Annotated in this window: 48 protein-coding genes; 3 read left to right on the top strand and 45 right to left on the bottom strand. The window is 40.1% G+C overall.

Translation table 11 applies throughout. The features are described from left to right. The 4 genes from tnpA to BUB35_RS08670 all read right to left on the bottom strand — a co-directional run. Nucleotides 1-202: IS200/IS605 family transposase (gene tnpA, locus BUB35_RS08655; protein ID WP_143158964.1), on the bottom strand; the 202-nt coding region annotated here is incomplete at its 3' end. A 218-nt stretch (nucleotides 203-420) separates the two neighbouring features. Then, entirely contained in the window at nucleotides 421-1,029 is a 609-nt protein-coding gene (locus BUB35_RS08660) for an NlpC/P60 family protein (protein ID WP_072850893.1), read from the bottom strand. A 132-nt stretch (nucleotides 1,030-1,161) separates the two neighbouring features. Beyond that, nucleotides 1,162-1,851 carry a hypothetical protein gene (locus BUB35_RS08665; protein WP_072850895.1) on the bottom strand — a complete coding sequence of 230 codons (690 nt, stop codon included), beginning with the start codon at nucleotides 1,849-1,851 and terminating at the stop codon, nucleotides 1,162-1,164. A 19-nt stretch (nucleotides 1,852-1,870) separates the two neighbouring features. Beyond that, a complete protein-coding gene (locus tag BUB35_RS08670; RefSeq protein WP_072850897.1) occupies nucleotides 1,871-2,836 on the bottom strand; it encodes an MBL fold metallo-hydrolase in 966 nt (321 codons plus the stop codon). A 163-nt stretch (nucleotides 2,837-2,999) separates the two neighbouring features. Between BUB35_RS08670 and BUB35_RS08675 the strand changes: the two genes are divergently transcribed. Continuing rightward, complete coding sequence (locus BUB35_RS08675) at nucleotides 3,000-3,857, top strand: MerR family transcriptional regulator (protein ID WP_159432879.1); 858 nt, start codon at nucleotides 3,000-3,002, stop codon at nucleotides 3,855-3,857. Between the two features lie 107 nt (nucleotides 3,858-3,964). Here the strand turns inward: BUB35_RS08675 and BUB35_RS08680 are convergent, their stop codons facing one another. The 33 genes from BUB35_RS08680 to BUB35_RS08845 form a co-directional block, all read right to left on the bottom strand. Continuing rightward, entirely contained in the window at nucleotides 3,965-5,320 is a 1,356-nt protein-coding gene (locus tag BUB35_RS08680) for a branched-chain amino acid transport system II carrier protein (RefSeq protein WP_072850899.1), read from the bottom strand. Nucleotides 5,321-5,438: 118 nt separating this feature from the next. Further along, entirely contained in the window at nucleotides 5,439-6,632 is a 1,194-nt protein-coding gene (locus BUB35_RS08685; RefSeq protein WP_072850901.1) for a CaiB/BaiF CoA transferase family protein, read from the bottom strand. A 132-nt stretch (nucleotides 6,633-6,764) separates the two neighbouring features. Then, the gene (locus tag BUB35_RS08690; protein ID WP_072850903.1) at nucleotides 6,765-7,223 is read right to left on the bottom strand and encodes a hotdog fold domain-containing protein; all 459 of its coding nucleotides are present in this window, start codon (nucleotides 7,221-7,223) and stop codon (nucleotides 6,765-6,767) included. Between the two features lie 62 nt (nucleotides 7,224-7,285). Next, nucleotides 7,286-7,744 carry a hotdog fold domain-containing protein gene (locus BUB35_RS08695; RefSeq protein WP_072850905.1) on the bottom strand — a complete coding sequence of 153 codons (459 nt, stop codon included), beginning with the start codon at nucleotides 7,742-7,744 and terminating at the stop codon, nucleotides 7,286-7,288. A 686-nt stretch (nucleotides 7,745-8,430) separates the two neighbouring features. After that, nucleotides 8,431-8,640 (bottom strand): hypothetical protein, encoded by a 210-nt coding sequence (locus BUB35_RS19585; protein WP_242949225.1) that lies wholly within the window; start codon nucleotides 8,638-8,640, stop codon nucleotides 8,431-8,433. Nucleotides 8,641-8,676: 36 nt separating this feature from the next. Next, nucleotides 8,677-9,123 (bottom strand): C-GCAxxG-C-C family protein, encoded by a 447-nt coding sequence (locus BUB35_RS08705; protein ID WP_242949226.1) that lies wholly within the window; start codon nucleotides 9,121-9,123, stop codon nucleotides 8,677-8,679. Nucleotides 9,124-9,171: 48 nt separating this feature from the next. Then, the gene (locus BUB35_RS08710) at nucleotides 9,172-9,396 is read right to left on the bottom strand and encodes a UbiA prenyltransferase family protein (protein ID WP_072850907.1); all 225 of its coding nucleotides are present in this window, start codon (nucleotides 9,394-9,396) and stop codon (nucleotides 9,172-9,174) included. Nucleotides 9,397-9,414: 18 nt separating this feature from the next. After that, complete coding sequence (locus BUB35_RS08715) at nucleotides 9,415-10,257, bottom strand: DUF2262 domain-containing protein (RefSeq protein ID WP_072850909.1); 843 nt, start codon at nucleotides 10,255-10,257, stop codon at nucleotides 9,415-9,417. A 230-nt stretch (nucleotides 10,258-10,487) separates the two neighbouring features. Continuing rightward, nucleotides 10,488-11,603, bottom strand: coding sequence for a hypothetical protein (locus BUB35_RS08725; protein ID WP_072850913.1), 1,116 nt, complete (start codon nucleotides 11,601-11,603; stop codon nucleotides 10,488-10,490). A 567-nt stretch (nucleotides 11,604-12,170) separates the two neighbouring features. Beyond that, on the bottom strand, nucleotides 12,171-12,503 hold the full coding sequence (locus BUB35_RS08730) for a hypothetical protein (RefSeq protein WP_072850915.1): 333 nt from the start codon (nucleotides 12,501-12,503) through the stop codon (nucleotides 12,171-12,173). A gap of 230 nt (nucleotides 12,504-12,733) precedes the next feature. Beyond that, nucleotides 12,734-12,928 (bottom strand): helix-turn-helix transcriptional regulator, encoded by a 195-nt coding sequence (locus tag BUB35_RS08735; protein ID WP_193485412.1) that lies wholly within the window; start codon nucleotides 12,926-12,928, stop codon nucleotides 12,734-12,736. Between the two features lies 1 nt (nucleotide 12,929). After that, entirely contained in the window at nucleotides 12,930-13,226 is a 297-nt protein-coding gene (locus tag BUB35_RS08740; RefSeq protein ID WP_072850919.1) for a hypothetical protein, read from the bottom strand. 136 nt (nucleotides 13,227-13,362) lie between these two features. Continuing rightward, nucleotides 13,363-14,025 (bottom strand): DUF4367 domain-containing protein, encoded by a 663-nt coding sequence (locus tag BUB35_RS08745; RefSeq protein ID WP_072850921.1) that lies wholly within the window; start codon nucleotides 14,023-14,025, stop codon nucleotides 13,363-13,365. Further along, on the bottom strand, nucleotides 14,022-14,537 hold the full coding sequence (locus BUB35_RS08750) for an RNA polymerase sigma factor (protein WP_072850923.1): 516 nt from the start codon (nucleotides 14,535-14,537) through the stop codon (nucleotides 14,022-14,024). The genes BUB35_RS08745 and BUB35_RS08750 overlap by 4 nt, the downstream gene beginning before the upstream one ends. Before the next feature lie 152 nt (nucleotides 14,538-14,689). Beyond that, the gene (locus tag BUB35_RS19240; protein WP_200777587.1) at nucleotides 14,690-15,517 is read right to left on the bottom strand and encodes a hypothetical protein; all 828 of its coding nucleotides are present in this window, start codon (nucleotides 15,515-15,517) and stop codon (nucleotides 14,690-14,692) included. A 386-nt stretch (nucleotides 15,518-15,903) separates the two neighbouring features. Next, nucleotides 15,904-16,407, bottom strand: a complete 504-nt coding sequence (locus BUB35_RS08760) for a glutathione reductase (RefSeq protein WP_084730628.1) — start codon at nucleotides 16,405-16,407, stop codon at nucleotides 15,904-15,906. 252 nt (nucleotides 16,408-16,659) lie between these two features. After that, on the bottom strand, nucleotides 16,660-17,079 hold the full coding sequence (locus BUB35_RS08765; protein WP_072850929.1) for a nuclear transport factor 2 family protein: 420 nt from the start codon (nucleotides 17,077-17,079) through the stop codon (nucleotides 16,660-16,662). A gap of 98 nt (nucleotides 17,080-17,177) precedes the next feature. After that, nucleotides 17,178-18,041 carry a CbrC family protein gene (locus tag BUB35_RS08770; protein ID WP_072850931.1) on the bottom strand — a complete coding sequence of 288 codons (864 nt, stop codon included), beginning with the start codon at nucleotides 18,039-18,041 and terminating at the stop codon, nucleotides 17,178-17,180. 23 nt (nucleotides 18,042-18,064) lie between these two features. Further along, complete coding sequence (locus BUB35_RS08775) at nucleotides 18,065-18,646, bottom strand: DUF4274 domain-containing protein (RefSeq protein WP_072850933.1); 582 nt, start codon at nucleotides 18,644-18,646, stop codon at nucleotides 18,065-18,067. 14 nt (nucleotides 18,647-18,660) lie between these two features. After that, entirely contained in the window at nucleotides 18,661-24,255 is a 5,595-nt protein-coding gene (locus BUB35_RS08780; RefSeq protein WP_072850935.1) for an immunity protein Imm33 domain-containing protein, read from the bottom strand. Nucleotides 24,256-24,305: 50 nt separating this feature from the next. Beyond that, nucleotides 24,306-24,656 carry a DUF6547 family protein gene (locus BUB35_RS08785; RefSeq protein ID WP_072850937.1) on the bottom strand — a complete coding sequence of 117 codons (351 nt, stop codon included), beginning with the start codon at nucleotides 24,654-24,656 and terminating at the stop codon, nucleotides 24,306-24,308. Between the two features lie 134 nt (nucleotides 24,657-24,790). Then, entirely contained in the window at nucleotides 24,791-25,345 is a 555-nt protein-coding gene (locus BUB35_RS08790; protein ID WP_072850939.1) for an RNA 2'-phosphotransferase, read from the bottom strand. Between the two features lie 402 nt (nucleotides 25,346-25,747). After that, nucleotides 25,748-26,728: an NTF2 fold immunity protein gene (locus tag BUB35_RS08795; RefSeq protein WP_084730629.1), complete on the bottom strand. Its 981-nt coding sequence runs from the start codon at nucleotides 26,726-26,728 to the stop codon at nucleotides 25,748-25,750. A 7-nt stretch (nucleotides 26,729-26,735) separates the two neighbouring features. Beyond that, nucleotides 26,736-27,089: a hypothetical protein gene (locus BUB35_RS08800; protein WP_072850943.1), complete on the bottom strand. Its 354-nt coding sequence runs from the start codon at nucleotides 27,087-27,089 to the stop codon at nucleotides 26,736-26,738. A 5-nt stretch (nucleotides 27,090-27,094) separates the two neighbouring features. After that, on the bottom strand, nucleotides 27,095-27,421 hold the full coding sequence (locus tag BUB35_RS08805) for a DUF5713 family protein (protein WP_072850945.1): 327 nt from the start codon (nucleotides 27,419-27,421) through the stop codon (nucleotides 27,095-27,097). Between the two features lie 15 nt (nucleotides 27,422-27,436). Beyond that, nucleotides 27,437-28,162, bottom strand: a complete 726-nt coding sequence (locus tag BUB35_RS08810; protein WP_072850947.1) for a DUF4241 domain-containing protein — start codon at nucleotides 28,160-28,162, stop codon at nucleotides 27,437-27,439. Nucleotides 28,163-28,177: 15 nt separating this feature from the next. Next, nucleotides 28,178-29,008, bottom strand: a complete 831-nt coding sequence (locus BUB35_RS08815) for a DUF2262 domain-containing protein (RefSeq protein WP_072850949.1) — start codon at nucleotides 29,006-29,008, stop codon at nucleotides 28,178-28,180. Between the two features lie 308 nt (nucleotides 29,009-29,316). Beyond that, a complete protein-coding gene (locus tag BUB35_RS08820) occupies nucleotides 29,317-30,309 on the bottom strand; it encodes an alpha/beta hydrolase (protein WP_072850951.1) in 993 nt (330 codons plus the stop codon). Between the two features lie 29 nt (nucleotides 30,310-30,338). Further along, nucleotides 30,339-31,169, bottom strand: a complete 831-nt coding sequence (locus BUB35_RS08825) for an SDR family oxidoreductase (RefSeq protein ID WP_330391138.1) — start codon at nucleotides 31,167-31,169, stop codon at nucleotides 30,339-30,341. Next, entirely contained in the window at nucleotides 31,166-31,702 is a 537-nt protein-coding gene (locus BUB35_RS08830; protein WP_072850953.1) for a flavodoxin family protein, read from the bottom strand. Before BUB35_RS08830 ends, BUB35_RS08825 begins: the two co-directional genes overlap by 4 nt. After that, nucleotides 31,699-32,028, bottom strand: coding sequence for a carboxymuconolactone decarboxylase family protein (locus tag BUB35_RS08835; protein ID WP_072850955.1), 330 nt, complete (start codon nucleotides 32,026-32,028; stop codon nucleotides 31,699-31,701). Before BUB35_RS08835 ends, BUB35_RS08830 begins: the two co-directional genes overlap by 4 nt. A gap of 5 nt (nucleotides 32,029-32,033) precedes the next feature. Next, complete coding sequence (locus BUB35_RS08840; RefSeq protein WP_072850957.1) at nucleotides 32,034-32,453, bottom strand: cupin domain-containing protein; 420 nt, start codon at nucleotides 32,451-32,453, stop codon at nucleotides 32,034-32,036. Nucleotides 32,454-32,466: 13 nt separating this feature from the next. Next, nucleotides 32,467-32,970, bottom strand: a complete 504-nt coding sequence (locus BUB35_RS08845; protein ID WP_072850959.1) for a flavodoxin — start codon at nucleotides 32,968-32,970, stop codon at nucleotides 32,467-32,469. Between the two features lie 114 nt (nucleotides 32,971-33,084). Here BUB35_RS08845 and BUB35_RS08850 point away from each other — a divergent pair, with 114 nt between their 5' ends. Beyond that, the gene (locus tag BUB35_RS08850; RefSeq protein WP_072850961.1) at nucleotides 33,085-33,990 is read left to right on the top strand and encodes a LysR family transcriptional regulator; all 906 of its coding nucleotides are present in this window, start codon (nucleotides 33,085-33,087) and stop codon (nucleotides 33,988-33,990) included. A gap of 248 nt (nucleotides 33,991-34,238) precedes the next feature. Here BUB35_RS08850 and BUB35_RS08855 read toward each other — a convergent pair whose 3' ends face one another. The 8 genes from BUB35_RS08855 to brnQ all read right to left on the bottom strand — a co-directional run bounded on the left by BUB35_RS08855 (nucleotide 34,239) and on the right by brnQ (nucleotide 44,251). Next, nucleotides 34,239-35,447 carry an MFS transporter gene (locus tag BUB35_RS08855; protein WP_072850963.1) on the bottom strand — a complete coding sequence of 403 codons (1,209 nt, stop codon included), beginning with the start codon at nucleotides 35,445-35,447 and terminating at the stop codon, nucleotides 34,239-34,241. An 11-nt stretch (nucleotides 35,448-35,458) separates the two neighbouring features. Beyond that, entirely contained in the window at nucleotides 35,459-36,796 is a 1,338-nt protein-coding gene (locus BUB35_RS08860; protein ID WP_072850965.1) for an acetyl-CoA hydrolase/transferase family protein, read from the bottom strand. Nucleotides 36,797-36,896: 100 nt separating this feature from the next. Continuing rightward, nucleotides 36,897-37,469: an indolepyruvate oxidoreductase subunit beta gene (locus BUB35_RS08865; RefSeq protein WP_072850967.1), complete on the bottom strand. Its 573-nt coding sequence runs from the start codon at nucleotides 37,467-37,469 to the stop codon at nucleotides 36,897-36,899. A 1-nt stretch (nucleotide 37,470) separates the two neighbouring features. Continuing rightward, complete coding sequence (gene iorA / locus BUB35_RS08870) at nucleotides 37,471-39,249, bottom strand: indolepyruvate ferredoxin oxidoreductase subunit alpha (RefSeq protein WP_072850970.1); 1,779 nt, start codon at nucleotides 39,247-39,249, stop codon at nucleotides 37,471-37,473. A gap of 41 nt (nucleotides 39,250-39,290) precedes the next feature. Beyond that, nucleotides 39,291-40,472, bottom strand: a complete 1,182-nt coding sequence (locus BUB35_RS08875) for a pyridoxal phosphate-dependent aminotransferase (RefSeq protein ID WP_072850972.1) — start codon at nucleotides 40,470-40,472, stop codon at nucleotides 39,291-39,293. Nucleotides 40,473-40,522: 50 nt separating this feature from the next. Then, entirely contained in the window at nucleotides 40,523-41,107 is a 585-nt protein-coding gene (locus BUB35_RS08880) for an indolepyruvate oxidoreductase subunit beta (protein ID WP_072850974.1), read from the bottom strand. A gap of 4 nt (nucleotides 41,108-41,111) precedes the next feature. Then, the gene (iorA, locus tag BUB35_RS08885; RefSeq protein WP_072850976.1) at nucleotides 41,112-42,890 is read right to left on the bottom strand and encodes an indolepyruvate ferredoxin oxidoreductase subunit alpha; all 1,779 of its coding nucleotides are present in this window, start codon (nucleotides 42,888-42,890) and stop codon (nucleotides 41,112-41,114) included. 80 nt (nucleotides 42,891-42,970) lie between these two features. Beyond that, on the bottom strand, nucleotides 42,971-44,251 hold the full coding sequence (gene brnQ, locus BUB35_RS08890; protein WP_072850978.1) for a branched-chain amino acid transport system II carrier protein: 1,281 nt from the start codon (nucleotides 44,249-44,251) through the stop codon (nucleotides 42,971-42,973). 119 nt (nucleotides 44,252-44,370) lie between these two features. Between brnQ and BUB35_RS08895 the strand changes: the two genes are divergently transcribed. After that, the coding region (locus BUB35_RS08895) for a helix-turn-helix domain-containing protein (RefSeq protein ID WP_072850980.1) at nucleotides 44,371-44,642 on the top strand (272 nt) is incomplete at its 3' end.

Below are 44,642 nucleotides of genomic sequence, written 5' to 3' on the forward strand. Positions count from 1 at the left end.
GCGGAATCTCTACCAAGAGATGGATATGATCTGGCATCATATGACCTTCAATAATTTCTACACCTTTCCATTTACACAAATCTTTAATTATTTTTTGAATATCCGCTCTCAATTCATAATAAATTATTTTTCTTCTATACTTTGGTGTAAATACGATATGATACTTGCATACCCATTTTGTGTGTGCTAAACTGTTTGCCATAAAAGCATCGTCCTTTCTTATGTAAAATATTTAGGCTTGAACACCCTTATTTTACAACAAGGACGATGCTTTTTGCTTAAGCTTTAATCTCACCCGCAGAGCGGGCGGTTGTTAAAGGCTGCTTTGCAGCCTTCAGCACTAAAGTAATAATGGAAAAAACGCATCACGCAGATATTTTGCGTAATGCGCTTTGCTTGTAACTACATGATTTGGTTTTCTTATTTTTTTGTCAATACAGGTATACTTCCATTGTTGCTCACCGTGTATCCGAAAGTATCAGCAAGATCTCTGATTTTGATATAGTTTGTGCCATCTTTCAAGATTCTATCCACGAAGTATTCCTTTCCATTAACAATTATCTTTGATTTTTCAACCATTTCTGTATCCTCCTGACCAGAATAATCAATATCTATTAATTTTAGCCAATGGGTAAAGTTGGTGTTACGCAGCTTATTGATACGACAGCCATATGCACTGCCGTCCTCAGCGATATACTCACCATTTCCGATATAGATGCCAATATGACCTTTTCTCCATACGGCAACGCCAATAGGTGCGTTGGCAATGGTTGCAATGGGCTGTACTTCCAAAGCTGTATCATGGTAATTCTGGGAATTACGTGCAATGCCCGTTGCCCAGCTGATAAGCCCAGAACAATCACAGCAAACTTTCCCAATTTTTTGCTTATCGCTATCCCAAACCAAATTCCCATAGGCTTTTTTTAGGCTATTATAAATGGCTTCTGTCATGACTTTGCCTTTCATTCCGTATACATAGGGCACACCCAATTTGCTTTTGGCAAATGCCACCAATTCTTGTCCAGTCATTTCCATCTCCTCCTTTCCCCCATAATATGAAAAAAACAGGGATTGTGTCCCTGTTTTTCTGTTGTTTCCAGTATTCTTTTTTGATTAGTACTTCTGTATATCTTTTGTTGTAAGAAGCTAATAAAGAAAAATTTAAATTTCAACGAATTTATGATATACACCTAAAAGTTTCTCTGTGATTTCCTGATCTACGTGCATATGACCAAAATACCATTTCTGGAACTTCGGCTGATGTTCCATACTTTGGTACCATTCATTCAAAATTAGTGGAAATTGGTAATCATCATCTAGGCTTTTTTGTCTGCGAATAGAACTTCTGACAAAGAGCGGCGGCTCATGGGTAATGATGTATTCAATCTGGTCTGCAAATTGATACAACACCTTTTGACCATGTTCTATTTCTTCGGCAGTTGGTTCTTCTTCTTTCCACCAACTTACACCTTCTGTTCGTCTGTCCTTATCTACAGAACGGGCACCGCCAAATACAAAAAATTTCTTTTCGTAAATATCGTATATTTCTCCTCGCATGAGATGCAGAACACGTTCCCCTACACGATGTACATTGCCGCCATTCCATGTTTCTACGGGGAATTCATTCAGGAGCGCATGATTTTCATGATTGCCATCTACAAAAGCAATTGTGCCAGGAAACACTTGCTGTAAGCTTTCCATATCGTACACATAATCTTTGTCCCAAACATATCCGGCATCCCCTGCAATGATCATAATATCAGACGGATGCAATGTTTCTTTTTCTGCAAGCCAAAACAGTGGCACGAAGGTTCTATGTTTATCACCAGTAATAAAAATTCTTCCACTCATTTTTCAATATTCACCACATTTATTTTTTATAATAATAAATACCATTTCGTTCTTCTCTCAAAATTATACCTGATAAATACAAGTATTGTAAATGTGAAATTGCTTCTCCTGTTGCAAACCATTTTTGTGGTGCAGGAAAGCTTTCCCAATCTTTGCACATGATTTCCCATGTCATATGCTGAGCGACCATATATGCCGTTTTCCATTCATCTGTCAAAATGTTTTTTACTTCTGCCAATCTTGCTTCATGATGTTGGAAAAGTTCTTGAATACGGGTATGGACATCCTGAATCATGGTGCCATGGGAAGTTAAAACGACATCCACATCCAATGCATCAATTTTTTTCAGACTGCTTAAATAATCCTGCAAAGGATTTTCAACACCTAATTCGATGCAGATATTGGGCGTAATGGTACCAAGAACATGGTCCCCACAGAACAGAACTTTCTTTTCTGCGTCATAAAGGCACATATGCCCTGGTGTATGCCCTGGTGTCAAAATCGGCCGGAAATGGTAACCGCCATATTCCAGTACATCACCTTCGTCTACATACGTGAAGTTTACTTTTTCTGTATTACAATATTTTCTGCCGGGATGGATATCTGTATTCCTGCCGAACTGTGCTTTGGGAAATCCGAACTTAATGAAAAGGTCATCCAGCATCCGCCAATACAGATTGCCAGATTCAAAATTGATCATTTCCCCCTCTGTTTCCCCTGCTAGTATTTTGCATCCAGATTTTGCAAACTTGGAAATCAAACCACAGTGATCTGAATGAAGATGAGAAATGAATACATCATATTCTTCAATACCCAATTCTGTAACTGCATTTTTCAATGCTTCTTCACATTCAGGTCTGTTAAATCCTGTATCAATCATAAGATTTTTTTCTCCTAAAATGAAGTAGACATTGATTTCTCTTAAAGGATTATTGGGTAAAGGCACAACTTGTTTGTAAATATTTTTTGCTACTTCTGTAAGCATTTCTTATCCATCCTTTCTGCATTGTTTGGATTGTATCACTATTTATGCTATTTTTTTTAATTAACCATGCGAAATATTAATGCAATATTATTGAAAAATCCCTATGTTTTTGGTATAATTACATAGAAAATGTATGTAACCATTGTGGAAAGGGGCGATAAATTTGTCAGAAAAAAACAAATATTACTCCATCGGAAAGGTGTCCTCCATATGCGATGTACCCATTAAAACTTTGCGTTACTATGACCAGATTGGTCTGCTTGTTCCACAATATCGCAAGGAAGACAGCCATTACCGGTATTACGAACATACCCAGCTTCTTACACTTCATATCATTCGCAAACTACGTCTGTTGGGCGTTTCTTTAAAAGATATCCAACGGATCATCCAGAACTGTGATAATGCTGCAATGGAACAATGCGTTGTTTCCAGAATGCATGAAATCTCTAAACACATCCAAGAACTGCAGGACCAGCTTGCCATTGGCGAAGTATTGCTCCAACGCCTGAACACAGGAAATGTATTTTTGCAAAACAAAAATCAAGATTCGGAAAGTACCATTCGAATTGAAAAAATCCCTTTATATCACGTTATCTCTACCAGACGAATCAAACTGGATTATCAAAATTCGGATGTCTCCATTGACCGTTGGTCTGAACTGATTGAGCTTGCCAAAAAATATCATCTAAAAACTATGGGTTCTATTATTTTAACATATCATAACGAACCTTTGGAACAGTTTTATAACAAAGATTGTGATTTAGAATCCTGTATTCAGGTACCAGAACCAAAAGATGGACCAGAATTCAAACAATTCGGTGGTTTTTTAGCTGCGACAACCATTCATATCGGCAAAAACGAAGATATCATACAAACCCATGTAAAAGCTATTAAATGGATCAAACAACAGGGCTATGTCATCAACGGTCCAATCTCCGAAGAGTACATTGTTTCGCCTATTGATGTTTCTGAAGTAGAAAACCATATTACCAAAGTAATCATTCCCATTAAGCGTGTATAATCTTATCATTCCTCCTGTCATAAGCAAGAGGAATTTTTAGTTTGAAGTAAATTACGGATAAATATAGAAATATCCTACTTAAAAAAGCAGGATATTTTCTATTTTCTTTATTCACTTATACAATCAGTTACTGGAACATCTTCCGATTTCTTTGAAAAAAACAGGTAAACACACGCCATTACAATCGCACATACTGGTACCCATGCCAATTTCCATTCTGCAAAAGGCAGTTTCAGATAAAGATTTACAAACCAATCCAGATTCAAATTCAGCAGGTTATTATATGTATAAATGCCATCCAGAACACCGAAAAAGACGCTTACGATGATCCCCCACTTGCATACGGCCAAGTGTCTTTTATTCTGACAATCCGGCATTAATACATAATACAGTACCAGGATAATTGCGCCGGGATAAACTGCATCTTGAATAGGTGCAACGTATGTTAAGATGTTTGTCAGCCCAATTGCCCCTATGATTGCACTGAAAATACATACGATCGCGATAGATTTTTTATATTTTAATTTTTTATTGGATGCGTCTTCACAAAATTCTGCGGTAGCAGCACTGATACCAATTGCAGTTGTCAAAGATGCAAATACAAGACCGATGGAAAAAATTGCTCCGCCAATTGTTCCCAACAATTCAAATGCTACTTGTGTATAGAGTGTAACATACTGCAGTTCAATTGTTCCGCCTGTATTTGCCCCAACAATCATATGCCCCAAATGTGTCAGTGAAAGCAATCCAATTCCTACAATCCCTACTCGGATAATATTTTTATTCATTCGTTCGTCTGTTACACCATGACCTTTCAGGTTGTTCAATACAACAATCCCAAAAGTCAGTGCGCACAACAATTCTGAAGTTGCATACCCCTGTGTGAATCCATAAGCAAGTGCAGGTGTCTCATAAGTTTTCGGCTGCCACTCGCCCAACGGAGTCATCAAGCCCTTTCCGATGATCGCAACAACAATCAAAATCAATACAGGAAACAGGAATTTACTAACCTTATCCATCATGTCACTACGTCCCGCCAAGAACCAATATGTAAGAGCGTAATAAAAAGCAGAAAATAAGATAATCGGAATAGAACTGTCTGGTGCAAAACCAGTTGCCTGACAGATCGCATCCCAGGAAGATGCACTCATACGAGGAATGGTATACAAAGGACCCATGATGATAATAGTAACGCTTGTAAATATCGGACCAAATTTAGGCATTGCCCGTTTAGCCAAACCGAAGTATGTGCCCTGTCCTCTTGCCAGTGCTACATAAGCCAGCAAAGGCAAAAACAAAGATGTAATAAAAGCACCGATAAAAGCAATAAAAACCGAGCTGCCACTTTCTTTGCCCCATGTCATGGGCCAAACCATACTGGATGCACCAAAGTGCATGGAATACAAGGCACCACCCATCATCAAAAGCGCGGGTACTGATAAATCACCTTTCTTCATCCTCATACTACTTCTCCTCCTTTCAAATCAAGATAGATGGCATCATCCTCCATTCTTTGTTCTACCATTCTTATATATCTTTTATCGACAACACCATCTATCTTCCTTACAAAACCACTTTATCTCAAATGATTTCTTTTACATATAGTTCATCAATTTCCTGTTTTGTCATTCCCAACAGACTGCTATAAACCAATTCATTGTCTTCACCAAGAAGAGGAGCACCTTTTTGCACTTTATCTTCTTCTCCATGAATCTTAATAGGTGTACCTGGAATTCGGATTTCTGTATCCATTCCTTTCTGGTAAACATTCCACAGCATATTGCGAGACTGCAGCTGTGGATGTTCTGCTGCTTCTGGAATGGTCAGAATAACACCAAAGGGAATTGCAAGCTTGGTAATGATCTCTTCTAGTTCTTTGATGGTCTTTGTTTGTGTCCATTCTTCAATGATGGGTTTCAAGGAAGTCAGATAATTTTCACATCTGGCAAGATTTGTTTTGTAAAGAGGGTTTTCAATCAGATCATTTCTACCCATAGCACTGCACAGACCTGCAAACATCTTATCTGTGCCACATCCCATTACAAATTCGCCATCTTTTGCGCGGAAGGAGTCAAAAGGAGCAATGCTAGGATCCTGGTTGCCTGCACGATGTGGTGTTTTGCCAGCAATGGTATACTCTACAACGAAATTCTCCATAACAGAGAACAATGTATCTACCATGGCAACATCCACTCGCCTGCCGACGCCTGTTTTTTCTCTTTCATACAAAGCCATCAAAATGCCCATGCACAAATAAGCGCCGGAGTAGTTATCAGCAATAGAAGGACCAATTTTGCAGGGAGGACCATCCGCAAAACCTGTTACACTCATCATGCCGCTCATTGCCTGTGCTACGATATCATAACACGGTCTAGATGCCAGAGGACCTTCCAATCCAAATCCACTAATAGATCCGTAAATGATACGAGGATTAATTTCTTTCAGTACATCATAGGAAAATCCCAGTTTTTCCAATACACCTACTTTGTAGTTTTCGCAAACAACATCTGCTGTTTTTACAAGTTCACGAAAAATCTTTTTGCCCTCTTCGGAAGCCAAATTCAAAGTGATGCCTTTTTTATTTCGATTGATATATGCATAATAACCGCTGTAATCATTTTTCATGGGACCCCAGCCTCTTGTCTGGTCACCGCTGCCAGGACGTTCAATTTTGATTACTTCTGCACCATGATCCGCTAAATTCATTGTGCAAAATGGTCCGCTATAAGCCTGTGTCAAGTCTAAGACGCGAATTCCTTCCAATGGTCTATTCATACTTTCACCTCTTTACTGATTTTTGAGAATAGAAAATCCCAAAACGAATTTTCGTTATGGGATTTTCATATGAACCGTACAATATGCAAAGTTTATAAAATGTGCAGACTGCACACCTGTAGTTAGGACAGATTATTCACCAGGATGTTTTCTGTCTTTGAAAGAAGATTCCTGAGGACCTCTCTGATCTTTTTTCGCAATATACAGGCTGCCGATACCTCTGCCGCACAGAATAGGAGGTTCACATGCTGTTGCCGCTGTTTCAGGTGTTGCTACGCCAGAAAGGTCAGCATCTGTTCTGTCCAGCTGTGTTGCCACTTTCCATGCTTCAAATCTGCATGTGTAGGACTGGTTGCCCACTTTTTCAATCCAGCCATGGTATTCCATAAAGTCACCAACATATACGGGTGCCAGGAATTCTACTTTTTCATAGCCCAGGAACAGGCTGATGTCACCATCTACATAAACCATCAGTTCTGTACCAACGTCGCCCCACTGTTCAACGATTCTTGCACCGTTTACCAGACCGCCAACATAATGTGCATCTTTTGCGCTCATCATCAGATGATGTACTACTTTTTTACCTACCATAATAATTTTCCTCCTTTTATTTATCCAATTTGCTCATATGATCATTATTTAGAAATAGATAATTACTCGCCGGGGTGTTTTCTGTCTTTGAAAGAAGATTCCTGAGGACCTCTCTGATCTTTCTTCGCAATATACAGGCTGCCAGTTGCTCTGCCGCACAGTACGGGAGGTTCACATGCTGTTGCTGCTGTTTCGGGTGTTGCTACGCCAGAAAGGTCAGCATCTGTTCTATCCAGCTGTGTTGCCACTTTCCATGCTTCAAACTTACATGTATAGGACTGGTTGCCTACTTTTTCGATCCAGCCATGGTATTCCATAAAGTCACCAACATATACAGGTGCCAGGAATTCAATGTTTTCATAACCCAGGAACAGGCTGATGTCGCCGTCTACATAGACCATCAGTTCTGTACCAACGTCGCCCCACTGATCCACAATTCTTGCACCATTTACCAGACCGCCAACATAATGTGCATCTTTTGCGCTCATCATCAGATGATGTACAACCTTTTTACCTACCATATTAAATTCCTCCTTCTGTTATATGTATTTTTGTTTGGTTTATTTTATGGTTATACTGTACGGCATACCGTAAATGGAATGTCAATATCTGCTTTTTATATTTTTTCAGAAATTGCAAAAACGCATAGACCGAAGTTTCTACTTACTGGAGGGTTTCTTTTTCCTTGATTTTCCGCCTTATTTTACTGTTGCAGGAGAAATTTTCGCAAAAATCTATTGATTTTATGGAGAGTTTTTTACTTCTTTATGGTCAGATAATTACCCTTTTTTGTTAGTAATAAGGCAATTTTTTTATGCTTTAACCCATGTTTACCATATATGAAAAAAAGATAACGCTTTTCAATTAGAGAAACGTTATCTTTTTTGTTTTACAATATTTCTATTTCAGTTAGAAAGCAAAAATATATGAGCCATTTCATGTATTTCGGGCATCCTAGTTGAATATATACACCAAAGGCAAAACTTTGTTCTATATGGATAAATGGATTTTTGCCTTTTCCATACAAAGTTTATTGCCTTTTTATGTTTTGTCCCTTAGTTCTCATTTTTAATCCCTACAAATTCGAAGTGATTATTCTTTCGGCGCTTTCAATATCATTCATTCCTATTTCTCCATCATAGTTTTGGCTTTCCCAGATGATCTCAAATTCTGCTTTTTCCATCGAGTGGGCATAAAACTCCTCCCCTCAGACATGGGCATTCAATTCTTCCACAGTGGGAATAGGTACGATTTCAATAACGCCGTCATAGAGAACCGTAATATTGTGCGTATGTCCATCTGCAAAAATATCAATGGAGCGAAGTGCAAGACGTTCATTTTCTGTATCAACTTCATAAAGAATGATAGATGGTTCTCCCAATGGTGCATCCTTCCAAAATAATTTGATATACTCCATTTTGATTCAATTCCTCCATAATTTTACAAATTTTCATTAATTCACAAGCATCTGGGAATACTCATGACCACCAGAAAGGATCTCTTCCAGTTTCCTTGCGATTTCTTCTACAATAACATGACAAGGGTTTTCCTCCCCTTCGATTTCTAATCCCTGCAATTCCATACAATGCAGTGTTCCAAATACTTCCAGTACATGTCCTGTCAAGTCATAAATCATTCGATAACCTTCGATATTGTCTGCATCTGTTTCGCCATCTTTTGCAGTCATCAAGCCAATGATTCCAACGGCTACCGTAAAGGCGCCACAACAGGACTGTTCTGTCTGCATACCGATCCCCATCACAGAGAACATTCTGCGGGTTTCTTCACTTAAATGCAGATGATAGTATTCATTACACGCTTTGAACATTGCTTCCGCACAGCTTAAATTTGTACCAATATGATATTGATTGACTAATTCATATAATTTCATTTTTCTCATACTGCCCCCAATCACACAACAATATTTTCAGTCATTATTTCATATTTCTTAGAGAAACCAAGACACCATACTAACTACAATTAATACAATCCCCAGCAGAAAGAAAATGAATCGCCTAGAGCCACGACTATAACGGTGAGAATCAGGTTTGCCTGTGGGATCGCAGAGCCAATTCCAATTCAAAATTGTACCAATCAGGAGCACGATACCAACAGCCAGCGTGAGAGGGTTCCAATGCTCCTGTAAAAAAGCAGTTATCTGTTCGCTATTCATTTAGGCTTCCTCCTCTCCTCACCCCTGTATGTCAGCAGATATGGGACCTTTTTTCAGTGTGGCTTCTACAATCACTACATGACCCCAGAACATATCGTCATCCTCATACCAAGCAGTAAAACGACCGCCTGGAGAAACAGCAAATTCTGTTAAAATCAAACGCTTTCCAAACTCATCCTCTGTAATAGGGTCTTTTTCAGGATTACGGTCCGTTTGATTGTTGTCTGCCAGCCAGTCATTGGCAAGGATTGTAAGCTTTTGAGCTGCAAAATCTCGCAAAGATTTATCCCAAATCTGCTGATCCTCTATGAGTTTCTTCATCACATTTCGGACGCGTGTCCAAGATGCTTTCTTTTCCATATCAACATCCAGAGAAATGTGGATTTCTTTTCCCATCCACTGACAGGTTCCAGTGAAAAAACTCATTTCCTTATCTAAAGTCAGCGTTCCCAACAGCTCATCTTCCATCACAACAGGTTTAATGTACCCTGCCCAGATTTCTTCCAAAGCCGAACACGGAGCGTTCTCCTCTACGATTTCGGTGACATACCACTGTGTTTCACTAAGTGCTGTGCCTTTCCATCCTCGAACCTTGATCCGATAAATCTCCCCTTTTGCAAATCGTTTGGAATACTCACCTGCTTCTCTCTCTTTCTCCGTCAATGGCCAATTCAGGCAGCAACGATCAGAAATTACTTGACCAGTCTGTACGTCAGCCATAGCTAGAGCATAGGTATGAGCTGTCCAGAAATGATCCATAAATGTTTTATCTGCACTGGTACCACTTTGAATCAGTACCAGCTTTTCCTCATCTTCTGCATGATAGAGGGAAATAAAGTCCTTCACTGTTCTTTTTTTCATATCGTTCCCCCCTTTAGTGAAAGATCTGTTCATATATATCGCCAATGTGCAGGAGCTGTTTTGACGACTTTTCTGTTGCCGCTATCTGAATCTTTTTACCAAATCGTCCATAAGCATATCCTGGATATACGCATCTGCGTATTCCAGAAGTTCTACGTCCTTATCGTTTTTATCAGATAATAACGCACCTTTACGCCGTTTTTCTTTGGCAAACGCATATATATCACCTCTCAGGTCTGCTGATGCTGCATGGAAACCACTTTGCAATCCGTACAAACTTCAATATAAAGTGTCCCTTCCGTTCCTTCCATAATGGTATCCCATTGGATTTGAGCCAAATATTTCATAGGTTTTCCGCACACAGGACAAGTTGTATATTCCCAGTCCTGTACCCAATTCGCAAAACCACCAACGGTATTGACATCCTCACAGAAAGCTCCATAAAACAAAGGAACCGGATTTTTTGCCAGCACAAATGGATTTTCTGCCATAGATTTATAATCTTCCGGTCTCATGTAGCATTCCATTTCCTCTTCGTCATCATAAAGTTTGGAAGGAAAAACTTCTGTACCACCATCTAAAGTAAAACGATTATAGGCAGGACCATCCAAAAATCCGACACAGTTTGGACAGCAAGTAGCAGTCAAAACTCCATCTAAGCCTAAAAACTTCAATCGCTCATCTTTGCCATCCAGAACAAAAATGTCCACCATTTTCCCACCGCAGTGAGGGCAAGTATCTTCTCGTAAACGACCGATTTTGACGGGTGTTTCTTCATTGGCAGTCCCCTTTACCATGGGATAACAAGTATCAAAATTGAGGTGAATGCGATGACCCTCTTTATCAAAAGTCCACCCGCCACACTGGGCATAAATGGATGGATCAACATATAGACGCTTTCTCCATGGACGAGGATTACGTTCCAGTTCCAGCAGTGTTTGCAGTGCCTGATCATCCCCCTGCATGGCAAGGCAGCTCATCAGATTAGCTGCTTCATTGGCATCTTTTGTCTCCAATAGTACGGATTTCAGTCCATCTCTCACATCTTCTGGCGCATGGTAGTAGATCTCGCAAGGATAGAATACTTTTGCTTCCAAAGCTGCTTTCTGGATTTCTGGCGTAATGGCATCCAAATAGCTGAGCAACTTCCAAAAATCTGTGAAGGCTGGCTCTTGATAATCTTCCAATCCTTTTATATTCTCCATCAGTTTTTCTCGCTTTTGCGCAATCTGTTCCGGTGACCATGCAAGCACATCCTGACGTTCTTTTTCCATTTGACATTTCCAGCACAAACCTTCATAACCTAATGAGGTTCCACAACTAGGACAACGATATTTCAAACTCATATTCCTCGCTCCTTTCAATCAATACAAAAAAGCCCTGCATCCATACTGTCAGAAGGACAGCATAATGCAAGGCGCGAAAAAAGCCGGAGAAAAATCATATTCTTTATCAGATACAATTTCTTTCCATGCCATCACTAAGTGATTCTTTGCCTTTCGATGATACTCGTGCTTTAGCTTCATACGATGTTACCTCATTAAAAATAGTGTAAACCTCTTTCTTTTTTCTTATGATTTTTAACAAATATGCACAAAATCAATTTATAGAAATTATAAAAGAAAACCTTCGAAATTACAAGCAAATCACTGTGATAAAATACCGTAATTCTAATATTTTAAATACGACAAAAAGTGAATGTCTTGTAATACTCTAATGAGATTCAAAAAATTCTAGTCACAATCATGTGTATTCTTAATATCGATTTAACTACGATCAACCAAACTGCAAGCGGAAGCTATATAAACAGTTTTCTCAGCGGCAGTATTTTCAATACACTATAGAAACAACAAAAAAATGCATAGTAACATTCCCTTCCAAGTACTAGGTTACATTTCCTATAAATCGAGTAATCATCGCATCAATTTATAGAGATGGCAACTTTTTTCTTGACAATCCCAGTTAGAAATCATATATCTTTCTGCTGTTCCATCCGAAGCATGATCATATCCGCTTGGTTTTGGCTCTGTATTTGGTACATTACTGCCAAACCCAATCACACACCATAATAAAAATAACAGCACAAAAAAACAAGCCGCCATCAATATTCCTGATAGAATATTGATACAGTCATATTTACGTTCCCTTCTGACAAATATAACAATGCCACATCCTATAAAAAGAACCAATACACCTATGGTGCATGCAGAACAAAATAACAGATCTAAAAAAATGCCGTGTGTCATACAATCCTCTCCTAACAACAAAATACATTTCTTGTTTTATCTTAAGTAACGAACAAGAAATGCATTTTTAGACACTACGTGTTTATTTTTCAATCTGTCAATTTTATAGTGTACCAAATTTAAAGTCACATTGATCAGCCAAAATATTGATTTGTATATACTTTTGGGGAAAAGTTTTTATAACAATAAAAAGATGCCATTTGAATGGCATCTCTTATTTTATATTGCTATTAACTTTCCGGTTCAAACAATTTATCCACTGTAGTCTGCAATTCTTTTGAAAGTTTAAAAGCCAAAGAAAGTGTAGGATCATATTTATTGTTTTCTATTGCATTGATTGTTTGCCTTGAAACACCGCATTTCTTTGCCAATTCATCTTGGGAGAATCCGAGTTCCTTCCTTCTATGTTTGATGATGTTTTTCATGTTATCCGCCATACCTTTTCTTATAATATAAAAGTGTCAAAAAATATGTCATAGCAATTACACTTAGTTCAATAAATGGATTGTTACGCATAGCTTCTGCTTGCAAAACTGCTGTTATGACATCTAATACAAGTCCAAGCACTGTTATAAGAAGTGTAAAAAAACTTGCTTTCCATACCATTAGCTTTCTTCTTTCATCGCCAGTCTTTAACAGAGAAACAATCATCATAAAATCTATGAAAATTAGAGCAATAAGAAAAATTCCAAATACGATCAAAAAAAGTGTAGTTGTTCTCATAAATTCGCTCCCCTCTTCAATTAAAAATGTAAAATACTTTTTACATTTTTATCATAACAAATATATATTAAATGTCAAGAGTTTTTTACATTTTAAAGATAATAGAGAGAATACGTATCGCTAATTTATATCTTATCTATTTTTCTTCCACACTCTCTGCAGCTTTTACCATTTCTTCCTTTGAAAGGGCTGCCGATATACTGAATATGGTTGTTCTATCCTCCGAATACCATACAATCACACTATTATCGTCTTTTGCTTCAGCTTCGTAGTAATCCCCTTTTCGTTCTCCTACCATGACCTCTTGGGCATTTTCATCTGTAACAAACAAACTGATGGCATCTGTGCCACTTGAGGACATAAAGGCTATTTGATTTCCCATATCATTTTGATAGATAGTAATGTTCATTCCTTCCGTTTGTGATGTTTCTTTTTCATAATAGCCTTCTGGAATATAAGTAAGAACATACGCCTTCTGTTGAGCAGAACCATCGCCTGTATAACGATATTCCATATAGCCCTTATATTGTCCCTTCAGCCAATATAAAAACGTAGCTCTTGCCTCTGTGTTAAACATCAAAAAGGAACTGCTTGCTACTACAAATATTGCGAACCAACAAGCTGCCTGTCTAAAGACTCTGTTTCTTTTCTTGCGTTTTGCTTTTTGCAGTACATTTTCCATGTTGTTTTCAAAAACCTCGGAAAATACATGACTGTATTCTTCTTGCGGCAGAAGTGAATCTGCAATGATGTTTCCAGCCTCTTTGGCTGCTTGTTTCAGCATTTCATCCGTTATCACAAGATTCCCTCCTTTTCACACAGCTCTTTTAGTTTTTTCTTTGCCCTTTGGTCTAACTTCGATGCTGCCACAAGAGATATATCAAATAAGGCAGCAATTTCCCGAACACTATACCCATGATAATACCGTAACAGTATCACTTCTCTGTATCTAGCAGGAAGGTTCAAAATGGACTTTGTAAGCAGATTGTCACCGTCATAAGTCACTTCAATACCATTTATTTCCTCCAAATATTCGTTTTGTTTGTGTCTGTTTTTCTTACGATATATGTCTATGGCTTTATGTTCAGCTATTGTAACGATATAACTGCGTGTTTTTGGACAGTCCAACGCGTCTATCTTTTCTATATTCTCTGCTATTTTTATAAATGCCATGTGCACAGCGTCTTCTGCATCCTGCTCGTTATGGAGAATTTTATTGGCTGTATAAAACATCAATGCTTTATATTTCAGATATATCTCCTCAAATTTTACTTTATCCTCTTCACTTTCTATCATTTGTAGATATATCATAGAAGAATCCTCCAGCATAATTGAAAATTAAAAATCAAATCTGTTCTTTATATTAAATGAATTAAAATAGAAAATCAAATATATTTGCTTATAACGCAAAACACATAAGAAAAGGCAGTCATAAAACTGCCTTTTCATCGTTTTATTTCATTCTATTCATTTTCCGCCTGTACTGCACTTTCATCTCCTGCAGAAGGATAACCACAACGTTTGTAAAGCTCTGCTGGAATATAGCTTACTGCAAGTTGATCCTCTTTGGAACATTCATTATACCAATTCAGCCAATCTAGAGTTTCTTTCGATAACTCAGAAGTTTTCAACGTATTGTCATGAAATTTTGCCACATCAGATTCATCTGAAATTGGTGGTTCTGAAGGATTTTTAACGAAATACCAGTGATCATCGGCAAAAATATAATAATCATTGATATTTAAATAAGAAAATACTTTCTCTCCGTGGTTTATATCAAATGTATAGCTTTCTCCACCAGCATAGACTTCGTTAGGCGCCCCTCCATCGGGAAAATCCATATACATCAAATCAAGACCAAGTGCCCAGTCTTTTACATCTGTGATTTCCTCCATACGTAACTGTTTTGAATCACCTGAAGAATAAACTGTGTATGTAATGTCTTTTGTATCTGCTGGAAATAGCATTGGTCCTATTCCGCATATCACCACTTTTTCACTATCGTTTTTGTAATTTACTGTCAGTACAGTAGCATTCTCCAATAGCCATACATCCTCCGATGAATCACTGTATGCAGGAACACCCCAGACCTCAGATAATTGTGTTCGTCTGTATCCCGACAATATTTTATTTACTTCGGCTTCATCCATTTGGGCAATAGACTGTAAATTAGGAAGATTATTATTACTTTTTCTATTATGATAACCATAACTCCAAGTCCAACCTGCCACCGCGATTACCGCCAATACAATTAGAATCCATATCTTTTGTGTTCCTTTATATTTTATCAATTTCAATCCCTCCAACCTTATTAGACAGGCAAATATTATGAACAACATAGACCTCTTTTATAATTGTAACGAACCAGATTTACTTTTTAAGACATCTCCGCATAAAAAATAGGAAATCTATAAAAGATTTCCTAAAATAGACAAGGCAGTTTATATTCATTTTGCGGTCAATTTGAGTTTTTTCTCTCTTTTATAAACTTCTCCATTTAAAAGCTTTACATTTATATCTCTTGAATGAAATTCTGTTTTTTCCTGATTAAAATTGTCATTCCTTCTTAAAATCGTATTGATTCTAGATATATATACTAATCTACGGCTAGAATATCTATATTATCCTCCTAATAAGCCTACCCGCTGTTAGATAGCAAATTTATAACTCGTTTTTATTACGCTTCTCCTCTTTGCTCCAGCAAATTAAACACTTCATCCATACCCATTTCAAACATAACACTGTCTTCCTTGATTGGTGCAAAATAATACGCTACTTTTTCTGCACCGAATTCTTCTTCTAACTGTTCCCACTGGGCAGAAGGATAAATACAAAATGCAAGAGTATCACTGCCAAGAGAACCCATAAACCAACGGATTTGATATTTTGGAGATACATATTCCTGTAAGCTTTTCAATGTGGTATCACGATCTGTATATTCTTCCGCATAGGGGATTGCTGTGGAAATACTGTTTTTTTCTAAAATAATATCTACGTCACGTTCTTTTTCAATTTCCACACAGGTAAACTTCACCTTATCTTCTTCTGATAGTTTTTCATTGATGTATTTAATGATAGATTCATCATATTCACGCCAATCTATCCAGATTAAAACATCGCTTTCCCAAAAGGTATCTAAATATTCTTGTGGTGACAGCAAAAAATCTCTGATTTCATCCATAATCATTTCCTCCTCCCATATTGTTGCAAACAATATCCAAGCTATTATAATTTCACAGTTCTATGTTGTCAGAACAACTGCGTTCTTATTGTACTGCTATTAAGTCATTTTTTCCTGTACTGCGAAAACAATAGAATTGTTTTGCCCTTTTCTCTTTTCAAATAAAACTCTTTTCTTAAAAGCAAAATGCAATACTATATAAATACATTGATTCATTTTATATGATTGCATTTTGTAACCAGCTTCCACTTTTTAAAACCACTTTATATTTTCGTTCTTAAAATGCGGTGTATTGCCATCTTTATAAGGATCATATCGATTTTCATTGCAGCCAAATTCTTTTAGGAAAGCAATCTTATTATCGGGTGTCCATTCAATCAGTGATATTCCATCAAAGGCTTCTGCCTGCCCACCATCCATTTGATTCTTAAAATACCATTCAACAATTGTCTGATTGTCTTTATGGAAAAACTGTTTGATATCCCACTGCAATACAGTTCCCCTCGTGTTCCATTCTTCAAACCAAAGTGCAATCTTCTGGACTCCATGATATTCTGGTCCCCAACTTTCAATGTAAATGGCATCACTTGAGAAGATATCGAATATACCAAGGTCTTTTTTTGCAAGCCACATTTCAAACCAAAGTCTGATGATTCTTTCTTTATTTTCCATCCTCAAAACCTTCCTTGATTATTTCAAATTCAATTTTTCGCCATATAACATCCATCATATATAACATCCAACCGTTTATTGATTGGAATTATATGTGACTAGTCAAAATCCATCCAGACCAAGTGCTTTCCGCAATGCAGGCATTGGAACAAATAGCACTGCAAATGACCGCCATTGACAGAATGCTCAATCATTTCTTTCTGCTCATCATCCCACATGGGGTCATCCAGTACTTCATCCATGACATCTAATGCCTGCAATTCCATAGCACCTACTCTGCCCAAATAAGCACAGAAGTCCCCGCAATGGGCACGCCAGTATTCCTGCTGCCAGCCACAATAACCAGGTGTACGATGAATGAGTTCGTCCAGTTTTTCGGCATCCTTCACACCATCATCCACGGAATAATCATCCTGAAAGCTGCCATCAAATTTTTCAGATGCTTTTCCACTGGCGATACAAGCTGGACACAGATAATCAATGTCATCCACAGCATAGAATGGTCCTTCATAATAAATGTGCGTTACCTTTCCACAGCAGTCACAGACAACTCCTTCCTCTGATATCTCAAATGCTCCAGTATTTAACGGATTGGGGTGGTATTTGAATGTTGGTATTCCCAGTTCTGCCAGCATTTCTTTTTCTTTCTGAATATCTTCTTCTGTTTTGGGTTTGGGAATTGCAAAATTGTTTCTCCAGTTTTCTGCATATTCTTTCATTTTTCCCAAGCGTTTTTTGATTTTGACATCTGAAAGATCACCAATACTGGATAATAAATCATAGGCATCTTTTTTATAGTTCAAAAGATCATATACATTTACCAGAACTTCTTTTGCAGCAATTGCTTCACTTTCTTCCAAACTTTCCTTGAAATCATAAAGAGCAGTCACACTGAAAGAATCGCCCTTTGATTGTTCAAACTGCTTTTTTAATGCGACATATTTTTCTTGATACTCATTCATACTTCCACCCCATTTCAAAGGAATCATTCTTCACAAACATCACAAAGCTTGTCCATAATATCAGAAATTTCTGTTGGTATACCTTCTTCCCATTGGGGATTTTCAATCCGTTCTCCTTCTAGAGCCAAAAACAATTCCTTTGGTATTTTTACTTTTGCTTCTTCTTCCTCGTACGCAGAAGTCCAATCATAATGATCACTATATTCATCGTTTGCAGGATCAAAAGCGTATTTTTGGTTTCTATAAAAACCAGAAAGGTAATTTTTTTCAATTGTTTGAATGATATCATAATCTTCCAATGCCCAAAAAGCTTCTGCTTCACATTCCTCTCTGTCAGCAAATTTCTTATAGAAACCAGGTTGCATATACCAATATAAAAGCAAAATCGTTCCTTTATCTGTATCTGGCTGATCTACAATCCATCGAATAACTTCTTTTGAATTATCAAAATTCCAGCACAATGCAAGCATTTGTCTTTCTTTGGGATTGTGTTTCTTCAGATAGTCAATCACCAGTTCCGTGCTTAATTCGTCAAATTCTTCTTCTGTAATTTCAATTTCATCCCAATCAAAGTCAGGGTCTAAAATATCATTGATATACAGCATATTTTCCTCTCCTTTCAATCCCACCAGAAATACCAAACCTTGGACTGTCGCAATACATCTGCCAATGAGCCTACCGTAGCATCTTCTGGTCCTTGATCCACTATATCTGGGCAGAAACCATATTGTTCCAAAGCCACTTCCATTGCACATTCTTTTGAAATAGCCGTCGAAAGGTCAAATTCCAGTACATCATGTGTCAGAACAGCAGGCACAGCTCCATACTGCTCAAACCAGTATTTCGCCACTGCCATAAGTTCTGGTGTATCTGGGCATTCATTCCAGTTTCCAAAAGGCAAGTATGCAAAGATTTCCCAAGGATGTTTTACTGGAATTTTAGCTAAAATCATAGGATATGTCATGTCTGTATCATATTCCCAGAAGCTGGAAAAACGATTATTTTCATATCCATTTTCCATTTTTCCTAGTATTTCTTCTTCCCAATCCATATCATCATCGTCAGCTTCTTCTTTTCGAAGTCCAATCATTTCCTCCAAAACTGCCTTTCCGTCTTTGATGGAGGTGGAGAGCATCTTCTTTCGATACTCCGTTACGGTTTTGAGGTCAAATTCGTAAAAGTCCGCATCATTCTCAGGGTCGGCATTCATCACCAGACACTCCAACAGCGTTTCGTCATCTGCCTTGATGAGCACCGGCACAAAGCCTTCGTGGACACTGTCTCGCTTGGCATAACTGTAAGCCGCCGTAATAGGGTCGTCATCTTTCATAGATGGGAAATAGGTACATTCACAGTCCAGATATTCCATGATTGCCTGAGCCACTTCAGAAGGCTCCAATGTAACCTCGTTGAAGTCCTGTCCTTGCCAGTTCATAAAGCGTTTCTCAATCACCTTTGCCATAGCTTGATAATATTCCTCATCAAAAGGAATGAACAGATATGCTTCATCTTGAATTTCATCGGAATAGTTACGTTCCTGGCCAATGATGCCAATAGCGTAGTTGTCGATATCACTTGGGAAATAAGGGCTGTCGCTTTCACCGTAGTAGTAGGAAGCAAAAGCCAATCCTGTTTGGTTGAACAGCGCTCCAAAAAGCTGCCCTTTCAGCTGGTCTCGGATAAAGCTGCGCAGGTCAGCATGGCTCAAATCCGCCATAAACAGCTGCACTTGCTCCCAGTACCTTTCCATAAATTCCGCACTCATCAGATCATGTTCCATACACCAACGCAGATAAATTGCCATATGGTTGTAGGCGTTGATTTCATCCACCGGCAGTTCTTTTTCCTCTATGGTTTCCAGATGCCAAATGGCATCGTCCATCTCATCAACGCCGTCGCCATCCTCTATATTGCCCAGCGAACCTCTTGTAATGGCATTTTGGCGTGAAGGATTCACCACAAAACTGATACCTTCCATCTTTTTCAGCAAGACATCTGCATCATATTCCATTTTGTACGCTGATTCTTCCTGATAAAGGGGAATCACCTGATAGAAATTGACTTCTTCTCCGTCTGGCAATATGCAGACTTCGCTACCTTGCTTCACGCTCTGAGGTCCCGTTAAAATAGCGGAACAGAGTTTTGTGTCCTCCGCAAAAGGTGATTGTTTGTCCATGGTGTGACCAAAACCCAGCCAAGTATCGTTCGCAATAGGCAAGCGAGCCAGCACTTTCAGCAGACCAATGGGCCAATACCATTTCTCATCCTTTATAGATTCCGCATCCAGTTTCCAATGCGTAGGGAGTGCAATTGCCAGCTCTGCTCGCTCCAGCTTGTATTCTGCAAGCTCCTCTGGAACATTCATTCGATGAGCCCCCATACCCATAGTAACCAGTGTGTAGTAATCTCGTTCTTCAGAAGGAGGAACAACACAGATATCCACATGTATGTCAGGTGAGACTAACTCATGGAACACATTTTCAAATTTACCGAAATACTGCTGGATATGATTTTCGATGACTTTCATCTCATCCTCAGTGTAGACTTCCGGTTCACTGAAGGATACGTCTTTATCTGCATTGTCCTCACCGTCGGCCTCTGGGTCGTTATCTGTTGATTTCCAGGAAATTTTCAGTGTCATCTGTTCTTCTGGCAAAGATACGCCTGGACTGCGGGTAATGGTGCGTTTATCCCCAGCAGAAAAACCAATGGTTTCTCCGTCGTGAAGTTCCACATCATTCTCCAGAACATAAGACACAAGGCTTGCCAGGAAGTCTCTCAAATTACTCGGTTCAGCATCAGTACCCAGCACTTCCATCTCATCCTTGCCGAATACATCCATTCCATAAGTGTAAGCGTTCGTACCATTTTCATCACGGTACAGACCAAACCAAATCCAGTTAAAGATTGGCAGTTCATCATTTTGCAGCATATCAGCAAAACCTTCATAGAAACGAGGTTCAAATACAACACCGCTGGTATAAACCCCTGTTGCGTATTTCTGACGGCAGCAAGCAGCTACCAGCTTGGTGAACAACTTACCTTTTTCCAGCAAATCTTCCTCTTTTCCCAAAACTGCTACCATAATATGGGCACAATGTTCTTTTGCTATCTTTACCGCATCCTCCCACATATAGTTGTTTTCCGCATTTATTTCCGCTTCGCCGTTGGGAATTGGATAAGTTCCAAGGCTGACAGCAGCAAGCATATCTCCCACTTCAAACACTAAGGCATCATCACTCTTATCCTCGCTTGCGTTATGTTCATCCACGGTGATGTTCCATTTTTCTTTCATATCTTGAATAAATTGCTGCTTGTCCCATTTTCCTTTGGACAAAAGGATAAATCCGGTAAAAACGCCTGTGGGGTCACTCTCGTCCTCCGATTCTGCCTCGGCACGATTGCCAATTTCGTTTTGGCATTCCTGTATTACCAAAGGTGCATCCGTATCTTCTGGATCTAATTCTGCCCAGCGCTGTGCATAAGGGATAGCTTTTTCTTCCTGTCCATAAAGATATTGATAAGCATAAGCCATACGCATATTCCATTCCGCTTTGTCTTGACCTTCTTCTCGAACAGATTCCAGCACATCAAGGGCACGCAGCAGAGCCTTGTCTCCCTTGTAATTTGGTGTTCCCTCATCGTGATCTCCGATGATAGCGTAGTTTTCCAGTGCCCGTGCCATGGCATAGGCAATGCGATAATCCCACCATTCCTCTGGAATGGCATTCAAAGCCTGAATGCAGCGAGTATACTCGTCCTCATCATTCCACTGCTCTAATTGCTGATAAAATGCTTCTGCATTTTCCGGTGTATAAGGGATATAATCCATTCCCGTCAATGTTTCTTCCAATTCTTCAACTCTCTCCTTGGAATCTAGATCATCATTTTCGGTCTGTTTCAGATACACAGTGGATGCCTCTCTGCGGAATGTATGGAAACTTGCCCAAGGCAAATCTGTATCCGCAAAAAATTCCTTTGCCATTTGCAGTGCAGTACGAATATCCCATGCAATAAAATCTACATAGCCGCAGTAAATACCTGTGGCGCCGCCAGTCAAAGTAAGCACTTCACTTCCTTCATCGGTGGTAAATACTCCCTCCAACTGATCTCGAAAATCAAAAATCTTCTGACTGCCTTCTTCCTCACGAAGTGTATCCAGTGGATAGCAGAAAAAGCCTGCCACTGCACCATCGGCGTGAAGATCGTCCATGTAATCGTTGTCATTGTTTAGATAACCATTGATGAGAGCTGCACAGCAAGTGGAGCCGGCAATGGTATCTAATCTCCAATCCGCCTCTGGATCTTCATTTGGTTCCATGCTGTATCCCATATAAGTTTCCAAATAGCTTTCTGGATCTTTAGAAAGGTCTAAGCCTTTTTCTTTCAGTATATTCGGCAGACGAGAAAGCAGTTCGGCAGGGTCCTCTTTTGGTTCCGTCAGTACATCAAAAGCTTCGATGTGTCGCATATGAGGAATTTCGCCCAATACCTGATCTGTCAGCGTGGTCAGCATCCACCATACACGACCTTCTTCTTCCGCAAGCATCGGCAGCAGTTTTTCGCAATAGGTCTCCAAAGCAAAACGATTTTCACTAATATCCTCTAACCAAATCTGCACATCCTCGCCGGAAATATACCACTCACCTGTACGCAGACCAATGTTTTCCACGCTCTGGCGTCCCACCAGAATATTCCAATGCTCCAATATCTCTTTTGGTGCGTGTTTCTGGAAATAAACCAATTCAAAAAGCTTTACTTTGTTGCCTTCTGGAGTTAGGATTAGTTCATGTTTTTCGCCGTTAAAACCCATCTCAAAAGAAATATCTTCAAAAGCAATATGTAAAATCTCCTCACATGTGGCAACGAGTTCTTCACCCCGTTCCTGATTTTTGTCTGTATCCATGATTTGGCGCAATTTTGCTTCCTGTTCCGCAAATTCCGCCCATGCTGCTTCTGTTCGTTCCCGAAAGTTTTTGGAAAATCGGGGCAAAGACAAACGGCGGCGGCAATCGTCGATATACTCCAGAGTGTCTTCATCTCCGGGACGGGCTTTCAAAGCTTTTTCAAAATAGCGCAGAGCGGGACCTTCTTGATCCAGATAATAATAAGCAGAAGCGATCCGATAGTTCCAGCAATGATCTTCCGCAAAATATGCCTCATGGGGCGCCAGGAGCTCCAGCGCTTTTTCAAAAGACTCCCGTTCTGCTGCATCCGCTCCTGCGATATATGCCCTTGCCAATTCACTATCCATTTCTGGTGTTCGTTCATCAGCAGGGATTTGTTCCAACGCATTTTTGATTTTCTGATATTCTCCATCTTCAAGCCACATTTGGCACATCTGCAATAAATCCATCTGTTCTCCCTCCCCACCTTGTGGCGCTTCCCAATCTGTTATCTGCTGAAATATACCATTTTCATCTCTTACGAAAGCAGAATTGTATGGTGCATTCAGCAGAGGAATGATATCAGGATTGCTATTACAAATGGAATGCAAAGTGTAAATACCCGCGTTATTTGGATCATCCATATAGGTATCACTTTCATCACCGGCAGTAAAACGCCAACCACTGTCCCAGTCACCATCTGGCTTTTCTCGGTAGCAGTAACCAACCTTACAGCCCTCCACTGTAATACGGTTAGTGGCAATGCATCCATTGGCTCCATCCCAGTCAGGGAGTAAATTCTTCATGTCCTCTGCCTTCACATAGTAGTTGCGATTGCGACCAGCAGACTCATAAAGTTCTTTCCGCAGTGCCTCCACATCTCGTGCCATTTCTTGAATCTCCTCGTCATCCATCATTTCATGAAGGTCATAGGACGGAGGATTTTGGGCAAAGTCCGCAAGAGTTCTGTCCATAGCGTTGTGTTCCTCTGGTGTAGCAGTGATACGGATGCAACGAGAAGGCGTATTGTACTCATCCAAATCTTGCAGGTTTACGCTGCCATTTACGCTACATTCCAAAAGGATAGCTGCCAGATCTGTGATGACATCAATGGCAAAATGAAAATCCATTTCCACACCGTTGGAATGGGTAAACTCCAGATATTCCACTGTTTGATGGAAATCCCAATTTTGCTTATCCATCCCAATCTTAGCAAAAATCTCACTGAGAGGGATTTCCTCTTTCTTTTGGTCTTCTAAAAACGCCACAAGATTCAGACTGTCGTCAGAACCTCCAATAAAGTTGCCCCAGTATTTGCTGATGTACATCTGCTGCACCTCCAATTCCGCTATCAAAAACTCCGTTCAAATCATAAAATTTATTCCGGCCATTGGTCTCTTTCACATCTGCTGATAAAATCATAATGCAGGCTTTCAAAAGCATCATTGGGATAAGATTCTCCATCCTGATGAAGTTCCAACCCATCCAAATCCATCATTTCATTGATATACGCCAGCGTATCATGGATTCCAGCAATATGTTCTTCCTGAAGCATCTCTGCCAACATACTTTTTTGTTCAAGTGTCAAAGAAGAAAGGAATTTATTTTTTGCCTGATTGTCCTGTGTATGAGGAAAACTGCCTTCTAAAACCCATTTTGCTGTCACGCTATCCTTTTGTTCTACAAGACCATCAATAAATGCTTTATATAATTCTAATTCTTTGCCCATACACATCTTCCTCGTTTTTCCATTATAATTAAGAATTTATTTCGATTTTGTATTTTCAAAAGTTGCCTTCTGTCATAATCATATCTGCCAGTTCCTAGTGCAGATTGCCTTGAAATATAAATATGTATCATACCTTACTTTCCTAACCTTTTCAGATATTGTGCAGGAACCATCTTTGTCAGCCATACACCATTGGCGGATAGAAGAAAAGTGTATCCATCCTGCTGCATCTGCCCTGCATTGACCAGATAAATAACTGGTTTTCCATGTCTGCGTCCTACTTTTTCTGCCGTTGCCGTATCAGGAGACAAATGAACATATAATCGGTATTGAGGAAGTAACCCTTTTGCCTCAATGGAAGCAGAAAACCGTTCCGCTGTCCCATGATACAAGATTTCCGGCGGCTCCGTTACAGAAAGCTCCACATCGACCTGAATGGAATGTCCTTGATTTGCACGAATCTTGGTTTTATCTTCGTTAAAGGAATACCTCTCTTTGTTGTCAGTTCTTACAATTTCCTCTAAAACCTCAAAATCAATGGGATATTTCCTGCCAATGCCTGCTAAAAGTGCCTCCACATTTGCCCAGCCATTGGCATCCAATTGAATCCCAATGACCTCTGGCTTATGCCGTAAAATCAAACTGATATATTTGCTGATTTTTGTTAAGTCAGAATTTGTTACTCTCATATATATCTTCTCCCGATGTTCTCCTAACATTGATGACTTCTTTTGTCATCTCTTTATATCTTTCACTTCCATGTTCAATCATTTGAAAATAATTATATCTTCTAAAAAATTCTGCACATTTACTAATCCATACACTCTTATAGCAATCATAAGATCAATGATGTCTATTGAGACTTCATATACACTACAACGTCTGTATCCTGTTTCTCATGTATGTTTATTGCTGAAATGCAAATGACAATATGTATTTCAATTGCTTCCTGAAAATACCAATCTTTCTCTTGTGGAAATTTTCTGTTATATAGCCCCTCCTAAATGGGATCACCATAATACCATGCTCCTACAATTAACTTTTCTTGTTGATTAATACCAGATTGATTCATGAATTTCGTGATTTGACTATCATAATCCAATCCGCTGCCAGCCATCTAACCGTTCCTGCAAAGCCTCAATTTTCCATTTTTCACCTATTCGTTTCATGAGAAAACGGCGTTCAAAGCCCGCACTTTTTGTTTTAGTATAAATATATAATTTATTCTTTGTAAGCTGTTCCGCATCTATAAACATGTCTTCGCTATAAGTTCCTGCGGGGCTGTAAGAAAGTGCCAAAGGACGGTATCCTAATCTTGGTTTTTCGCTGACGTACTGTTCCCAAATATTCATCAATTGCAGTTTTACCTCTTCATCCTCAAAGCCCTTTTGAGATACATACTTTTCCCATATTGTCATGGCTTCAAAAAAATCTTTCAGTATCTTCTGACATTCTTCCACCGCCTGCTGATCCAGCTTTACCGATTTTTTCGCCTTTTCTCTTTGAAGCTTTGAGAAATGTTCCATCTGTTCCTGATTGAACTGTTCTTTAGAAACTGGCTCAATTCTAGGATGATTTGCAATATTCAAAAGTCCTTCATATGTAACTGCCGTATGGTCTATCTGGATATGTGTAAGTTTCGGAATAGAAGCCGCCTGCAACAAACCATTGTCATTGAGACCTGTATGATTGAGCGTCAACAGATCAATCTTACATTCCTTCATTACATTTAAACTGCTTCCCGTGATTCTGCGATTACCATCAAGGAGCAGATAACGCAACTTTGGCATAGTTGCAAACACATAAAAACAAACATCTGTTAATCGTCCATATTCCACACCGAAATTCACCATATTTTTAGAGCCAATAAATGGCATCAACAATTCATCCGTCAGAGCATTGTTTTTCACATAAAATCCAACCGGCTTATAATCTGCCAACTTCTCCATGATTTCCATGGTCAGTTCCGGCATTTCTATAGTTCTTTCTCCATCGAATATTAAAATATCATTTTCCCACCGTATGGTTCGTGCGCGTTTGGGAAATTCTGTCATTATAATTCTTCCTTTCATAGAGATGTCAGCTTTGCTCCACAAAGCGCACCTGTTTTCCTCCAATTTCAAACTCCAGCTTTACTGCATAGTCATCTGCCCAAGGTTTACACTTATTGAGCAACGACATAATGAGCTGGTCCGGTTCTTCATCAAAAGTCACGCGCAAAATAACAGACCAATCTGCATATTTTTCTTGGAATACTTCACTTTGTGTGTGATTAAGGTAACCCTCCATCTTATCCAGCAGCGCTTTTTGTGTTTGAGGAGAACCATCAATAAAGCCATTGCAGACCAAAACCATTAAAACTTCATTGGTTTCACGTTTTTCTGCAAGAATATCGATTTTTTGTAAATCACCAAACATGTCTTCAACTGCCATGATTCTCACCAATCCCTTTCTCGGATTGCCTCTTCTATATCAATGGGAATGGCAAACCATTCCAAAATATAAGCCACAGTTACTCCAATACAGTCTCGTGCGACTGTTTCAATCTCACTGTCATTCTGGTCAAATTCCTCCTGCAAGTCATTGATACCACAGACTGCTTCATCCAGTTTTTCCTGTACGACTTCTACATCTGTTTCACCGCTTTCCAGCAAATCAATGACCTTCTGGAGTTCGTCTTTTACTTTGTCTACCAAAAAAGTTGGATAGTAATCATCCTGATACATCTCATCTAAAAGTTTATAATTGGTGTCAAATAATTTCATAGTTCCTATCACCGCTTATTCGTCGTATTCTTGCGCAATATCAATAAAATGGATATACACACCGCAAACATTTCCTTCCGCATCATAGCCAAAATAAGAAGGGTATGCGCCATCTCCCCAGCCGGATGCAAAAATAGGAACATTGCAGTCAGTATTTGGAATATTCCAGTTTAACCAGTCACCATATTCTCTTTGATACTTTGGATATTTTTTTGCGTTTTCTTCTAACAAATCGCAAAACAGATTATTATAAGGGTCTATGTCCGGATCATCTTTTAGACGCTGTTCCCAATACGCATTGAAAGCTTCTTGTGCTTTCACATCCGCAATACAACCCATGCCTGCGTCCACACCAAAACCAAAAAAGGCATCTTCTTCCAGTTCATCATCCAAGTTTTCATTCCCCAACATTCCTAATTCATAACGAACAGGTTTCTGATGACTGATTTCTACTTTTACACAGGCATACCGATCACCGTATTTTTCACTTGGTACCACGCAGATTTTCACTGGATAAATCCCTGAGGGAATGGTCTGCATAAATGGTTCCATATCCTCCAGTTCAATCAACGGATCACATGCGAATATCGCACCTGTAGGAAAAGGCACATCCCCAATTTCCAGTACATCTATTGGGGTTTTTCTGATCATCTTTTCTGTGAAATAAGCATCCAAATCAATTTTGCAGGTTAATTTTTCTTTTATCGCTTCATATTTTTCCATCCATTCTTTTTGCGGCATTGCATTTCCTCCTTTTTATCCCACAATGTTGGCACGTTCTATTCCATGCTCCAAGGAACCAGAAACTTCAATGGTATGTCCCCAAAACATATCATCATCCTCATAATAAGCAGTAAATCCATCCTCAAAGGGAAAAGCAAGTTCAGACAGTGAAATACGTTCTGCAAAGATTTTCTCTGTAATGGGCGAAGTACTTTCATCATCTTCTTCCATCCACTCATTGGCAAGGCTCGTCAGCTCTTTTGCAGAAAAAGCACGCATGTCCTGATCCCATTTTTCCAGCTCTGAAACCATACTTCTGGCAGTATTGCAGGTAGTTTTCCATGTAGACCGGTCCTGCGCATCTACTTCCAGCACCAGCGAAATTTCTGTTTCATTCCACTGGAATGAACCTTCGAACATTTCGAAATCCCGATTCAATGTCAGCTTTCCCAGCACTTCATCCTCGATGATAACAGGCTGATTATATGCTTCCCAAACTTCCTCAAGCTGTGGACAGGAAGCCTTTTGTTCCAACACATCAACTACACACCAAGCGTTGAATTCTTCTGGTGCGACATTCTTAGGGACATATTTATCCAGCAGCTTTCGAATTTTCATACGACAAATCTGTCCTTTTTTGAATCTGTTCCAAGTGTTTTGACTGCTGCGTTCCTCTTCTGTAATAAGCCAGTTCAAACGTCCTCTTTTTGTATCAACTTTGCCATTTGTACAGAACACCATACCAAGAGTGGTTGTCAGCATTTCCCATTGATTCTCAAAAGGACTTGCGCCAAGAGTTTGCTGTATCAAAACAAATGCTTCCTGTTCATCAGGGGAATATTTTTCATAAAACTTCTCATTCATTTTAAACATCTCCTTTAAAATGCAGCCCAAAATATAGGGATTTCAGGCATCAATGATATGGTTTCTGATTGCAATCATTCTCTATAAACCAGCAGTTCGTCAATAGCTTATTTGTAACCAGTTTTTAGAAAAGCAAATGTCCATCATTCATATACATCTATTGTAAATGATGGCTAAATAAACGTAAAGAGCACTTTATAATAATCTGATTCCTAAATTCATTTTTAACAACTTCCAAACAACCTTTACAAAAAAAAGCTTTCTGAAACAGAAAGCTTTTTCTATCAATGCATTATATACTTTTTAAGTTATTTCAAATTTTTCTGAAAAAATGCGGTGATCTTATCAAAAGGAATGGCGTTTTTTCCACCACCATCATACAAATCCGTATGTACAGTGTCTGGGATAATCATCAGTTCTTTATTTTCCGTATAAGCATTATCTTTTACCATGTCCGCATAGGCATCTTTGCTGAAATAGCAAGAGTGTGCCTTTTCTCCATGAATGATCAGCACTGCGCTTCTAATTTCATTGCTGTAGCGTAAAATAGGCATATTCAGAAAAGACATACAACCTGTAACATTCCAACCATCATTAGAATTCAAAGAACGGATATGATATCCTCGTTCCGTTTTATAGTAATCATAATAATCTTTTACAAAAAATGGAGCATCTTCTGGCAAAGGATCAACTACACCGCCGCCGCGAACGTAAACACATGTTTTATATTCTTCTGTTCTTTGCTGATTCAGTGCCTTTCGTTTTTCAAAGCGCTGCTCCTCACTATTTTCGGAGTCAAAATAGCCGTTGGCGTTGACGCGGCTCATATCATACATGGTTGCTGTCACTGTTGCTTTAATTCTTGTATCAATTGCTGCAGCATTCAGCGCCATGCCGCCCCATCCACAAATGCCGATGATACCAATTTTTTCAGGGTCAACATATTCCTGAACAGACAGGAAGTCCACAGCTGCTTGAAAATCTTCTGTATTGATATCAGGAGAAGCCATGTATCTAGGTTCACCGCCACTTTCTCCTGTAAAAGAAGGATCGAATGCCATGGTCAAAAAACCCCGTTCTGCCATAGTTTGCGCATATAAACCAGATGCCTGTTCTTTTACGGCGCCGAAAGGTCCGCATACAGCAATGGCTGGCAGTTTTCCTGTTGCATTTACAGGCGTATATAAGTCTGCTACAAGTGTGATTCCATAGCGGTTATGAAAAGTCACTTTGGAATGTGTAACTTTATCACTTTTTGGAAAGACTTTATCCCATTCTTCTGTTAAGTGTAATTGCGTCATATTTTCACCTTCCTATACGAACAAAATTTTTAATTCTTCAAATCACCATAGTAATAAGCTGCCGTCGCGCCGCCATCAGCTAAAAAAGTAGAACCTGTGATAAATGAACCACGGTCGCTCATTAATAATTCTGCAATATTGGCAATTTCGTCAGCGGTTCCAGGTCTACCAGCAGGACAGTTTTTAAACATATTTTTATAAAAATCTCCTCTAACACCTTTAAATTCATCAAGAGCCAAAGGTGTTACAATAATGCCAGGAGCAATGGCATTGAGTCTTGCCCCACGTTTCCCCCACTCTACAGCCTGTGCCATAACCCGTTTTTCATTGCATCTTTTTGCAATCTGGTAAGCATGGAGCGTATCTTTAATATGTTCTTCCTGTAAAATATCCAATTCCAAAAGTTCATCTACAGGTGTACATGCGAGCAGTTCATCTTCCTCGGTTGTCAAAGCCGGCATACGAAAACCAGATTGACTTGAAATGGTTACACCAACGCCGCCTTCACAAATTACTTTTCCTACTTCTTCCAAAAGAACAGCTGTGCCATATAAATCTACCTGTAAAATGGTCTTGATGGACGCTTGACTGGGAGAAACACCTGCAGCATTGACCAGCACTTTGATAGGGCCGTATTTCTGACCTTCCGCAATCATGGAACAAATTGATTCCTTTGATGATAAATCCATTTCAAGCGGAACAACATCAAATCCTGCTTGATTCATAATTTCTGCTGTTTTCACTGCGTTTTCCAGCTTCTTATCCCCTACAATGATTTTCATACCATAACCCATTCTGCGAGCAATTGCCATACCAATCTGCCCTGCACCTACCCAGAGCATTACATTCTTTTTCATCATAAGGATTTCCCCATTTCGTAGGCTTCTTGACAAGCCGGAGTTTTCTCAATTTCACCCTTATGCCATGCACCTGTTCCATAGATGATACCTGCTTCTTTGGTTCCTTCCAGACAGTCTTCTGTAAATCCACGGAATGCTTCCATGGTACGCGCCAGATTTGCTTTGTCTGTATCAGCTGCGGTCATGATGAAATAAAAATCCTTGTTTGTGATTTCCGTATATCTGGGAACGGTTCTATCAATAAAGTTTTTCATTCTCCCGTTCATGGAATAGAAGTAAACAGGTGTTGAAAATACAATGACATCTGCTGTCACCATTTTATCCAGAATTTCTTTCATATCATCCTTCTGCACACAAAGATGTGTTTCATTACAAACACCACATCCAGTACAGTAGCCAATATTCTTTTCAGCCAGAAAGACCTTTTCTACGTGATTACCGCTTTCCTGTGCACCTTTTGCAAAGTAATCGCAAAGTGTATCAGAATTGCCATGTTTTCTCGGACTTGCTGAAATAATCAATACATTTTTCATTTATCTGCATCCTCCCAAACTTCTTTTGCCATACGGAATGCTGCCCATGCCTTTGGCCATCCTGCATAAAAGGCAGCATGTGTCAAAATTTCTGCCATTTCTTCTGCTGTTACGCCGTGATTTTTTGCGTTCTGTAAGTGGAATTTCAAAGAAGAATCCAGAATACCGCTTGCCATCAGTGCTGTTACCGTTACAATACTTCTATCTCTTGCAGATAACTGTTCTTCTCTAGACCACACCTGACCGAAAAGAACATCATCATTTAATTCCGCAAATTTAGGTGCGAATGCACCCAGTTCATCTCTACCTGCTGTTACTTTTGCCATAATCTTTACACCTCTTCTTCCAATTTTGCATATGCTTCATCTGAAACAGGTTCACACCATTCGTTGCTGCAATTTTCCCCGGGCACTTCAATTGCCAGATGCTGGAACCAGGAATCTGCTGCTGCACCATGCCAATGTTTTACACCAGTTGGAATGTGTACAACGCTGCCCGGATGAAGTTTTACGGGTTTCTGACCCCATTCCTGATACCAACCTTCTCCGGCAGTTACCAGCAGCATCTGTCCACCGCCTTTGTCTGCATGATGGATGTGCCAGTTATTGCGGCATCCCGGTTCAAATGTTACATTGCCTACCACTACCTGTTCCGTAGAAAGCATATTCAAATAGCTCTGACCAACAAAATATTTTGCGTATGCATCATTCGGTTCCCCTACGGGAAATACGCTCATTTCTTCTGGTTTCATGCTTCATTCCTCCTTATATCCATTTTTCAAAATCTTTTCTGGAACGGCTCACACTGCTGCCGTAAATTGCCAACCCTTTTTCTACTTTTGCATTGGGGCATAAGCGTTTGATGTCCTTTTCACTCCGTCCCATTCCACTTCCTTCATGTGTGCAGAAAGGTTTGATAATTTTTCCACTAAAATCAAAATGTTCCAAAAACGTAAAGACTGCCATAGGCATGGTACTCCAGTAATTGGGGAAGCCAAGATAAATGGTATCATAAGCATCTATGCTTTCGGGATACGCCTTTAATTCAGGACGGGCATCTCGTTTCTGGTCTTCCTGTGCCTGCGCGATACACTGATTGTAGCCTTTCGCATAAGGCTGCATCTGCTCAATCTTGAACAAATCCGCATCTGTCAATTCCTGCAGAATGCCTGCTGCCACTTCCGTATTTCCTACTGTCAAATTTCTCAGCATGCCACTTACATAATTTTCATCAGCTCTTGAATAAAAAGCAATCAACTTTTTTCCCATCTTGTTCCCTCCTTTTCTTTGTTTTTATTATACCGCCCCATTGATTGACGAAGAATCTCCAATATGTTATGATTGTATAAACCATTGGTTTATACTTTGTGTTGGAGGTGTATCATGTATAACCCACTTTTAAACACCTTTGTGGCTGTTGCTGACTGCGGCAGTTTTACAAAAGCATCTGAAGTATTGTTCATATCACCAACAGCTGTTATGAAGCAAATGAATGCATTGGAAAAGCATTTAGAATTGAAACTCATCGAACGCACTCCCTCTGGCATTCACTTGACGCAAGCAGGTGCTGTCATTTACAAAGAAGCAAAATTCATGATGGAGTATTCCCAAAAAGCGATTTCTAAAGCAAAAGCTGCCCTTTATGACTATGAAACAACCTTTTGCGTTGGTACATCCTTGCTGAATCCCGCAAAACCTTTTATGGATTTGTGGTATCTGGTCAATCAGGATTTTCCTTCCTATAAGCTGCATCTTGTTCCCTTTGCAGATAATCATGATGGGATTCTTTCTGAAATTGAAAAGCTTGGAGAAAAGTTTGACTTCCTCATTGGTGTCTGCGATTCTAAAGAATGGCTTTGCAGATGTAATTTTCTTCCCCTTGGAAGGTATCAAAAAATGGTTGCTGTTTCCCGGGAGCATCCTCTCGCATCACGAAGCAGCATCAATGTAGAAGATCTTCATGGTGAAACACTGATGATGGTACGAAAAGGCGATTCAGAAACAAATGACCATATCCGTAGTGATCTGGAAAAGAATCACCCACAAATACACATTGAAGACACACCGCAATTCTACGACCTTTCTGTATTTAATCGTTGTGCAGAAACAGGAAACGTACTTTTAACCATTGAGTGTTGGCGGGATGTTCATCCTGGTTTGGTTTCTATTCCTGTTAATTGGGATTACAGCATTCCTTATGGTTTACTCTATAGTTTTGATGCACCAAAAGATGTTTTGCAGTTTGTGCAGGCAGTGAAGAATATCAAATCTTTGCCGAAAGAAATATAATTTTTTGATTTGACTTCTCACAAAAAAATGAGATATTAAAAATAGCCAGAATCCTTTATTTTGGGGATTCTGGCTATTTTTGTTTTGTAAATTAAAAAGGCTTGCCATCCGCAATGAACAGATGGCAAGCCACATCCTTTGGCTGCTTCAATAATTTTGAAGTATTTTAGGAACATCTCTTTTGCAATATTAACGTTCTTTTGTCATGTACAGTATGTCATTATTTTGGAGGTTATTTTGATCGACAGTTATTTGTGAGCATGTTGCTCTTTCAAAAACAATCTCAAAACCATTGCCACAGCCGCAAGAATGATAATCATCCAAAATGTACTGTTATACGCACCGCCGGATTTTTCAATCAGAACACTGGAAATCATTGGACCAATGATTGCTGCCGGTGCCAGAGAAAAGTTGGCAATACTGAAGTTAACAGCATAGTTTTTGGGTCCAAAGCGATCCAGAATTACAGTGGACGCCAATGTTGGTGTACCGCCATATCCAAGACCACTGAAGATCAGACCCAGCAGGATGAATGGCGCAGCGTTAAAGAACGCACCTAATGTTAACAAAATACCTGCACAAAGCACGAAGCTTGTATTCAACAAGGTAGATTTCTTTTCTTTAAAACGGTCAAAGAATGCACCATGAATCACACGTCCGATACCATTAAACAGAGAAACAATAAGCCCCAAAACAGCAGGAATGCCAAAGGAAACTGCAATTGTTGCTGCGCTGTTGATTACCAGAAGGCTGGCAGAATTCAACAGAATGGTCCAAACAACGAATATCCAGAAGGATTTTTCCCGGATCATTTCACTTGCTGTATAACCAAAGTCATCGGGCTTTTTCTGTTCAACTGTTTTTCCGGGTTCCACAGGAGGTGGTGTGATGAATATTGATCCAACAAACAAAACAACTGCAATCAATATGCCTAAGATTCTGAATGTTGGAAATAAGCCGATCTTTTCAATAACACTACCAACAGTGCCGCCTAATACAATACCACCCAGACCAAAGCCCAGCAGCATGACACCAGATGCCAAGCCTGCTCTGTCTGCAAAGCTTTTGTTGACCGTACTGATAATGGCATTATATCCCATACCAACACCGCTGCCGCACAGGAACCCATAGAGGATATACAGAAGAATCAAGCTTGTAGCGGAATCTTCAGGATTAAGCATAGATACCCCGAAGAATCCAACAAAAAGCATAACTGCTGCAATCCGCAGAATATTTTGTGTGCTGATTTTTTTCGCAAGATTCCCTGCCACGAATGCACTCAGGCAAAAGAAAATCATGGAAATCGTAAATGTCATGGACAATTGTGAAACTGTCCAACTTTCATAGACACTTTTGAATGGAGCATTGAAAATAGACCATGCATAAAGCAAACCGAGGAACAATAACATGAACGTCCCCGCGATCAGCTTTATCCAACGATTTACACTTGCACCCATAGGTTTTCCTCCTATCGCTTGTTGGATCTCCGCCAAATCTTCTGTTCTTCAGCTGCTTTAATCAATTCATCACGGAAATCAGGATGGGCAATGGAGATGATAGCTTCGGCTCTCTGCCATGTTGCCAAGCCAGACAATTGTGCAACACCATATTCTGTTACCATTCTAGGTGCCTGTGTTCTAGGTGTTGTGATTACATCACCTGCTGTAAATTTAGGCAGAATACGAGAATGCACTTCTCCCTGTTTGTCTTTGAATGTGGAAGACATTGCCAGGAATGCCTGTCCATGTTCAGCAGCATAAGCACCTGTTACGAAGTCCAGCTGTCCGCCTGTACCACTGATATGCCTTGTGCCGGATGTTTCGGAGCAAACCTGACCATACAGGTCCATGGATACACAGCCGTTGATAGATACAAAATGGTCCAGCTGTCTGATGGTTTCAGGATTGTTTACGTATCTCATAGGTGCAGACATAATATCAATGTTGTGATCCAGGAATTCATACAGGTCTGTGGAACCATTACAGATGGAGAATACACCTTTGCCGCGGTTCAGCAGTTTTTTCTTATTTGTGATTTTGCCAGCCTGATATAGTTTCAGGTAGCCATCACTCATCAGTTCTGTGTGCATACCCAGATCTTTCAGGTCGGAATCAGCAATCAGACCACCCAAAGCGTTGGGCATGCCGCCAATACCAATCTGCAGTGTGATACCATCATACAGGTAAGGGAAAATATTTCCCGCAATTTTTTTGTCGATTTCAGAAGGTGCACCACCGGGAGCAATACCCAGAGGTTTTGTGCTTTCTACAACGTAGTCAACTTCAGAAATATGGATATGGTCACATTCCATACCAAAAACAAAAGGCATATTGGGGTTTACTTCCAAGATAATATGATCAGCAGCGTCCAGCATTTCCTGCATACAGCAGTTTGTCAGACCGTAGCTGAAATAACCGTTTTTGTCCATGGGTGCTACGGTAATCATAGCCACGTTAACGGGTGCATAGCCTCTTGTATAGTAGGAACCGCAATTTCTGAAAAGCATAGGAGAATAGAAAGCTCTCCCCTGATCTACATATTTTCTGTCGATACCGGAGCAATGCCACAGGTTATAAGTAAATGCTTTCTGGTCAGGATCCTGTTCTACAACCTGAACAGGTTTCATGCTGATGGCATTTCTTACGTTGACATCTTCCAGTTCATCTCTGCGTGCTGCAAGGGCAGCGTCCAAATCTTCTGGGAAAGAGCAGGTCTGGCTGTAGTCTACCCAATCACCACTTTTAACAATTTTTACTGCTTCTTCAGCAGATACCAGTTTCTTTTTGTATTCTTCATATACATTCATAATTCAACACTCATTTCCTAGAAATTTTAGAAACAGCGAATCCCAGCGGTTGTATTGCTGAGATTCGCCTACTTTATTTACCTAGAGTCAGTATTTCCTGTTATACCAAATCCATACCTACTTTGATTGCTTTCAGGTTGTCTTCAACAAAAGCAGGTTTTACGTTTTCTCTTACGATTCTGTCCCAATCGATGTTGTCCAGTTTCATAGCCTTGATGATTGTGCCCAGCAGGATGATGTTCATAACTTTGCCGTTGCCCAGTTTCACTGCTTCTTCTGTTGCGTTTACAACAGTTACATCGTGGCATGCTTTTTTGATTTCATCAATGATGTCAGCTGCATAATCAGCTTTCCCCATAATAACGGGCATGGGCATCATTTCATGATCGTTGACAACAACTTTACCGTCTTTTTTCAGGTATTCCAGCCATCTCAGTGCTTCCATTTTTTCGAAAGACACGATCATGTCTGCGGAACCTTTTTCAATAACGGGAGACCAAACTTTATCACCATATCTAACCTGAGAAGAAACGCTGCCGCCTCTCTGGCTCATGCCGTGGATTTCACTCATTTTTACGTCATAGCCTTCTTCCATCAGGCCCAATGTCAGAAGTTTAGAAGCAAGGATAGTACCCTGACCACCTACACCAACCAATAATACACTCTTTGTCATCTTATTTCTCCACCTTTCCGATTGCATTCTTAGGACAAATCTGCTGGCATACATCACAGCCTACGCACTGCAGAGGATCGATTTCTGCTTTCTTATCATCTCTGTTCAGGAACAAAGCAGGACATCCGCTCTTCAAGCACATCTTACATCCGATACATTTATCTTTGTCAACAATGTTCTTTGTTTTATATGCTTCAGGGAATTTTGCTTTATCTTCTTCACTGAATTTCTTCAATACGCAAGGGTATTTTGTGATGATAACAGAAGGTTCGTCAAGAGAAAGTGCCCAATCCAAGGTTTCTCTTACCAGCTGCAGGTTGTTGGGGTTGATTGTTCTGATGTTTTTCGCACCCAAAGATCTGCATACTGTTTCGATATCCAGTTCTGTTGCATCGCTGCCGTCAGCATGTTTACCTGTACCAGGGTTTTCCTGATGACCAGTCATACCTGTGATTCTGTTGTCCAGAATGATATTTACGGTCTTAGAACCATTGTAAATACATTCAACCAGGGAGTTCATACCTGTGTGGAAGAATGTGGAGTCGCCCAAAACAGATACAACTCTCATATCTTCGTGGAACATTTCGAATTTCTTAGCTGCGCCATGACCCATGGAGAAACTTGCGCCCATACACAGGTTCAGGTCCATTGCATTGTAAGGATCTGCGTAACCCAGAGTATAACATCCAATATCACCAGAAATCAATACATTCTTTTTCTTGCCCAGTTCATAGAACAGACCTCTGTGAGGGCAGCCTGCGCACAGTGCGGGTGGACGAGCTACTACTTTTGTTCTGTCGTAATCTACGCTGTCATATGTTTTGCCGAATACGCATTTTCTGATTACGTCAGGTGTCAGTTCGTCATATGCAGGGAATGTGTTTTTGCCTTTGGGATCGAAGCCAAGTCTCTGGATTTCTTCTTCCAAAATAGGATCATTTTCTTCGATTACATAGATAATATCCAGACCTGTGCAGAATTTTTTGATCAGGTCAGAAGGCAGAGGATATGTAAAACCAAGTTTCAGATAGTTTACATCATCACCGAAAACTTCTTTCGCATAGCAATAGCACATACCGGAAACAACAACGCCGACTTTTTTGCCATTGTCTTCGATTCTGTTCATAGGTGTTGTTTCAGAGAATTCTTTCAGTTTTACCAGTCTATCTTCCAGCAGGATTCTCTGTTTTTTTGCAATTGTGGGAGGATTCAGATGTTTTGCAATATTCTTTTCATATTTTTTTGCAGGAACTTCTACTCTTTCACCGCAGTCTACGATACCTTTAGAATGGCAAAGTCTTGTTGTCATTCTCATCAGGATAGGAGTATCCAGTTTTTCAGAAATTTCAAAAGCTTCTTTCATGAATGCTCTTGCTTCCTGAGAATCGGAGGGTTCCATCATAGCAAGTTTTGCTGCTTTTGCATAATGTCTGTTATCCTGTTCATTCTGAGAAGAATGCTGACCGGGTTCGTCAGCTGTAATAATAACCATACCGCCGTTTACGCCCTGATATACAAAAGAGAACAGAGGGTCTGCCGCTACGTTCAGACCAACGTGTTTCATAGAAGCCATACTTCTTGCACCTGCGATAGATGCACCAACAGCTGCTTCCAGAGCTACTTTTTCGTTGGGTGCCCATTCAGAATACACTTCTTTGTAGCCGGTCATATTTTCCAGAATTTCTGTACTGGGAGTACCAGGGTAAGCTGATGCAAAATTCACGCCAGCTTCCCAAGCGCCTCTCACCAAAGCTTCGTTACCTGTCATTAATTTCTTCATACTTCAATTTCCTTCTTCCATTCCATAATAAATACACATTTTTATGCGTTGAATACTTCTTCAAAAATCGGCAGGGATTTTTCGATTGTTTCTTTTGCTACGCAGTAGCACAGTCTGAAATAACCTTCTACGCCAAAATCGTCGGAAGGAACGACCAACAGATTTTTCAGCTTACATTTTTCAGAGAAAGCTTTTCCATCGCCGCCGGGTGCTTTTACGAACAGATAGAACGCACCGTCAGGACTTGCACATTCATAACCAATTTTCTTCAGACCATTGTAAAGCAGTTTCCGGTTTACATCGTATGCTTCCAGGTCAGGTTTTTCATATGCACAGCGAGCAACTACACGCTGAATCAGTGTCGGAGGACATACATGACCAATTACTCTGGATGCCCCTGCGATTGCAGCAAACATTTCTTTTGCATCTGTCATTTTTTCGGGAACATATACATAACCGATACGTTCGCCGGGCAGAGACAGAGATTTGGAATAAGAATAGCATACGAGTGTATCTTTGTAGATAGAAGGAAGCCAAGGCACTTCTACACCATCATATACCAGTTCACGATAAGGTTCATCGGAAATCAGATATACAGGTCTACCAAGTTCTTCACTCTTCTTTGTCAGGATCGCTGCCACTTTTTCCAGTGTTTCTCTGCTGAATACAACGCCGGAGGGGTTGTTGGGAGAGTTAATGATCACTGCCTGTGTATGTTCATTGATCATTGCTTCTAATGTTTTCAGATCAATCTGGAAGTGTTCTGTATCGGCAGGTACATATACGAACTTGCTGCCGGTACTTTCAACAAAAGGACGATATTCAGGGAAGAACGGTGCAACTGCCAGAATTTCTGTATTGCTGTCAATATTCAGTGCTTTGCACACTGCAATCAGTGCAGGTGCTGCACCACAGGTGAAATACAGGTCTGCGCCATGAATTTCTGTTCCTGTACGTTCTGCCAGTTCTTTTGCAACCGCATCTCTTGCATCAGCAAAGCCAGGTGCGCTGCTATATCCATGAACCAGCAGACTATCTTCATTCTTGATAATATCAATTGCAGCTTCGTTTACAGCTGGAGGAGCAGGAATACTGGGATTGCCCAGAGAGAAATCGAAAACGTTTTCCTTACCTACTACTGCTGCTTGCTGCAAACCGTATTCAAACAATTCGCGAATACAGGATTTCGCACTACCAAGACCATAAAAATACTGATTATACATATTTCAGCCTCCATTCTCTTTTGTTGCAGTTACTTTATCTTTTGCAAGTATCACACAAGGCTCATACCCACTTGAATTGCCTTCAGGTTATCTTCTACAAATGCAGGTTTCACATTTTCACTGACAATCTTATTCCAGTTGATATCTTCCAGACCCATGGCTTTGATGATGGTGCCAAGGAGGATGATATTCATTACTTTGCCATTGCCAAGTTTGACTGCTTCTTCTGTTGCGTTAACAACCGTAACGTCTTTGCAGTTATCCTGCATTTCTTTAATGATATCTGGAGAATAATCCGCCTTACCCATGATGACGGGCATCGGCATCATTTCGTGATTGTTGACAACAACTTTTCCATCTTTTTTCAGGTATTCCAGCCATCTCAGAGCTTCCATTTTTTCAAAAGATACGATCATATCCGCGGAGCCTTTTTCAATAACGGGAGACCAAACTTTTTCACCATATCTTACCTGAGAAGATACGCTGCCGCCCCTTTGGCTCATACCGTGGATCTCACTCATTTTTACATCATATCCCTCTTCCATCAGACCCAGTGTCAGGAGCTTAGAAGCAAGGATGGTACCCTGACCGCCTACGCCAACCAGCAAAATGCTTTTTGTTTTTTTATCACTCATCTTCTTAGCGCTCCTTTCCGATTGCCTGTTTCGGACATACCTGTTCACATACGCCGCAGCCTACACACTGCAGAGAATCAATACCAGCTTTTTTGGTTTCTCTGTCAATGTAAAGAGCGGGACAGCCTGTCTTCAGGCACAGCTTACAGCCAATACATTTATCTGTGTCTACAACGTCTTTGGTCTTGTATGCTGTAGGGAATTTCGCTTTATCGTCTTCGCTGAATTTCTTCAGAACGCAAGGCCATTTTGTGATGATTACAGAAGGTTCATCCAGACCAAGAGTCCAATCCAGTGTTTCTCTCATGAGTGTCAGATTGTTGGGGTCGATGGTTCTGATATTTTTTGCACCCAGTGCTCTACATATGGTTTCAATGTCGATTGCTGTTGCATCACTGCCATCTGCATGTTTGCCAGAACCAGGGTTTTCCTGATGACCTGTCATACCAGTAATTCTGTTGTCGAGAATAACACTGACGGTCTTGGAATTGTTGTACAGACATTCTGTCAGGGAGTTGATACCTGTATGGAAGAATGTGGAGTCACCCATGACACCAACCACTCTCGTATCTTCGCCCTTCTGTTCGAAAGCTTTCGCAGCGCCATGACCTGTGGAGAAAGCTGCACCCATACATACGCAGGAATCAATTGCGTTGTAAGGTTCCGCAAAGCCCAGTGTATAACAGCCGATGTCACCTGTTACCATGACATTCTTTCTCTTGCCCAGTTCATAGAAGAAACCTCTATGAGGACATCCTGCACACAGTGCGGGGGGTCTGGGAACAACTTTTGCTTTGTCATAATCAATGGTTTCAAATTCTTCGCCATGAACACATCTGCGAATTACATCGGATGTCAGTTCGTCATAAGCGGGGAATGTATTTTTGCCTTTTGGTTCAAAGCCAAGTCTCTGTACTTCTGCTTCGATCAGCGGATCATTTTCTTCGATTACATAGATCGTATCTAAACCTTTGCAGAATTCTGCGATTTTTTTCTGAGGCAGTGGATATGTAAAGCCCAATTTCAAATAGTTTACATCATCGCCAAAAACTTCTTTTGCAAAACAGTAACACATACCAGAAGTAATCACACCAACTTTGCTTCCATTGTCTTCCACAAAGTTCAGCGGTGTCTGTTCGGAGAATTCTTCTAACTTTTTCAGCCTTTCTGCCAGTTCCACTCTGCGCACCTTTGCATTGGCAGGAACCATTACATATTTCTTCGCATTTTTCTCATAAGGTTTTACAGGAGCTTTTTCCACTCTGTCGCCACAGTCTACCAGCCCTTTGGAATGACAAGCTCTTGTGGTCATTCTCATGAGTACCGGTGTATCAAAACGCTCAGAAATTTCGTAAGCTTCTTTCATGAAATCTCTTGCTTCTGCACTTGTTGCAGGTTCCATCATGGGAATCATTGCAGCTCGTGCATAATTTCTGTTGTCCTGTTCATTCTGAGAAGAATGCTGTCCAGGTTCATCGGCAGTTACAACAACCATACCGCCATTTACACCAGTATAAACAAATGTAAACAGAGGATCTGCAGCAACATTCAAGCCTACATGCTTCATTGCTGCTAAACTTCTTACACCTGCGATAGATGCACCGATGGCAGCTTCCATTGCTACCTTTTCGTTGGGTGCCCATTCGGAGTAAACTTCCTTCCGTGCAGACATATTTTCGATAATTTCTGTGGAAGGGGTGCCCGGATATGCGGAAGCAACTAATACGCCGGCTTCCCATGCGCCCTGCACCAGAGCTTCGTTACCTGTCATCAGTTTTTTCATAACTATCCTCCTTATCTGCTTTGGTTGTGTCATATGTCATGATGTACTTTTACATTTTTTGACGATGGAATGATTTTTCCTTACGCTTCACTTTGCTTACAGGGAATGAATTTACCGATGATACCGCCGATGACTGCAGGCAGAATCCATCCCAGAGAATATTCATGCAGTGGCAGATACTGAGTATATGTCAGAGGCAGACCAAAACCAGCCAGAACTTCAGACAAGCTGATTACGAATGCGAACAGTGTTGCCACTCTGATTACGTTGTCATTTTTGATATATTTCCCAAAGAACATCAATACGGACATTGTGATGAAGCAAGGGAAGATTACAGACAGAATAGGTGCTGCTACGCTGATGATTTTGTCGATACCAGCATTAGATACTACGAAGGAGAATACGGACATTACAATTACGACTGTTTTGTATTTGCATCTGCCGTTTGTCAGTTTTTCCAGTGTACCTGCAAAACCAGATGTCAGACCAATTGCAGTTGTCAAACATGCGAACAATACGATAACTGCCATCATGATAACGCCCCATGTGCCCAACAATTCTTCTGTGATTGCTACCAGCAGTGCTGCCTGGTTGTAATCTTCATAACTGCCAGAAGAAACAGTAGAGCCAAGGTGTGTCAAACCACCATAGATAACGAACAGCAAAATTCCGGCCAGCAGGGCTGCTCTTGCCAGCAGACGCCCCTGTATATCTTTTGTTGCATAACCTTTTTCAGTTACTGCACCCATGATTGCTACGATGATCAAGCCAACGCCCAGAGGGTCCATTGTCTGATAACCATTGATGATACCTTCTTTGATTGTTACTACTGTAGATTCTTCTGCAATGGGACCAATGGGATCTACAATACCAAGAACAATCAGTACAAGTACACAAATTACAAGAATAGGTGTCAGATAATTACCTACGATATCAACGACCTTGGATGGACGAATTGTCAGGAAACAAACAATTGCAAAGAAGATAAAGCTGAAAACCCAAATGCTTAAGCTGGGAAACATCTGTGACCAGCCCATTTCAAATGTTGTTGCAGCAGTTCTGGGTACAGCCAAGCAAGGTGCAAGACAGGTAGCAATGATGATTGCTACAACGGTTGCCATCTTTTTCCCCAATCTGCTGGGAATACCAGTCATGGACAAATCGTTGCTTCGAATGGTAGCAAAAATTGCGATCATGGAAACACCGATATCGACAATGAAGAAGAAAAAGAATCCCAGGAACCATTCCGCGCCTGTCATTCTCCCCAAATAGGGCGGAAATATCAAGTTGCCTGCGCCAAAGAAAATCGCAAACATTGTTAAGCCAACCGCCATGATGTCTTTACCCTTAAGATTATTCATTACACATTCTCCCTTCCATACATTATTACAGTTATAAATCCGGTAACATTTCTAACTTTTGAACTGCACCCCATTTGTTAGACAGTATGATATACTGAATAACAAGTGGGGTGATTTTTATGCCAAAAGGAGTACCAAATAAACGATATACACCAGAATTCAAGCAACTGGTGGTAGAAACGATGCGGGAAGAAGGTCTAAGTCTCAGTGAAACCATGAGAAGATTTAATATCAACTGTCTCGGTATTATTAAGCGCTGGGAGCGCATCTATCTTGAGGAGGGTCCAGAAGGTTTAGCGGTAGAACGACGGGGACGTAAAAATACAGGACAGCCAGCAAAGCTGCCTAAAGAGATAGAGGAAGATTTGATTGCAGAAAATCAACGGCTGCG

The organism is Anaerotignum lactatifermentans DSM 14214 (genome assembly GCF_900142265.1).
In the GTDB taxonomy this organism is placed as follows: Bacteria; Bacillota; Clostridia; order Lachnospirales; family Anaerotignaceae; genus Anaerotignum; species Anaerotignum lactatifermentans.

Coding starts and splice junctions, on each gene's coding strand:
- BUB35_RS08660 (WP_072850893.1), bottom strand. CDS start 1,029: ATGACTGGACAAGAATTGGTGGCATTTGCCAAAAGCAAATTGGGTGTG.
- BUB35_RS08665 (WP_072850895.1), bottom strand. CDS start 1,851: ATGAGTGGAAGAATTTTTATTACTGGTGATAAACATAGAACCTTCGTG.
- BUB35_RS08670 (WP_072850897.1), bottom strand. CDS start 2,836: ATGCTTACAGAAGTAGCAAAAAATATTTACAAACAAGTTGTGCCTTTA.
- BUB35_RS08680 (WP_072850899.1), bottom strand. CDS start 5,320: ATGAGGATGAAGAAAGGTGATTTATCAGTACCCGCGCTTTTGATGATG.
- BUB35_RS08685 (WP_072850901.1), bottom strand. CDS start 6,632: ATGAATAGACCATTGGAAGGAATTCGCGTCTTAGACTTGACACAGGCT.
- BUB35_RS08690 (WP_072850903.1), bottom strand. CDS start 7,223: ATGGTAGGTAAAAAAGTAGTACATCATCTGATGATGAGCGCAAAAGAT.
- BUB35_RS08695 (WP_072850905.1), bottom strand. CDS start 7,744: ATGGTAGGTAAAAAGGTTGTACATCATCTGATGATGAGCGCAAAAGAT.
- BUB35_RS19585 (WP_242949225.1), bottom strand. CDS start 8,640: ATGGAGTATATCAAATTATTTTGGAAGGATGCACCATTGGGAGAACCA.
- BUB35_RS08705 (WP_242949226.1), bottom strand. CDS start 9,123: ATGAGAAAAATGAAATTATATGAATTAGTCAATCAATATCATATTGGT.
- BUB35_RS08710 (WP_072850907.1), bottom strand. CDS start 9,396: ATGAATAGCGAACAGATAACTGCTTTTTTACAGGAGCATTGGAACCCT.
- BUB35_RS08715 (WP_072850909.1), bottom strand. CDS start 10,257: ATGAAAAAAAGAACAGTGAAGGACTTTATTTCCCTCTATCATGCAGAA.
- BUB35_RS08725 (WP_072850913.1), bottom strand. CDS start 11,603: ATGAGTTTGAAATATCGTTGTCCTAGTTGTGGAACCTCATTAGGTTAT.
- BUB35_RS08730 (WP_072850915.1), bottom strand. CDS start 12,503: ATGACACACGGCATTTTTTTAGATCTGTTATTTTGTTCTGCATGCACC.
- BUB35_RS08735 (WP_193485412.1), bottom strand. CDS start 12,928: ATGAAAAACATCATCAAACATAGAAGGAAGGAACTCGGATTCTCCCAA.
- BUB35_RS08740 (WP_072850919.1), bottom strand. CDS start 13,226: ATGAGAACAACTACACTTTTTTTGATCGTATTTGGAATTTTTCTTATT.
- BUB35_RS08750 (WP_072850923.1), bottom strand. CDS start 14,537: ATGATATATCTACAAATGATAGAAAGTGAAGAGGATAAAGTAAAATTT.
- BUB35_RS08760 (WP_084730628.1), bottom strand. CDS start 16,407: ATGGATGAAATCAGAGATTTTTTGCTGTCACCACAAGAATATTTAGAT.
- BUB35_RS08765 (WP_072850929.1), bottom strand. CDS start 17,079: ATGGAAAATAAAGAAAGAATCATCAGACTTTGGTTTGAAATGTGGCTT.
- BUB35_RS08770 (WP_072850931.1), bottom strand. CDS start 18,041: ATGAATGAGTATCAAGAAAAATATGTCGCATTAAAAAAGCAGTTTGAA.
- BUB35_RS08775 (WP_072850933.1), bottom strand. CDS start 18,646: ATGCTGTATATCAATGATATTTTAGACCCTGACTTTGATTGGGATGAA.
- BUB35_RS08780 (WP_072850935.1), bottom strand. CDS start 24,255: ATGTACATCAGCAAATACTGGGGCAACTTTATTGGAGGTTCTGACGAC.
- BUB35_RS08785 (WP_072850937.1), bottom strand. CDS start 24,656: ATGGGCAAAGAATTAGAATTATATAAAGCATTTATTGATGGTCTTGTA.
- BUB35_RS08790 (WP_072850939.1), bottom strand. CDS start 25,345: ATGAGAGTAACAAATTCTGACTTAACAAAAATCAGCAAATATATCAGT.
- BUB35_RS08795 (WP_084730629.1), bottom strand. CDS start 26,728: ATGAAAGGAAGAATTATAATGACAGAATTTCCCAAACGCGCACGAACC.
- BUB35_RS08800 (WP_072850943.1), bottom strand. CDS start 27,089: ATGGCAGTTGAAGACATGTTTGGTGATTTACAAAAAATCGATATTCTT.
- BUB35_RS08805 (WP_072850945.1), bottom strand. CDS start 27,421: ATGAAATTATTTGACACCAATTATAAACTTTTAGATGAGATGTATCAG.
- BUB35_RS08810 (WP_072850947.1), bottom strand. CDS start 28,162: ATGCCGCAAAAAGAATGGATGGAAAAATATGAAGCGATAAAAGAAAAA.
- BUB35_RS08815 (WP_072850949.1), bottom strand. CDS start 29,008: ATGAATGAGAAGTTTTATGAAAAATATTCCCCTGATGAACAGGAAGCA.
- BUB35_RS08820 (WP_072850951.1), bottom strand. CDS start 30,309: ATGACGCAATTACACTTAACAGAAGAATGGGATAAAGTCTTTCCAAAA.
- BUB35_RS08825 (WP_330391138.1), bottom strand. CDS start 31,169: ATGATGAAAAAGAATGTAATGCTCTGGGTAGGTGCAGGGCAGATTGGT.
- BUB35_RS08830 (WP_072850953.1), bottom strand. CDS start 31,702: ATGAAAAATGTATTGATTATTTCAGCAAGTCCGAGAAAACATGGCAAT.
- BUB35_RS08835 (WP_072850955.1), bottom strand. CDS start 32,028: ATGGCAAAAGTAACAGCAGGTAGAGATGAACTGGGTGCATTCGCACCT.
- BUB35_RS08840 (WP_072850957.1), bottom strand. CDS start 32,453: ATGAAACCAGAAGAAATGAGCGTATTTCCCGTAGGGGAACCGAATGAT.
- BUB35_RS08845 (WP_072850959.1), bottom strand. CDS start 32,970: ATGGGAAAAAAGTTGATTGCTTTTTATTCAAGAGCTGATGAAAATTAT.
- BUB35_RS08850 (WP_072850961.1), top strand. CDS start 33,085: ATGTATAACCCACTTTTAAACACCTTTGTGGCTGTTGCTGACTGCGGC.
- BUB35_RS08855 (WP_072850963.1), bottom strand. CDS start 35,447: ATGGGTGCAAGTGTAAATCGTTGGATAAAGCTGATCGCGGGGACGTTC.
- BUB35_RS08860 (WP_072850965.1), bottom strand. CDS start 36,796: ATGAATGTATATGAAGAATACAAAAAGAAACTGGTATCTGCTGAAGAA.
- BUB35_RS08865 (WP_072850967.1), bottom strand. CDS start 37,469: ATGACAAAGAGTGTATTATTGGTTGGTGTAGGTGGTCAGGGTACTATC.
- iorA (WP_072850970.1), bottom strand. CDS start 39,249: ATGAAGAAATTAATGACAGGTAACGAAGCTTTGGTGAGAGGCGCTTGG.
- BUB35_RS08875 (WP_072850972.1), bottom strand. CDS start 40,472: ATGTATAATCAGTATTTTTATGGTCTTGGTAGTGCGAAATCCTGTATT.
- BUB35_RS08880 (WP_072850974.1), bottom strand. CDS start 41,107: ATGAGTGATAAAAAAACAAAAAGCATTTTGCTGGTTGGCGTAGGCGGT.
- iorA (WP_072850976.1), bottom strand. CDS start 42,890: ATGAAAAAACTGATGACAGGTAACGAAGCTCTGGTGCAGGGCGCATGG.
- brnQ (WP_072850978.1), bottom strand. CDS start 44,251: ATGAATAATCTTAAGGGTAAAGACATCATGGCGGTTGGCTTAACAATG.